Source organism: Nocardioides panacis (assembly GCF_019039255.1).
Classification (GTDB): Bacteria; Actinomycetota; Actinomycetes; order Propionibacteriales; family Nocardioidaceae; genus Nocardioides_B; species Nocardioides_B panacis.
The window spans coordinates 2,933,644-2,990,260 of the sequence record NZ_CP077062.1; the positions used below are offsets into that span (position 1 = coordinate 2,933,644).

The 56,617-nt window shown below is 73.6% G+C and carries 52 protein-coding genes and 2 pseudogenes (2 of these 54 running past the window's edge); 19 read left to right on the plus strand and 35 right to left on the minus strand.

Annotation, left to right across the window (positions count from 1 at the left end; genetic code table 11):
- Positions 1–276, plus strand: the 3' end of a protein-coding gene (ku, locus tag KRR39_RS14365; protein WP_216937876.1) for a non-homologous end joining protein Ku. It extends 660 nt beyond the left edge of the window; the window shows 276 of its 936 coding nt (coding positions 661–936); its start codon lies off the left edge, out of view; it ends in the stop codon at positions 274–276.
- 7 nt (positions 277–283) lie between these two features.
- On the opposite strand, the gene KRR39_RS14370 is transcribed toward ku, so the two are convergent.
- The gene (locus tag KRR39_RS14370; RefSeq protein WP_216937878.1) at positions 284–1,687 is read right to left on the minus strand and encodes an amidase; all 1,404 of its coding nucleotides are present in this window, start codon (positions 1,685–1,687) and stop codon (positions 284–286) included.
- Complete coding sequence (locus KRR39_RS14375) at positions 1,684–2,568, minus strand: M20/M25/M40 family metallo-hydrolase (protein WP_254185149.1); 885 nt, start codon at positions 2,566–2,568, stop codon at positions 1,684–1,686. The genes KRR39_RS14370 and KRR39_RS14375 overlap by 4 nt, the downstream gene beginning before the upstream one ends.
- A gap of 437 nt (positions 2,569–3,005) precedes the next feature.
- Here KRR39_RS14375 and KRR39_RS14380 point away from each other — a divergent pair, with 437 nt between their 5' ends.
- The 3 genes from KRR39_RS14380 to KRR39_RS14390 are packed head-to-tail and all read left to right on the plus strand — an operon-like array spanning position 3,006 to position 5,834.
- Positions 3,006–3,668, plus strand: coding sequence for a response regulator transcription factor (locus KRR39_RS14380; RefSeq protein WP_216937880.1), 663 nt, complete (start codon positions 3,006–3,008; stop codon positions 3,666–3,668).
- A complete protein-coding gene (locus tag KRR39_RS14385) occupies positions 3,665–4,975 on the plus strand; it encodes a sensor histidine kinase (protein WP_216937882.1) in 1,311 nt (436 codons plus the stop codon). Before KRR39_RS14380 ends, KRR39_RS14385 begins: the two co-directional genes overlap by 4 nt.
- 43 nt (positions 4,976–5,018) lie before the next feature.
- Entirely contained in the window at positions 5,019–5,834 is an 816-nt protein-coding gene (locus KRR39_RS14390; RefSeq protein WP_216937884.1) for a COG4705 family protein, read from the plus strand.
- Between the two features lie 77 nt (positions 5,835–5,911).
- Here the strand turns inward: KRR39_RS14390 and KRR39_RS14395 are convergent, their stop codons facing one another.
- The 5 genes and pseudogenes from KRR39_RS14395 to KRR39_RS24925 form a co-directional block, all read right to left on the minus strand.
- Positions 5,912–6,931, minus strand: a complete 1,020-nt coding sequence (locus tag KRR39_RS14395; protein ID WP_216937886.1) for an ABC transporter permease — start codon at positions 6,929–6,931, stop codon at positions 5,912–5,914.
- A complete protein-coding gene (locus KRR39_RS14400; protein WP_216942664.1) occupies positions 6,928–7,740 on the minus strand; it encodes an ABC transporter ATP-binding protein in 813 nt (270 codons plus the stop codon). The genes KRR39_RS14395 and KRR39_RS14400 overlap by 4 nt, the downstream gene beginning before the upstream one ends.
- 114 nt (positions 7,741–7,854) lie before the next feature.
- Positions 7,855–12,753 (minus strand): NAD-glutamate dehydrogenase, encoded by a 4,899-nt coding sequence (locus KRR39_RS14405; RefSeq protein WP_254185150.1) that lies wholly within the window; start codon positions 12,751–12,753, stop codon positions 7,855–7,857.
- Positions 12,754–12,879: 126 nt separating this feature from the next.
- A complete protein-coding gene (locus KRR39_RS24920) occupies positions 12,880–13,257 on the minus strand; it encodes a tryptophan 2,3-dioxygenase family protein (protein WP_254185151.1) in 378 nt (125 codons plus the stop codon).
- Positions 13,258–13,333: 76 nt separating this feature from the next.
- Positions 13,334–13,939: pseudogene (locus tag KRR39_RS24925) on the minus strand (tryptophan 2,3-dioxygenase family protein); the annotation flags it as partial.
- On the opposite strand from KRR39_RS24925, the gene KRR39_RS14415 reads away from it, so the two are divergent.
- Entirely contained in the window at positions 13,826–14,308 is a 483-nt protein-coding gene (locus tag KRR39_RS14415; RefSeq protein WP_216937888.1) for a DUF2505 domain-containing protein, read from the plus strand. The pseudogene KRR39_RS24925 and the gene KRR39_RS14415 sit on opposite strands and share 114 nt — an antisense overlap.
- On the opposite strand, the gene KRR39_RS14420 is transcribed toward KRR39_RS14415, so the two are convergent.
- Complete coding sequence (locus KRR39_RS14420; RefSeq protein WP_216937890.1) at positions 14,305–14,487, minus strand: hypothetical protein; 183 nt, start codon at positions 14,485–14,487, stop codon at positions 14,305–14,307. The genes KRR39_RS14415 and KRR39_RS14420 overlap by 4 nt on opposite strands.
- A 100-nt stretch (positions 14,488–14,587) precedes the next feature.
- Between KRR39_RS14420 and KRR39_RS14425 the strand changes: the two genes are divergently transcribed.
- Positions 14,588–15,661, plus strand: a complete 1,074-nt coding sequence (locus tag KRR39_RS14425; RefSeq protein WP_216937892.1) for an alkene reductase — start codon at positions 14,588–14,590, stop codon at positions 15,659–15,661.
- Positions 15,662–15,722: 61 nt separating this feature from the next.
- Here KRR39_RS14425 and pruA read toward each other — a convergent pair whose 3' ends face one another.
- The 4 genes from pruA to KRR39_RS26165 all read right to left on the minus strand — a co-directional run bounded on the left by pruA (position 15,723) and on the right by KRR39_RS26165 (position 19,748).
- Complete coding sequence (pruA, locus tag KRR39_RS14430) at positions 15,723–17,357, minus strand: L-glutamate gamma-semialdehyde dehydrogenase (RefSeq protein WP_216937894.1); 1,635 nt, start codon at positions 17,355–17,357, stop codon at positions 15,723–15,725.
- 49 nt (positions 17,358–17,406) lie between these two features.
- Positions 17,407–17,898, minus strand: coding sequence for a DUF6912 family protein (locus tag KRR39_RS14435; RefSeq protein ID WP_216937896.1), 492 nt, complete (start codon positions 17,896–17,898; stop codon positions 17,407–17,409).
- Positions 17,895–19,367, minus strand: coding sequence for a WS/DGAT/MGAT family O-acyltransferase (locus tag KRR39_RS14440; RefSeq protein ID WP_216937898.1), 1,473 nt, complete (start codon positions 19,365–19,367; stop codon positions 17,895–17,897). Before KRR39_RS14440 ends, KRR39_RS14435 begins: the two co-directional genes overlap by 4 nt.
- A gap of 147 nt (positions 19,368–19,514) precedes the next feature.
- The gene (locus KRR39_RS26165; RefSeq protein ID WP_367303671.1) at positions 19,515–19,748 is read right to left on the minus strand and encodes a hypothetical protein; all 234 of its coding nucleotides are present in this window, start codon (positions 19,746–19,748) and stop codon (positions 19,515–19,517) included.
- A gap of 203 nt (positions 19,749–19,951) precedes the next feature.
- On the opposite strand from KRR39_RS26165, the gene KRR39_RS26170 reads away from it, so the two are divergent.
- Positions 19,952–20,779 carry a hypothetical protein gene (locus tag KRR39_RS26170; RefSeq protein WP_367303672.1) on the plus strand — a complete coding sequence of 276 codons (828 nt, stop codon included), beginning with the start codon at positions 19,952–19,954 and terminating at the stop codon, positions 20,777–20,779.
- Here KRR39_RS26170 and KRR39_RS14450 read toward each other — a convergent pair.
- Entirely contained in the window at positions 20,748–22,043 is a 1,296-nt protein-coding gene (locus KRR39_RS14450; protein ID WP_216937906.1) for a CpaE/TadZ family protein, read from the minus strand. The two genes, KRR39_RS26170 and KRR39_RS14450, sit on opposite strands and share 32 nt — an antisense overlap.
- A complete protein-coding gene (locus KRR39_RS14455) occupies positions 22,040–22,387 on the minus strand; it encodes a hypothetical protein (protein WP_216937908.1) in 348 nt (115 codons plus the stop codon). The genes KRR39_RS14450 and KRR39_RS14455 overlap by 4 nt, the downstream gene beginning before the upstream one ends.
- A gap of 480 nt (positions 22,388–22,867) precedes the next feature.
- Here KRR39_RS14455 and KRR39_RS14460 point away from each other — a divergent pair, with 480 nt between their 5' ends.
- Positions 22,868–23,116: a helix-turn-helix domain-containing protein gene (locus KRR39_RS14460; protein ID WP_216937910.1), complete on the plus strand. Its 249-nt coding sequence runs from the start codon at positions 22,868–22,870 to the stop codon at positions 23,114–23,116.
- A gap of 9 nt (positions 23,117–23,125) precedes the next feature.
- Here the strand turns inward: KRR39_RS14460 and KRR39_RS14465 are convergent, their stop codons facing one another.
- Positions 23,126–23,683: a hypothetical protein gene (locus tag KRR39_RS14465; protein ID WP_216937912.1), complete on the minus strand. Its 558-nt coding sequence runs from the start codon at positions 23,681–23,683 to the stop codon at positions 23,126–23,128.
- 114 nt (positions 23,684–23,797) lie between these two features.
- Here KRR39_RS14465 and KRR39_RS14470 point away from each other — a divergent pair, with 114 nt between their 5' ends.
- Together KRR39_RS14470 and KRR39_RS14475 are read left to right on the plus strand one after the other, a co-directional pair.
- The gene (locus KRR39_RS14470; RefSeq protein ID WP_216937914.1) at positions 23,798–24,514 is read left to right on the plus strand and encodes a LysM peptidoglycan-binding domain-containing protein; all 717 of its coding nucleotides are present in this window, start codon (positions 23,798–23,800) and stop codon (positions 24,512–24,514) included.
- On the plus strand, positions 24,511–25,077 hold the full coding sequence (locus tag KRR39_RS14475; RefSeq protein WP_216937915.1) for an Rv3235 family protein: 567 nt from the start codon (positions 24,511–24,513) through the stop codon (positions 25,075–25,077). The genes KRR39_RS14470 and KRR39_RS14475 overlap by 4 nt, the downstream gene beginning before the upstream one ends.
- Before the next feature lie 7 nt (positions 25,078–25,084).
- On the opposite strand, the gene KRR39_RS14480 is transcribed toward KRR39_RS14475, so the two are convergent.
- On the minus strand, positions 25,085–26,278 hold the full coding sequence (locus tag KRR39_RS14480; RefSeq protein ID WP_254185152.1) for a helix-turn-helix domain-containing protein: 1,194 nt from the start codon (positions 26,276–26,278) through the stop codon (positions 25,085–25,087).
- A gap of 140 nt (positions 26,279–26,418) precedes the next feature.
- On the opposite strand from KRR39_RS14480, the gene KRR39_RS14485 reads away from it, so the two are divergent.
- Positions 26,419–28,287 (plus strand): NAD(P)/FAD-dependent oxidoreductase, encoded by a 1,869-nt coding sequence (locus tag KRR39_RS14485; protein ID WP_216937916.1) that lies wholly within the window; start codon positions 26,419–26,421, stop codon positions 28,285–28,287.
- On the opposite strand, the gene secA is transcribed toward KRR39_RS14485, so the two are convergent.
- From secA to KRR39_RS14515, 6 genes are all read right to left on the minus strand, one after another.
- Positions 28,277–31,117 (minus strand): preprotein translocase subunit SecA, encoded by a 2,841-nt coding sequence (secA, locus tag KRR39_RS14490; RefSeq protein ID WP_216937917.1) that lies wholly within the window; start codon positions 31,115–31,117, stop codon positions 28,277–28,279. The genes KRR39_RS14485 and secA overlap by 11 nt on opposite strands.
- A 198-nt stretch (positions 31,118–31,315) precedes the next feature.
- Positions 31,316–31,906 carry a M23 family metallopeptidase gene (locus tag KRR39_RS14495; RefSeq protein WP_216937918.1) on the minus strand — a complete coding sequence of 197 codons (591 nt, stop codon included), beginning with the start codon at positions 31,904–31,906 and terminating at the stop codon, positions 31,316–31,318.
- Positions 31,899–33,113, minus strand: a complete 1,215-nt coding sequence (locus KRR39_RS14500; RefSeq protein WP_216937919.1) for a winged helix-turn-helix domain-containing protein — start codon at positions 33,111–33,113, stop codon at positions 31,899–31,901. Before KRR39_RS14500 ends, KRR39_RS14495 begins: the two co-directional genes overlap by 8 nt.
- Positions 33,114–33,149: 36 nt before the next feature.
- Positions 33,150–33,791, minus strand: coding sequence for a response regulator (locus KRR39_RS14505; protein ID WP_216937920.1), 642 nt, complete (start codon positions 33,789–33,791; stop codon positions 33,150–33,152).
- A 115-nt stretch (positions 33,792–33,906) separates the two neighbouring features.
- Positions 33,907–34,524 (minus strand): ribosome hibernation-promoting factor, HPF/YfiA family, encoded by a 618-nt coding sequence (hpf, locus tag KRR39_RS14510; RefSeq protein WP_216937921.1) that lies wholly within the window; start codon positions 34,522–34,524, stop codon positions 33,907–33,909.
- Positions 34,525–34,800: 276 nt separating this feature from the next.
- Positions 34,801–35,703, minus strand: a complete 903-nt coding sequence (locus KRR39_RS14515; RefSeq protein WP_216937923.1) for a ComF family protein — start codon at positions 35,701–35,703, stop codon at positions 34,801–34,803.
- A 231-nt stretch (positions 35,704–35,934) separates the two neighbouring features.
- Here KRR39_RS14515 and KRR39_RS14520 point away from each other — a divergent pair, with 231 nt between their 5' ends.
- Both KRR39_RS14520 and KRR39_RS14525 read left to right on the plus strand, forming a co-directional pair.
- Positions 35,935–37,191 (plus strand): hypothetical protein, encoded by a 1,257-nt coding sequence (locus KRR39_RS14520; protein WP_216937924.1) that lies wholly within the window; start codon positions 35,935–35,937, stop codon positions 37,189–37,191.
- Positions 37,191–37,796: a class F sortase gene (locus KRR39_RS14525; RefSeq protein ID WP_254185153.1), complete on the plus strand. Its 606-nt coding sequence runs from the start codon at positions 37,191–37,193 to the stop codon at positions 37,794–37,796. The genes KRR39_RS14520 and KRR39_RS14525 overlap by 1 nt, the downstream gene beginning before the upstream one ends.
- Here the strand turns inward: KRR39_RS14525 and KRR39_RS14530 are convergent.
- The 9 genes from KRR39_RS14530 to KRR39_RS14570 form a co-directional block, all read right to left on the minus strand.
- Positions 37,793–39,442, minus strand: coding sequence for an LpqB family beta-propeller domain-containing protein (locus KRR39_RS14530; RefSeq protein WP_496113269.1), 1,650 nt, complete (start codon positions 39,440–39,442; stop codon positions 37,793–37,795). The two genes, KRR39_RS14525 and KRR39_RS14530, sit on opposite strands and share 4 nt — an antisense overlap.
- 138 nt (positions 39,443–39,580) lie before the next feature.
- Positions 39,581–41,248: an MtrAB system histidine kinase MtrB gene (gene mtrB, locus KRR39_RS14535; RefSeq protein WP_216937926.1), complete on the minus strand. Its 1,668-nt coding sequence runs from the start codon at positions 41,246–41,248 to the stop codon at positions 39,581–39,583.
- A gap of 15 nt (positions 41,249–41,263) precedes the next feature.
- Positions 41,264–41,974 carry an MtrAB system response regulator MtrA gene (gene mtrA / locus KRR39_RS14540; protein WP_216937927.1) on the minus strand — a complete coding sequence of 237 codons (711 nt, stop codon included), beginning with the start codon at positions 41,972–41,974 and terminating at the stop codon, positions 41,264–41,266.
- Between the two features lie 46 nt (positions 41,975–42,020).
- Positions 42,021–43,451: an adenosylhomocysteinase gene (ahcY, locus tag KRR39_RS14545; protein WP_216937928.1), complete on the minus strand. Its 1,431-nt coding sequence runs from the start codon at positions 43,449–43,451 to the stop codon at positions 42,021–42,023.
- Between the two features lie 80 nt (positions 43,452–43,531).
- A complete protein-coding gene (locus KRR39_RS14550; protein WP_216937929.1) occupies positions 43,532–44,515 on the minus strand; it encodes a cation diffusion facilitator family transporter in 984 nt (327 codons plus the stop codon).
- Positions 44,516–44,608: 93 nt separating this feature from the next.
- Positions 44,609–45,643 (minus strand): SIS domain-containing protein, encoded by a 1,035-nt coding sequence (locus tag KRR39_RS14555; RefSeq protein ID WP_216937930.1) that lies wholly within the window; start codon positions 45,641–45,643, stop codon positions 44,609–44,611.
- Between the two features lie 9 nt (positions 45,644–45,652).
- On the minus strand, positions 45,653–45,829 hold the full coding sequence (locus tag KRR39_RS14560; RefSeq protein ID WP_216937931.1) for a Trm112 family protein: 177 nt from the start codon (positions 45,827–45,829) through the stop codon (positions 45,653–45,655).
- Positions 45,826–47,196 carry a phosphomannomutase/phosphoglucomutase gene (locus tag KRR39_RS14565; RefSeq protein ID WP_216937932.1) on the minus strand — a complete coding sequence of 457 codons (1,371 nt, stop codon included), beginning with the start codon at positions 47,194–47,196 and terminating at the stop codon, positions 45,826–45,828. The genes KRR39_RS14560 and KRR39_RS14565 overlap by 4 nt, the downstream gene beginning before the upstream one ends.
- A gap of 29 nt (positions 47,197–47,225) precedes the next feature.
- Positions 47,226–47,591 (minus strand): DUF3499 domain-containing protein, encoded by a 366-nt coding sequence (locus KRR39_RS14570; RefSeq protein ID WP_254185154.1) that lies wholly within the window; start codon positions 47,589–47,591, stop codon positions 47,226–47,228.
- A 98-nt stretch (positions 47,592–47,689) separates the two neighbouring features.
- Here KRR39_RS14570 and KRR39_RS14575 point away from each other — a divergent pair, with 98 nt between their 5' ends.
- A complete protein-coding gene (locus tag KRR39_RS14575) occupies positions 47,690–48,175 on the plus strand; it encodes a metallopeptidase family protein (RefSeq protein WP_254185155.1) in 486 nt (161 codons plus the stop codon).
- Positions 48,176–48,189: 14 nt separating this feature from the next.
- On the opposite strand, the gene KRR39_RS14580 is transcribed toward KRR39_RS14575, so the two are convergent.
- Genes KRR39_RS14580 through KRR39_RS14590 form a run of 3 tightly spaced genes read right to left on the minus strand, consistent with a single transcriptional unit; the run spans position 48,190 to position 52,815 of the window.
- On the minus strand, positions 48,190–49,638 hold the full coding sequence (locus KRR39_RS14580) for a DUF5719 family protein (protein WP_216937936.1): 1,449 nt from the start codon (positions 49,636–49,638) through the stop codon (positions 48,190–48,192).
- Entirely contained in the window at positions 49,635–52,508 is a 2,874-nt protein-coding gene (locus KRR39_RS14585) for a glycosyltransferase family 2 protein (RefSeq protein WP_216937937.1), read from the minus strand. Before KRR39_RS14585 ends, KRR39_RS14580 begins: the two co-directional genes overlap by 4 nt.
- A gap of 52 nt (positions 52,509–52,560) precedes the next feature.
- Positions 52,561–52,815 (minus strand): WhiB family transcriptional regulator, encoded by a 255-nt coding sequence (locus tag KRR39_RS14590; RefSeq protein ID WP_216937939.1) that lies wholly within the window; start codon positions 52,813–52,815, stop codon positions 52,561–52,563.
- 236 nt (positions 52,816–53,051) lie between these two features.
- Here KRR39_RS14590 and cofD point away from each other — a divergent pair, with 236 nt between their 5' ends.
- The 5 genes and pseudogenes from cofD to KRR39_RS14610 all read left to right on the plus strand — a co-directional run bounded on the left by cofD (position 53,052) and on the right by KRR39_RS14610 (position 56,341).
- On the plus strand, positions 53,052–54,095 hold the full coding sequence (gene cofD / locus KRR39_RS14595) for a 2-phospho-L-lactate transferase (protein ID WP_216937941.1): 1,044 nt from the start codon (positions 53,052–53,054) through the stop codon (positions 54,093–54,095).
- A pseudogene (locus tag KRR39_RS26650) lies at positions 54,092–54,343 on the plus strand (coenzyme F420-0:L-glutamate ligase); the annotation flags it as partial. The gene cofD and the pseudogene KRR39_RS26650, both read left to right, overlap by 4 nt.
- Before the next feature lie 109 nt (positions 54,344–54,452).
- Positions 54,453–55,079: a coenzyme F420-0:L-glutamate ligase gene (locus KRR39_RS24935; RefSeq protein ID WP_254185743.1), complete on the plus strand. Its 627-nt coding sequence runs from the start codon at positions 54,453–54,455 to the stop codon at positions 55,077–55,079.
- A gap of 47 nt (positions 55,080–55,126) precedes the next feature.
- Positions 55,127–55,855, plus strand: coding sequence for a DUF3105 domain-containing protein (locus KRR39_RS14605; RefSeq protein ID WP_216937943.1), 729 nt, complete (start codon positions 55,127–55,129; stop codon positions 55,853–55,855).
- Positions 55,856–55,861: 6 nt separating this feature from the next.
- Positions 55,862–56,341, plus strand: coding sequence for a VTT domain-containing protein (locus tag KRR39_RS14610; protein WP_216937945.1), 480 nt, complete (start codon positions 55,862–55,864; stop codon positions 56,339–56,341).
- Between the two features lie 16 nt (positions 56,342–56,357).
- Here the strand turns inward: KRR39_RS14610 and KRR39_RS14615 are convergent, their stop codons facing one another.
- Positions 56,358–56,617: the 3' portion of an adenylyltransferase/cytidyltransferase family protein gene (locus tag KRR39_RS14615; RefSeq protein WP_216937947.1), read on the minus strand. Its footprint extends 202 nt past the window's final position; 260 of the gene's 462 nt are visible here — the last part of the coding sequence; its start codon lies off the right edge, out of view — the gene reads right to left on this strand; its stop codon occupies positions 56,358–56,360.

Here is a 56,617-nt window from a genome sequence, read left to right on the forward strand (position 1 = left end):
GCCGCCAAGCTCGAGGGCGGCGAGGTCAAGGCCGTCGAGCAGCCGAAGAAGACCACCGGCGAGGTCGTCGACCTGCTCGCGGCGCTGCAGCGCTCCGTCGACGCGGCGAAGACCTCGCGCGGCGAGTCCCCGGCGAAGGCCGACACCGACGCGGAGACCGAGAAGCCGGCGAAGAAGACCGCCGCCAAGAAGGCGCCGGCGAAGAAGGCGGCGGCCAAGAAGACCGCCGCCAAGAAGGCGCCCGCGAAGAAGGCGGCGGCCAAGAAGGCCAGCTGAGCCTGGCTCAGGGGCGCAGGGCGGGGCGGGCGCCGGCCCAGGGCCGGGCCTGCTCGAGCTGGGCGGAGACGGTCAGCAGGGTGGTCTCGTCGTGCGCCCGCCCGACCAGCTGTACGGCGGTCGGCAGCCCGTCGGTCGCGAAGCCGGCCGGCACCGACGCGGCCGGGTTGCCGGTCACGTTCCACAGCGCCGTGTAGGCGATCATCGGCATCGCCAGGAGTGCGGCCCGCACGGTGCCCACGCCGTCCAGCACCCCGACCTCGGGGGGCCGGTGCGCGATCGCCGGGGTGAGCAGCAGGTCGCAGCGGTCGAAGACCCGGCCGGCCTTCTGCGCGACCTGCTCGCCCTGCCGGATCGCCCACTCGCGGACCCGCGGGGTGACCCACCGGCCCAGCCGGACGGTCTCCCGGGTCCGGCGCTCGACCCGGTCGGGGTGCTCGAGCCCGTCCGCGCCGGTGCGCACGCCGGCGAAGAACTGCGGCACGAACGCGGTCGTCGGGTCCGGGTAGCCGGGGTCGACCTCCTCGACGTGGTGCCCGAGGGAGGCGAGCAGGTTCGCGGTCTCGTGCACCGCGGCGACGTGCTCGGGGTCGGGCCGGACGCCGAGCGTCACCGGCTTCGTCGACCAGCCGATCCGCAGCGGGGTGAACGGCGCGTCGACGGCCGCGGTGAAGGACGTCGCCGGCTCCCGGGCGCTCCAGCGGTCCACCGGCAGCGTGCCGCGCAGCACGTCGTAGACCACGGCGCTGTCCCGCACCGACCGGGTCAGCGGTCCGGTGGTGCTCAGCGCCCACCAGCCGTGCGGGTGCGGGGCCATCGTCACGCGGCCGCGCTGCGGCTTGAGGCCGTAGAGCCCGCAGCACGCCGACGGGATCCGGATGGAGCCGCCGCCGTCGCCGCCGAGGCCGAACGGGACCAGCCCGGCGGCCACCGCGGCGGCCGTCCCGCCGCTGGAGCCGCCCGGCGACCTCCGGGGGTCCCACGGGTTGCCGGTGAGGCCGTGCGCCACCGACTCGGTGAACGGCCACTGCCCGAACTCCGGCATGTTCGTCTTGCCCACGACCACCGCCCCGGCCGCGCGCAGCCGGCGCACCACCTCGGCGTCGGCCGCGGCCGGGGTGCTGTTGCCGCGTCCCCCGAACGTCGTCACCCGGCCGGCGACGTCGAGCTCCTCCTTGACCGCCACGGGGACGCCGTGCAGCGGGCCTCGCTCACCTGGCTGCGTGTCCCGCGCGGCCGCCTCGGCGAGGGCCTCGTCGCCGAGCACCGTCGTGAACGCGTTGAGCTGCCCGTCGTACCGCGCGATGCGCTCGAGGACGCCGGCGACCAGCTCGCGCGAGGACACACGCCCGGAGGCGACCGCGGCGGCCTGGCCCGTGACGCCGGCGAACCAGAGGTCGTCGTCGCTCACCCGAGGGTCCCGCACCGGCGCAGCGCGAGCACGGTCAGCGCCCGGGTGACCTGCACGAGCTGGTCGAGGTCGACCTTCTCCAGCGGCGCGTGCGCGTCGGCGATGTCACCTGGGCCGTAGTGCAGGGTGGGGATGCCGCCGATGCCGGTGTAGAGCCGCAGGTCGCTGCCGTAGACGCCGGCCGCCAGCGGTGGGTGGGCGCCCCCGGTCGCGGCGACCGCGGTGGACACCTCGCCGATCAGCGGGTGGTCGGCGTCCGTGCTGCCGCTGGCGAACTGGCCGCCCGGCCAGGTGACGATCGGCCGGTTCTCGCGCAGCCACGGGTCCTTGACGGCGACCTCGTTGACGACGTCCTCGAACCGGGCGCGGGCCAGCCGCGGGTCCTCGCCGATCTGCACGCCGAAGCGGCCCTCGGCGACCAGCCGGTCGGGGACGTTGCTCGACCACTCGCCGGCGGTGACCATGCCGACCGACAGCGCGTAGGGCACCTCGCCGACGAACAGCGGGTCGGGGTCGCGGTTGCGCTCGGCCTCGAACCCCATCAGGGCCGCGTGGATCGGCAGGAACGCCTCGAAGGCGCTCACGCCCTCCTTGCGCATGCTGCCGTGCGCCGACCGGCCGGCCACCTCGATCCGGAAGGTCAGCGCCCCCGCGGTGGCGGTGAGGATCTTGGCGCTGGTGGGCTCGGTGATCACCGCCGCCTCGCCGATGTGCCCGCGACGCAGGGTCGCGAACGCCCCGAGGCCGCCGTCCTCCTCCCCCACCACGAAGTGCAGCGCGAGCGGTCGCTCGAGCCGGACCCCGGCGGCGTGCAGCGTGCGCAGCACCGCGAGGTTGGCGGCGGCGCCGGCCTTCATGTCGCAGGTGCCGCGGCCGTACATCGACCCCTCGCGGATCTCCGCGGAGAACGGGTTGGCGCCCAGCCAGTTGTCCGGGTCCCCCCGGAGGTACGACGTCCAGGTGGCTCTGCAGCACCAGCCCGGGCATGCCCTCGCCGGGGGTCGTGCCGACCACGCCGACCGCCTGCTCCCGGGTCACCTCGACGCCCGGGAACCACGGGTCCTCCGCGAGCTCGTCGAGATCGATGTCCCAGCGGTCCACCTCGACGTCGAGGTCCCGCAGCATCGCGGCGGCGTGCTCCTGCACCTCGACCTCGGCGTCGGTGCCCCCCATGCTCGGGATCCGCACCAGCTCCATCAGCGACTCGACCAGGACTTGCTCGTCCAGGTGTCCGAGGACGGACCGCTCGGCGGACGTCAGCTCTTCGGGACTGCTCATGTCCCGAGTGTGCCGCACCCCCGCCGCTATCGTTCGAGGGGTGGTGACGATTGCGGTGTGCGAGGACGACGCGGCGCTGCGATCCGTGCTGGCCCGGGCGGTGAAGGCCGCCGGACACGACGTGGTGGTCGCCCGCAACGGCGGCGAGGCGCTGCGGCTGTTCCCGAAGGTCTCCCCCGACGTGGTGATCCTCGACATCGGCCTGCCCGACAGCGACGGTCGCGACGTCTGCCTCGCGCTGCGGGCCGGCGGCCTGGCCGCGCCGGTGCTGTTCCTGACCGCCCGCGACGGGGTCCACGACAAGGTCGCGGGCTTCGAGTCCGGCGGCGACGACTACCTCACCAAGCCGTTCGAGCTGCCCGAGCTGCTGGTCCGGATCTCCGCCCTGGCCCGGCGGGCCGGCGCCGCCGCCACACCGCCCGAGGGGCTGCACCTCGACCCGGCCCGGCACGCGGTCACCGCGCACGGCGCGACCGTGCCGCTCACCCCGACCGAGTTCCGGCTGCTCGCCAAGCTGCTGGCCACCCCCGAGCACGTCGTCCGGCGGCACGCGCTGGTCGCGGCCGGCTGGCCGATGGGGGCCTCCGTGCACGACAACACGCTGGACTCCTACATGGCCCGGCTGCGCCGCAAGCTGGACGTCCTGGCCGGGGTGGAGCGGTCGATCGACACCGTGCGTGGCGTGGGCTACGTGTGGCGGTGAGGCTCGGGCTCCGGGGCCGGCTGGTCGCCACCACGGTCGCCGCCGCCCTGGCCGCGGTCACCGTGCTGGTGGTCGGGCTCCAGCTGCTGCTGGCCCACCAGTCGTCGCGGGACTCGCTGACCGCCCTGCAGGGCCGCGCCGACGCCGCGGCGACCACCGTCCGGTTCGCCGGCGACCGGGCCCGGGTGCTGGAGGCGCCGGCCGACTCCCTGGACCAGAACATCTGGATCTACGACGCCGCCGGCCGGCGCATCGACGGCACCGAGCCGCCCCGCCGGGTCCGGGCCCAGGTCGCCCGGCTGAGCTCGTCGACGTCGGAGCGGGACGTGGTCGTCGACGGCGGGATCCGGTTGCTCGCCCGGCCGGTGCCGCGGGAGGGCTCCGGGGCCGTCGGGGCGGTGGTGGTGGCGGCGCTGGACCTCGCGCCCTACGAGTCGGCCGAGCGCCGCGGGCTGGTGGTGAGCCTCGCCCTCGGGCTGATCACGGTGGCCGGCGCCGGCGCCGCGGCCTGGGCCGCCTGCGGCTACGCCCTGCGGCAGGTACGGCGGATGGCCCGGCGCGCCGACGAGTGGCGGGAGCACGACCTCGCGGGGCGCTTCGAGCTCGGTCCCCCGCGCGACGAGCTGACCGAGCTGGCCGACACCCTCGACCGGATGCTCGACCGGATCGCGCAGGCGATCCTGGCGGAGCGGCGGCTCACCGACGAGGTGGCGCACGAGCTGCGCACGCCGTTGACGGTGATCCGCTCCGAGGCCCAGCTGGCCCTGGTGGAGGCCGGACCGGACGCAGCCTCGACGGCGTCCCTGGACGCGATCGTCGCGGCGACCGAGCGGATGGCCGCCTCGATCCAGACGATGCTCTCGGTCGCCCGGTCCGCGCACGCCGACGAGGCCACCTGCGGCACCGCCGAGGTGCTCGACGAGGTCCGGGCGCACGCGACGGACGTCCCGGGGGTGCGCGTGGAGGTCGACGACCCGGGCCAGGACGTGCTGCTGGCCGCCCCGCTGCGGGTGGTCGGCGCGGCCGTCGTACCGCTGCTGGACAACGCGGTCCGGCACGCCGCCACCCGGGTCCGGGTGCACGTCACCCTGGAGTCCCGCCGGGTGCTGCTGCACGTCGAGGACGACGGGGAGGGCGTGGCCGGGGACCGGCGGGAGCGGATCTTCGAGCCCGGCCACAGCACCGCCCCGCACGGCGCCGGGCTGGGGCTGTCGCTGTCCCGGCGGCTGGCCCACTCGGTCGGCGGCGAGGTCGGCGAGCAGGGCGACGGGCACGGCCACTTCGTGCTCACGGTGCCCCGCGCCTGACGCGGTCAGGTTGCCTCCAGGTTCGCGGTGCGACCGTCGGGGCATGAATCGAGACACCTCCGTGGCCGCCGTGCCGCTGCGCACCCTCCTGAACAAGGTCCCCGAGGTCACCCTGTACTTCTGGGTGATCAAGATCCTGTGCACGACGGTCGGGGAGACGTTCGCGGACTACCTCAACGAGACGCTGGGGTTCGGCCTCGACAACACCTCGATCCTGATGACCGCGGCGCTCGTGGTGGCGCTGGTGTTCCAGTTCCGGGCCCGCCGGTACGTCCCCGGCATCTACTGGCTCGCGGTGGTGCTGATCAGCGTCGTGGGCACCCTGCTCAGCGACAAGCTGGTCGACGACCTCGGGGTCCCGCTGCAGACCTCGACGATCGGCTTCGCGATCCTGCTCGCGCTCACCTTCGCCGCCTGGTGGGCCAGCGAGCGCACCCTGTCGATCCACTCGATCGTCACCCGCCGCCGGGAGGCGTTCTACTGGCTGGCGATCCTGTTCACCTTCGCCCTGGGTACCTCGGCGGGCGACCTGTTCGACGAGCAGATGGGGGTCGGCTACTGGCCGACCGTCGCGCTGGTCGCGGTGCTCATCGCGCTGATCACCGCCGCGCACCGGTTCCTGCACCTCGACGCCGTGCTGGCGTTCTGGCTGGCCTACATCCTGACCCGCCCGCTGGGCGCCTCGATCGGCGACGGCATGTCGCAGGCGCACCAGGACGGTGGCCTGGGGCTCGGGACGACCGGCACCAGCGTGATCTTCCTGACGGTGATCCTCGCCCTGGTGGTCTTCCTGGCCGTCACGAAGGTCGACCAGACGAGCACCGCCGAGACCATCGAGACCGACCCGGCCCGGGTCTGACGAGCAGCTGGTCGCCGTACGCCAGGAATCCCCTCCCTAGTCCGCTTCCCAGCGGAACAGGCGTGCGGCGACCAGCGTCACCACCGCCGCGAACGCGAGCAGGATGCCGATCGGGGCGAACGCCGCCGACGGCCCTGACCGCGCACCATCACGTCGAGCATGCCGTCGTTGAGGTGCCGCAGCGGCAGCAGGTTCGAGGTCACCTGCAGCCAGCCCGGCGCCCCGTCGAGGGGGAAGAACGAGCCGGACAGGAACGCCATCGGCAGCACCAGGAAGTTCGCGAGGTTCACCGCGCCCTCCTGGGTCTTCGCGACCGAGCCGGCGAGCAGGCCGAGCGACATGAACGCCAGCGTGCCGGCGACCAGCAGCGGGACCGCCATCCACCACGAGCCGGTGAGGCGCAGCCCGAAGGCGCTCATGCCGAGGCCGAGGAAGATCGCCATCTGCACCAAGGCGATCAGCACCGTGACCACGACCCGGGCGCCGACGACCGACCCGGCCGAGACCGGGGACAGCTGCAGCCGCCGCAGGAGCTTGCTGTTGCGCCACCCCTGCAGGGTCGCCGCGGCACCGAACGCCGCGCTCATCGCCACCGCCCAGCCGAGCAGCCCGGGCGTCACGAACTGGATGGTCCTCAGCGACTTGTCCTCGACCCGCTCGCCGACGAACGTGTAGCGCGGCGGCCGGCCGGACGCCTCCTGGTTGGCGCCGTCCACGAAGGCGTTCAGGGTGCCCTGGGTGATCGCGGCCTTCACCTGGTCGGTCTGCGTGTAGTGCGCGACCAAGATGTCCCCGCGCATCTCGATCGCCGCGTCCGCGTCGCCCTTGCGGACCTGCGCGAGCGCGGCCGGGAGCCGGGTGGCGTGAGTGACCTCGAAGGTCTGGTCGTAGGCCTGCTTCGCGCCGGGCCCGAGCCCGTCCACCAAGCCGACGTGCCCCACCTCGACGACCGCGATCTTCGGGCTGTTCTCGTAGTCGAAGACGCCGCCGAACAGCACCAGGAACATCAGCGGGAAGACCACCGCGAAGAACATCGACATCTTGTCGCGAAGGAAGCCCTTGACGATGGCCAGCGCGATCGCCCGGAAGGCCGTCATCTGGCCGTGCTCATGCGCGGTACTCCCGGCCGGTGAGGTGGAGGAAGACGTCCTCGAGCGTGCCGCCCTTGACCGCGAGGCCCTCGAGGGCCTCGAGCTCGGCGAGCCGGGTGAGCACCACCGACGGGGCGCGGGTGGTCAGCACGAGCGCGGTCGTCCTCCTCGACGGCGTCCACGCCGGCGAGGGCCTCGGCCCGCTCGCGGGGCAGCAGGTGCGGCGCGACCGAGATCCGCACGGGGGCGTCGAGCCCGCGCACCAGCGCGGCCGGCGTGTCCAGCTGCAGGACCCTCCCGCGGTCCATGATCGCGACCCGGTCGCACAGCGCCTCGGCCTCGTCGAGGTAGTGCGTGGTGAGCACGACCGTGCGGCCCGCCTCGTTGAGCGAGCGCAGCAGGTCCCACAGGTTGCGCCGGGCCTGCGGGTCGATCCCCGAGGTCGGCTCGTCGAGGAAGACGATCTCCGGGTCGTGCACCAGGGCGCAGGCGATGGCCAGCCGCTGCAGCTGCCCGCCGGACAGCTTCTCCGTGCGGGTCCCGGCCTTCTCGGTGAGCCCGACCTGCTCCAGCCAGTCGTCGGCCCGGCCGGCGGGGACGCCGTACAGGGCGGCGAAGGTGCGGATCTGCTCGCGCGCGGTGAGCCGCTCGAAGAACGCCGAGGCCTGCAGCTGCACGCCCACCCGCGGCAGCAGCCGCGGGTTGCGCGGCCAGCTGGGCTCGCCGAGCAGCCGCGCCTCGCCGGCATCCGGGCGGCGCAGGCCCTCGACCATCTCCAGCGTGGTGGTCTTCCCGGCGCCGTTGGGACCCAGGATCCCGAAGAACTCACCGGCCGCGACCGTGGAAGCTCACGTCGTCGACCGCCCTCAGGTCGCCGTACGACTTGCGCAGTCCCTCGACCGCGATGGCCGATCCCCCGGGGGCCCGGCTCATGGGGTCGAGAGCAGCGTTCGTACGACGCGCAGCCCGACCGACAGCCGTGCGAGGTCGGCGTGGTCGTCGCTGCAGATCTCCGTCAGCGTCCCCACCGCACGGCTCACCACGACCGCGTCGTCCTCCTCCCAGTCGGCCACCCGGACGGGCACCGGCTGGTCGGAGGAGGTGGCGGCCAGCACCTGCGCGGTGAGCCGGGCGTGCACGGCGTGCAGGTCGTCGCGCAGCGCCGCGCGGGCCATCGTCTGCCAGCGGTCCTCGCGCGGCAGCGCCAGGATCCGCGCGACCAGCGCGGACAGGCCGAGCCGCTCGCCGAGGGCGAAGTGCACCCGGGCGATCTCCAGCGGGTCCCGGCCGTCGCGGCGGGCGGTCTCCACGATGTTCAGCGCCTGGTAGGCGGGCGGCAGCAGCGCCACCCGGACCGCGAGGTCCTCCGGCACGCCCTTCTGCACCAGGCTGTCGCGGCGCAGCTCGAAGGCGTCCCGCTCGCGGCCGCCGAGGATCTCCGGCAGCGCGGCGACCACCTGCTGGGCGTCGACCCCGAAGAAGTCGACGGTGCCCTCGCTGTCCATCGGCGGGCGCCGGTTGTTGATCAGCCAGCGCGACGCACGCTCGACCAGGGTGCGCATCTCCAGGCGCATCCGGGTCTGCACCGCGGCGTCGATCTTGTTGTCGTAGGAGTCGATCTCGTCGATCAGCGACCGCGACCCGAAGATCTCCCGGGCCACGAAGTTCGCCCGCACCAGCTCGTCGGCGGTGGCCGCGGTCTCCTCCGAGAGCCGGTGGAAGAACGTCATGCCGGCACCGTTGACCAGGTCGTTGACGACCTGGGTCACGATGATCTCCCGGCGCAGCGGGTGGCTCTCCATCTGCTCGCGGTAGGTGTGGCGCATCTTCGTGGGGAAGTAGCCGAACAGGTCGCTGCGCAGGAACGGGTCGTCGGCGATGTCGGTGCCGATCAGCTCGTCGGCGAGCACGATCTTGGTGTAGGCCAGCAGCACCGACAACTCGGGGACGGTCAGGCCCTGCTTGCGCTCGATCCGGGCGGCGACGGTCTTGCGGCTGGGCAGCGCCTCCAGGGTCCGGTCGAGCAGGCCCTGCCGCTCCAGCCGGCGGATCCAGTCCTCGTGCACGTGCAGCAGGTCGGGCGCCTGGATCGCGGCGTTCGCGAGCGCGTGGTTCTGCTCGTAGTTGTCCCTCAGCACCAGCGTGCCGACCTCCTCGGTCATCGAGGCGAGCAGGTCGTTGCGCTGCTTCTCGGTCAGGTCCCCGGCCGCGACGACCCGGTCGAGCAGGATCTTGATGTTCACCTCGTGGTCGGAGGTGTCCACCCCGGCGGAGTTGTCGATGAAGTCGGTGTTGATCCGGCCACCCTGCTCGGCGTACTCGATGCGGCCGCGCTGGGTGAGGCCGAGGTTGCCGCCCTCGCCCACGCACTTGGTGCGCAGCTCATGGCCGTCGACCCGGATCGCGTCGTTCGCCTTGTCGCCCACCTCGGCGTGGGTCTCGCCGGCGCTCTTGACGTAGGTGCCGATGCCGCCGTTCCACAGCAGGTCGACGCGGGCCAGCAGGATCGCCCGCATCAGCTCGGCCGGCGTCATCGCCTGCACGGAGTCCCTGAGCGAGAGCGCCTCGCGGACCTGCGCGCTGACCGGGATCGACTTGAGCGAGCGCGGGAAGATCCCGCCGCCCTCGGACAGCAGGGACTTGTCGTAGTCCTGCCAGCTCGACCGGGGCAGCGCGAACAGCCGCTTGCGCTCGGCGTACGACGTGTCCGCGACCGGGTTCGGGTCGAGGAAGATGTCGCGGTGGTCGAACGCGGCCACCAGGCGGGTGTGCTCGGAGAGCAGCATGCCGTTGCCGAACACGTCACCGGACATGTCGCCGATGCCGACGCAGGTGAACTCCTCGGCCTGGCAGTCCACGCCCATCTCGCGGAAGTGCCGGCGCACCGACTCCCACGCACCGCGGGCCGTGATGCCCATCGCCTTGTGGTCGTAGCCGACCGATCCGCCGGAGGCGAACGCGTCGCCGAGCCAGAAGCCGTAGTCCTTGGCGACCCCGTTGGCGATGTCGGAGAAGGTCGCGGTGCCCTTGTCGGCGGCGACCACGAGGTAGGAGTCGTCGCCGTCGTGACGCACCACGCGGGGCGGCGGGACGACCTCCTCGCCCTTGAGGTTGTCGGTGATGTCCAGCAGGCCGGAGATGAAGGTCTTGTAGCAGGCGATGCCTTCGGCCATCCACTGCTCACGCTGGCCGGGGTCGGGCAGCTGCTTGCAGAAGAAGCCGCCCTTGGAGCCGACCGGCACGATCACGGTGTTCTTCACCATCTGCGCCTTGACCAGCCCGAGGACCTCGGTCCGGAAGTCGTCGCGGCGGTCGGACCAGCGCAGGCCGCCGCGGGCGACGGCGCCGAACCGCAGGTGGACGCCCTCGACGCGCGGGGAGTACACGAAGATCTCGAACTTCGGGCGCGGCTCCGGCAGGTCCGGGATCGCGTCCGGCTTCAGCTTCAGCGAGATGTAGGACTTGTGCTGGCCCTCGGCGTCGAGCTGGTAGTAGTTCGTGCGCAGGGTGGCCCGGATGAAGGTCAGGTAGGACCGCAGGATCCGGTCGTGGTCCAGGCTCGCCACGTCGTCGAGGGCCCGGTGGATCCGGCCCTCGATCTCGGTGGTCTTCGCCTGCCGGGTCTCGCCGTCGGCGGCCAGGTCGCCGTTGCGGCCCGGGTCGAAGCGGGCCTCGAACAGCCCGACCAGACCGCGGGTGATGTCGACGTTCTGCTGCAGCGCGTCCTCGATGTAGTCCTGGGCGAACGGCGTGCCGCCCTGCCGCATGTACTTCGCGTAGGCCCGCAGCACGGTCGCCTGCCGCCAGGTCAGCCCGACCGCGAGGACCAGCGCGTTGAAGCCGTCGACCTCGTTGTCGCCCTCCCAGACCGCGGTGACGGCGTCCTGGAACAGCTCGCGGCTCTCCACCGGGAGCGCCCGGTGGAAACGCAGCCCGAAGTCGTAGATGTGCGACTCGCGGTCGAGGCCGTCGAGGCCGTAGGGCCGCTCGTCGATGACCTCCACGCCCATCGAGGACAGCGTCGGCAGGACCTCGGACAGCGACATCGGCGAACCGGTGCGGTAGATCTTCAGCCGCGCCTCCTCGGGACCCGCCTCGGGCAGCTGGTAGAACGACAGGTCGAGCCCGCCGTCGCCGGGGATGCCCTCCAGCCGGCCGAGGTCGACCGCGCCGGTCCGCGGCGGGTAGTCCTCCTTGTAGGCCTCCGGGAACGAGTCGGCGTACTTGCGGGCGAGCAGCGCGCCGTCCTCCTCGCCGTACTCGGCGTGCGCGGCCGCGACGAAGTCGTCGCGCCAGGAGCGCGCGGCCTCCGCGAGGCGGCGCTCGATCTCGGCCACGTTGAACGAGCCGATCGTCTCGCCCCGCTTGGGGCGGATCACGAAGTGCAGGCGGGCCAGCATCGACTCGCTGACCCGGGCGGTGTACTCCAGCGAGTCTCCGCCGAGGCGGTCCTTGAGGATGCCGGCGATCTTCTCCCGGACGGCCGTGGTGTAGCGGTCGCGCGGCAGGTAGACCAGGCAGGACAGGTAGCGGCCGTAGGTGTCGCGCCGCACGAACAGCCGGACCTGCCGGCGGTCGCGGATCTGCAGCACCGACTCCGCGATCGGCACGAGCTCCTCGATCGGGGTCTGGAACAGCTCGTCGCGGGGGTAGGTCTCGAGCACGTCCATGAGCGCCTTGCCGGTGTGGCTCAGCGGCGCGAACCCGGCCCGGTCGATGACCTGCTTGGCCTTCGTCCGGATCACCGGGATGCGGGTCAGCGACTCGGTGTAGGCCGCGGAGGAGAACAGCCCGAGGAAGCGGCGCTCGCCGACGACCTCGCCGCTCGCGTCGAACGTCTTGACGCCGACGTAGTCGAGGTACACCGGACGGTGCACGGTGGCCTTGGAGTTGGCCTTGGCCAGCACCAGCAGTGTCTTCTCCCGGGCCTTGGACCGCACCAGCGGAGGCAGCTTCGCGAACGACGTGGACATGTCCTGGTCGGCCCGCAGGATGCCGAAGCCGGTGCCGGGGACCGCCCGCAGGGCGACGTTGTCCGTGCCGTCGTCGGCGTCCTCGAGGCGGTACTCGCGGTAGCCAAGGAACGTGAAGTGGGTGTCGGCCAGCCAGCGCAGCAGCGCCTGCCCCTCGGCGATCTCCTCGGCCGGCAGCGGCGGGGGGTTCTCGTCGAGGTCCTCGATGATGTCGAGCGCCTGCTGGTGCATCTTCGGCCAGTCCTCGACGGCCTCCCGGACGTCCTGGAGGACCTTGGCCAGCGCCTGCTCGATCTCGTCGCGCTGGGCCTGGCTCGACTCGCGGCCGATCTCGATGTGCATCCAGGACTCGCGCGACATGTCGTGCGGGAGCTCGGCCCGGTCGAGCTGCTGGTCGTCGCCGGTGAAGATCTCCTCGAGCTGCCCGGTGATGTCGCGGCGGACCAGGATCTGCGGGTGCACGACGACGTGCACCTCGCGGTTCTGCTCGTTGAGCTCCATCGTCACCGAGTCGACGAGGAACGGCATGTCGTCGGTGACCACCTCGACGACCGTGTGCCCGCCGGCGGACCAGCCGTGCTCGGCGACGGTCGGGGTGAACACGTGGATGTTCGCGGTCCCCTGCGGGCGGTACGCCGCGGTCTTGTACTGGCTCATCGCGGCGCCGTACAGGTCGACCTCGGTGCGCGAGGCGAGGTCCTCGGTGGCCACGTGGCGGTAGAAGTACCGCAGCAGCTCGGCCGACTTGCCTCCCGGCGGACCACCGGAGCCCTTGCGGCTCGTGGCGAACGAGGCGGCCCTCTCGATCAGGTCGTCCCGCTCGGTGTTCCCGGTCCCGTCCAGCGTCGTCGACACGCAGCATCAACCTCTGCAGCTCTCAGCGACGGCACGTCGTTGTGCCGTCCATCCGACCCTAGAGCGTCACGCGCGGGGCCACCACCACCCGGGTCCCCGCCGCGTGTCCCGGCAGCCGGAACGGCCTCAGAGCACCGAGCGGAGGTCCCAGAGAAGCGGGAAGTAGCGCAGGTCGAGCCGGCTGCGGAGGTAGTCCGCACCCGACGACCCGCCGGTCCCGGTCTTGGTCCCGATCATCCGCTCCACCATCACCACGTGCCGTGCCCGCCAGGCCGCGGCGAGCTCGTCGTGCTGCAGGAGCGCCTCGGCCAGCGCCCACACCTCGCCGTAGGACGCCCGGTCGTGGGCGGCGCGACGGACGGAGTCGGTGACCTGCTCGTCGTCGCCCACCGGCAGGCCGCGGTCCTCCAGCACCCGCAGGAACGCGTCCCAGAGGCTCGGCTCGTCCAGCCGGCGCTGCAGCCGGGCCTGCTCGTCGGCGGTCAGCCCCCGGAAGCGCTGCACGAACGACGGGTCCTTGGCCCCCCGAGAGGAACTCCAACTCGCGGAACTGCACGGACTGGAACCCGCTGGCCGGGGCGAGCGCCTGCCGGAACGCCAGGAAGTCCTGCGGGGTCATCGTCTCCAGCACGTCGACCTGCTGGACGAGGGTCCGCTCGATGACGTGCATCCGGTGCAGCAGGTGCTGGGCCCACCACACCCGGGAGCCGCCCTGCGCCGCCTGCGCGCCACCCGCCAGCATCGCGTCGCGCGCCGCGGTGGCCTCGTGCAGGAGCTGCTGGAACCACAGCTCGTAGACCTGGTGGATGGTGATGAACAGGAGCTCGTCGTGCGCGGGCGGCGCGGACTCGAGGTCCTGGGAGGAGAGCAGCCGCTCGAGCTGCAGGTAGCTGCCGTAGGTCAGCCGCGCCCCGTGCTCGCCGAAGGCGATGTCCTGGCCGCCCCACCGGCCCGTCAGGTCGCCGCCGCCGCCGGTCTGCTCGTCTGAGGTCACACGGGGAGCGTAGCGACGTCCGGCGTGGGTACGACATGATGCCGAGCACCGTCCCCAGCCCGCAGGAGCCAGCCGCCGATGAAGTACTCCCACCAGATGACCTACGACGCCTCCCCCACCGAGGTCCGCGCGATGCTCGCCGACCCCGCCTTCCGGGAGAAGGTCTGCGCGGCGATGCGCGCGACGCGGCACGAGGTCACCGTCGAGGAGTCCAGCCCCGGCATGACCGTGCTGGTCGACCAGACCCAGCCCGCCGACGGCATCCCGTCGTTCGCGAAGAAGTTCGTCGGCGACGAGATCCAGATCGTGCAGCGCGAGGTGTGGGGTGCGGGGACGTCCTCCTCGCTGCTCGTCGAGATCCCCGGCAAGCCGGGTGCGCTGAACGGCTCCATCGACCTCGCCGCCGACGGCGCGGGCACCGTGGAGACCGTCTCGGGCGACATCAAGGTCAAGATCCCGCTGATCGGCGGCAAGCTCGAGGGCCTGATCGGGGACCTGCTCACCTCGGCGCTGAAGGCCGAGCAGCGCGTCGGCCGCGCCTGGCTGGCCGGCAACCGCTAGACCGGCCGGTCCGCCTCCCGGGCCGCGTCCGCCTCGTCCTCGGCGACGTCCCGCCGCCGGACGACGTACACGACCACGAAGAGCACCACGAACGGGCCGAACGCGACCAGGCCCACGAGCAGCTGCTCGACGGGGTGCAGCGCGCCGAGGTGCAGCGGGAGCGGTGAGAGAAAGGTCATCACCTCCATTGTGCGACGGAGGTGTGCCGGGGAATGCCCGGGGGGTACCAGATGGTTGGTACAACGTTCAACCATTTTCTCTCCCGAGGAGTCGCACCGCATGCCTGACCTCTTTGACCCGCTGACCGTGAAGAGCTGGAACCTGCCGCACCGCCTCGTGATGGCTCCGCTGACCCGGAACCGCGCGACCGACGGCATGGTCCCCGGCGACCTCGCCGTGGAGTACTACGCCCAGCGCGCCTCCGCCGGCCTGATCATCACCGAGGGCACCCAGCCCAGCGCCGTCGGCCAGGGCTACCTCGACACCCCCGGGATCCACACGCCCGAGCAGGTCGAGGGCTGGCGCCGCGTCGCCGACGCCGTGCACGCCAAGGGCGGCCGCATCGTCGTGCAGCTGATGCACGCCGGCCGCGTCGCGCACCCGGACAACAAGGCCGGGCTCGAGTCGGTCGCGCCGAGCGCGCTGGCCGCGCCGAACGAGATGTTCACCGCCGACGGCCCCAAGCCGCACCCGGTGCCCCGCGCCCTCGAGACCGACGAGATCCCCGGCATCGTGGAGGACTTCGTGCACGCCGCGAAGTCCGCGATCGAGGCCGGACTGGACGGCGTCGAGGTGCACGCGGCCAACGGGTACCTCCTGCACCAGTTCCTCGCGCCCGGCTCGAACGAGCGCACCGACTCCTACGGCGGCAGCCCGGAGAACCGGGCCCGGCTGACCGTCGAGGTCACCCGCGCGGTCGCCGAGGCGATCGGCCCGGAGCGCGTGGGCATCCGGATCTCCCCGGCGCACAACATCCAGGGCGCCACCGAGGAGGACCCGGCCGACGTCGAGGCGACGTACACCGCGCTGGTGCAGGACATCGCCCCGCTCGGCCTGGCCTACCTCAGCGTCCTGGCCGACCCCTCGCTGGACCTCGTCCAGGGGCTGCGCAAGGAGTTCGGCGGCGTGCTGATCGCCAACGACGGGTTCGGGCAGATCACCACCCGCGAGAGCGCCCAGGCGGTCCTCGACGAGGACCTCGCCGACGCGGTGGCCGTGGGCCGGCTGTTCCTCGCCAACCCCGACCTGCCGGCACGCTGGCAGCGCGGTGCCGACCTGAACGAGCCGAACCCGGACACGTTCTACGGCGGCGGCGCGGAGGGCTACACCGACTACCCCTCGCTCGCCGGCTGAGCGACCGAGACAGCACGAGGGCCCGGACGGATCATCCGTCCGGGCCCTCGTGGCGTCCGGGTCAGCCCAGGTCCATGTACGGGTAGCGGTAGTCCTTCGGCGGGTCGAAGGTCTCCTTGATCGACCGCGGCGACGTCCAGCGCATCAGGTTCTGCGGGGAGCCGGCCTTGTCGTTGGTGCCCGAGGCCCGCGCACCGCCGAACGGCTGCTGGCCGACGACCGCGCCGGTCGGCTTGTCGTTGATGTAGAAGTTGCCGGCCGCGAACCGCAGCGTCTCGCGCGCCCAGGCGACCACGGTGCGGTCCTGGGCGATGATCGAGCCGGTCAGGGCGTACGGCGCGAACGACTCCATCTGCGCCACGACCTTCTCGAAGTCGCCGTCCTCGAAGACGTGCACGGCGAGGATCGGTCCGAAGTACTCCGTGGAGAACATCTGGTCGGTCGGGTCGCTGCTCTCCACGACGGTCGGCCGGACGAAGTACCCGACCGAGTCGTCGACCTGGCCGCCGGCGAGGATCTCGAGGTTCTTGGAGCGCTTCGCGCGGGCGATCGCCTTCTTGTGCTTGGCGAAGCCGCGGTCGTCGATGACGGCGCCCATGAAGTTCGAGAAGTCGGTGACGTCACCCATGGTGATCGACTCGACCTCCGCGACGAACGAGTCCTTCATCTTGTTCCACACCGAGCGCGCGACGTAGGCCCGCGAGGCGGCGGAGCACTTCTGGCCCTGGTACTCGAAGGCCCCGCGCAGCAGCGCGACCCGCAGCACGTCGGGGTCGGCCGAGGCGTGCGCGACCACGAAGTCCTTGCCGCCGGTCTCGCCGACGATCCGCGGGTAGGAGCGGTACTTCGCGATGTTCGCGCCGACCGTGCCCCACAGGTGCTGGAAGGTCGGCGTGGAGCCGGTGAAGTGGATGCCGGCGAGGTCGGGGTGGTTGAGCGCGACCTGCGAGACGTCGAGACCGTCGCCGGGCAGCATGTTGATGACGCCGGGCGGCAGGCCGGCCTCCTCCAGCAGCTCCATGGTCAGGTGCGCGGCGACCTGCTGGGTCGGCGACGGCTTCCAGATCACCGTGTTGCCCATCAGCGCCGGGGCGGTCGGCAGGTTGCCGGCGATCGCGGTGAAGTTGAACGGCGTGATCGCGTAGACGAAGCCCTCGAGCGGCCGGTGGTCGGTGCGGTTCCAGATGCCGCGGCTGTTCGCGATCGGCTGCTCCTCCAGGATGCCGCGCGCGAAGTGCACGTTGAAGCGCCAGAAGTCGATCAGCTCGCAGGCCGCGTCGATCTCGGCCTGGAAGGCGGTCTTCGACTGGCCGAGCATCGTGGCGGCGTTGATCCGCTGGCGCCACGGGCCGGCCAGCAGGTCGGCGGCCTTGAGCAGGATCGCGGCGCGGTCGTCGGCGGACATCGCCCGCCAGCCCGGTGCGGCCTCCTGCGCGGCGGCGATCGCGGCGCGGGTGTCGGCCTGCGTGGAGCCCTTCAGCACACCGAGCACGTGCTGGTGGTCGTGCGGCTGCACGACGGGGATCTCGGCCCCGCCGCCCATCTTCTTCTGCCCGCCGATCGTGGCGGTCAGGTCGAGCTGCCGGTCCTCCTGCCGCTTCAGCTCCTGCTCCAGCTCGGCCCGCTCGGGGCTGCCGGGGGCGTAGGTGAGGTTGGGCTCGTTCACGGGAGCCGGGGGTCGGGTCAAGGCGTCCATGCCGCCGATCGTGTCAGACGCCCGCGGTTGGGCCCAACCCAGGCGCGGGTCAGGTCAGACCGGTGCCGGCCAGCAGGTCGCCGATCTCCTGGGCGGCCCACCACCCGAGCTCGTGGTCCAGGCAGCGCTCGGCGAGCCTTTCGGCGTCCGCCGCCCCCGTGGTCCGCGCTTCCCGGGCCGCCGCGACGTGGCCCTCGGCGTCGGCGGCGTCGGCCAGCACCGCGCCGACCAGCCGGAACGGCACGACGTCGTCGACCTCCACGACCGTGGGGTCCTCGGTGCCGGCCGGCCGCGCGGACGGTACGTCGACCGCGATCACCACCCGGCGGGCCGGGTCGTCCTCGTGCAGCATCGCCAGCGAGGACTGGGCCGCGGCGGTCGAGGCGGCGTACTCCCAGTCCTCCTCGCCGAGGTCGGCCAGCTCCGCGCGGACCGCCGGCGTCACCGCGTGCCCGACGAACGGCGCCGGCCCGATGCCGTCGGCGGTGACGATCGCCCGCAGGCGGCCGAGCGTGCTGGGGACGTAGACGCGGGTGCTCACGGGTTCACCGTCTTCGTGGGAGGGGTGCTGTTGCTGGTGGGCGCCTTCTTGCGTCCCCGCGGGGCCCGCTGCCGGCTCGGGGAGATGCTGTCGACGAGCTCCTCGAGGGCCTCGGTGACGCACTGGCCGAGGACCTCCAGGTCCGGCAGCGCGTCCCGGTCCCCGTTGAGGCCGAAGTACACGTGCCCGTCGTACGACGTCACGCCGATCGACAGCGCGTGCCCGGGCAGCAGCGGCTGCACCGGGTAGCTCTCGGTCATCTGGGCCCCGGCGGCGTACAGCGGGAACTGCGGCCCGGGGACGTTGGTGACCACCAGGTTGAAGCCGCGCCGCGACTGGGCGGCGGCCACCCGCGCGCCGAGCGCGTGGAAGGTGGTCGGCGCGAAGCCGGCGACCCCGGCCAGCCGGTCCGCGGCCACCGCACGGCCGGTCTCCTTGTGCGCCTTGAGGGCGTAGGAGACCTGGTGCAGCCGGACGACCGGGCTGGACTCGCCGATCGGCAGGCTGAGCAGCGTGCCGGAGACCTGGCTGCCCAGCGAGGTCGGCTCGAGCTCGCTGTCGATCACGCTCATCGGCACCAGGGCCCGCAGCGAGCGGCTGCCGTGCACGGACTCCGCGCGGGTCATCAGCCAGTTGCGCATCGCCCCGGTCACGGTGGCCAGGATGACGTCGTTGACGGTGCCGCCGTGGAAGCGGCGGACCGCGCGGTAGTCCTGCAGCGACGTCTTGACGGTCATGAACCGGCGCTGCTCGGACAGCGTGGTGTTGATCGGCGACTCCGGCACCGCGCGACGGCTCGACAGCGTGCCTGCGACGTCGACGATCTTGCCGCCCACGGCGCTCGCGGTGCGGAACACGCTGCCGGCGTTGCCGGACAGGGTGGCCAGCGCCTGCCGCGGGTCGCGCACCGAGTCGCGCACGGCGTCTCGGACCAGGCTGGAGGCGCTCGGCACGTGGTGCGGGTGCCAGTCGACGTGCACGCTGTCGCGCATCACCGGGTCGACGTCGAGGATCACCTGTCCGAGGTCGATGGTCGCCACCCCGTCGACCAGGATCTGGTGGGACTTCGACAGGATCGCGAACCGGCCGCCCTCGAGACCCTCGATGAAGTACATCTCCCAGAGCGGACGGTGCCGGTCGAGCCGGCGCGACAGGATCCGGCCGGTCAGGTCCCGCAGCTGGTCGATCGACCCCGGGCGCGGCAGCGCGGAGCGGCGTACGTGGTAGGTCAGGTCGAAGTCCTCGTCGTCGGCCCACACCGGGTTGGCCAGCCGCCCGGGGACCGAGCGCAGCCGCTGGCGGTAGCGCGGCACGAACGCGATCCGGTCGCCGACCAGCGCGACCAGCCGGTCGTAGTCGAAGCCCGAGGCCGGCGGCTCGAAGATCTCGAGGGTCGCGTTGTGCATCGGCGTGCTCGCGGACTCCGTGACCAGGAAGGCCATGTCGTCCGGCCGGAGCCGTTCGCTCATCGTGACCCCTCTCAGGACGTCGTCGGTGCGTCGTGCGATTCTGGCAGAACACCTGCCGCGATCGGCCTCCGCCCGAGCCAGTCAAGGAGAACAGATGGTCTTCGCCCACGGCATCGGCGGGGCGAAGGACCTCCCGATCCCGGCCGCCTACGCCATGGCAGGAGCCGGTGCGGCGCTGGCGGTCTCCTTCATCGTGCTCGCGCTGGCCTGGCGGACCCCGCGCTTCGACGCGGCGACCCAGGGCCGGCCCGCCCCGGCCTGGCTGGCGTCCGTGGTGGACAGCACCTGGTTCGCGGCGCTGCTGCGGGTGCTCGGCCTCGTGTTCTTCGCGTACGTCGCCTGGGCCGCCCTGGCGGGGCCGGACCTGCTGCTGAACCCCACGTTCGGCGTGGTCTACGTGCTGCTCTGGGTCGGCATCGTGCCGGCCTCGCTGCTGCTCGGCCCGTTCTACAAGGCGGTCAGCCCGCTGCGCACGGTCCACCTGCTGTTCACGCGGCTGACCGGCGGCGACCCGGAGCAGGGCCTGCTGACGCTCCCCCCGCTGGGTCGGCTACTGGCCCGCGGCGCTCGGCCTGCTCGCGTTCGTGTGGCTCGAGCTGGTCTACCCGGGGTCGACGTACCTCTCCCCCGTGCGGCTCTGGTTCGCCGCCTACCTCGCGATCGGGCTCGTCGGGAGCGCGGTCTTCGGCAGCACCTGGCTCGAGCGCGCCGACCCGTTCGAGGTGTACTCCACGCTGGTCGGGCACCTGTCGGTCTTCGGCCGCACCGCCGACGGCACGCTGGTGCTGCGCAGCCCGCTGGGCAACCTCGACGGGGTCCGCGTCGAGCCGGGCCTGGTCGGCGTGGTGGCGGTGCTGTTCGGCAGCACGGCCTTCGACAGCTTCAAGGACTCCACGGAGTGGCTGCGGTTCACCCAGTCCTCGTCCATGAGCTCGACGTGGCTGGACTTCCTCGCCCTGCTGTTCTTCGTGCTCGTCGTCGGCGTGACGTTCTCGGTCGCGACGATGGCGACGGGCGTCGAGGAGGGCGTCAGCCGCCGCTCGCTGCCGGACCGGTTCGCGCACTCGGTGGTGCCGATCGTCGTCGGCTACGTCGTCGCGCACTACCTGTCGTACTTCGTCGAGGTCGGCCAGCAGACGGTCGTGCAGCTCTCCGACCCGCTGGCCCGGGGCCAGGACCTGCTCGGCACCTCCGACCTCCAGGTCAGCTACTGGCTGTCCACGCACCCGGCGTTCCTGGCGGTGCTCAAGGTGCTCTCCGTCGTGACCGGCCACGTGCTCGGCGTCGTCGCGGCCCACGACCGGGCGATCAAGCTGCTGCCCCGCCGCCACCAGCTCACCGGCCAGCTGCCGCTGCTGCTCGTGATGGTCTTCTACACCGTCACCGGGCTCTACCTGCTCTTCGGCGCCTGAGCCCCTGGCGCGCGGCCGGTCGGGGGGTTTCGCCGAGCAGCCCGCGCGCGACCTCGGCCACCGCCGAGCGCAACGGCGAGACGCCGTCCTCCACGAGGCTCCGGCCGGCCATCAGGGCCCGGTCGGCCGCGGCCCGGTCGTCCGGGACGAAGTGCACGTCGGCCGGGGTCACGAACCCCTCGACCATCCCGCGGATCTCCCGGTCGCCCCAGCCCAGCGTCGAGCGGGTGCGGTTCACCACGACCCGCGGCCGCACGCCGGGCAGCAGGTCGCGCAGCTCGACCAGCCCGCGGGCCAGCCGGGCCAGGCCGACCGAGTCCGCAGCGCCCACCACGAGCAGCTCGTCGGCCCGGCGTACGGCGGCCAGGGTCAGGTCGTTGCGCTGCGGCGCGGTGCCGCCGAACGGGTCACCCGGGTCGGCCTCGAGGCTGAAGCCGGTGTCCAGGACGACGTACGGGACGAGGCGGGAGGCCTGCTCCAGCAGCTCCGCGAAGGCGGCCGGCCGCACCTCGGTCCAGCGGTCCGCACGGGGCAGCCCGGTGAGCACGCGCAGGTGCTCGCCGACCTGACGGGCGAGCCCGACGAGCCGCTCGGCGTCCAGCAGGCCGGAGTTCGCGGACCGGGCGGCGGCGAGCAGGCCCGAGACCTCGTCGAGGACGCCGAGGTGCTGCGCGACCGCGCCGCCGTACGGGTCGACGTCGAGGAGCAGCACGTCGTGCCCGGCGTGCGCGAGCTCGGCGGCCAGGCCGACGGCGAGCGTGGTGCGGCCGGGGGCACCCGCCGGTCCCCACACCGCGACCGTCCGGCCCGGTGCGGGCGGGTCGCCGGCCGGGGCGGGATCCGGGCGACCGGTGGTGTCGGCCGGGGCGCCCGGGGCCGCGTCGGCGCCGGCGGCGGCCACCACGTCCGCCAGCCCGGCGAGCTGCTCGCTGGTGAGGACGTGCTCGACGCCCAGCCGGCGCAGCCGGTCGGGCTCGCCGCCGCGCAGCTCCGCGGGCGCACCCACCAGGACCAGCCCGAGCCCGGACCGGCGGAGGTGGTCGACGCTGTCGGCGTCCAGCCCGACGAGGCCGGGCGCCACCACGGCCACCGACGCCAGGCCGGCGCTCGCCGTGGCCAGCAGGTCGGTGAGGTCGACGCAGCGCTTGGTGAGCACCAGCCGCGGTCCGCCGCGCTCGATCCGGTCGAGCGCCTCCGCCTCCCACGGCGCACCGGCCGCGGCCACCAGGACGGCGACGCGTCCCGGCACCCGGGGGCCGGTCATCGCCGGGCGGTGAGCAGGACGGTGCCGCCGGCCAGCGCGGCCAACGACAGGGGCAGCCGCACCTGCTGGTCCTCCTCGACCCCGACGATCACCTGCCGGGTCGCGGTCGGTCCGAGCGACGAGCCGGTCCGCGGCACCGAGACCACCGAGACGTCGTCGAACACCAGCGCCGCCCGGGCCGGGGCCGCACCTCGGCCCTCGGCGGCACCGGCCGCGTCGGGGGTCACCCAGACGTCGACCACGCTGCCCACCCGCACCGTCGCCGGTACCGCGTCGGAGGCCACGGACAGCGGCACCTCGGTGAGCGGCACCGACCCGGCCCCGCCCAGCGCGGCCCGCGGCACCAGCTCCCCCCGCGCCCACCGCGCGGGCCAGCCGCGCCCCGGACGGCAGCGGGGAGTCGGCGGACAGGTAGGCGTCGGCGGCGTCCTGGTCGGCGAACCGCACCTCGCGGCGGACCAGGTCGGCGACCGCGACCGGCTCCCCGGCGCTCAACGCCGTGCGGGCCGACCAGACCCCGACGGTGTCGTCGGCGCCGCCGACCAGGCGGGCCCCGAGCAGCGTGCAGACCGCCACGACCGCGACCCCGACGACCAGCCGCGGGTCCCGCCAGCGGGAGTGTCCGGCGCGCTCCGCCGCCGGCGAGGCGGGGGCCGACGCCCCGCGCGAACGGACCTCGATGCTGGCTCCCCGTGCTGGCATGGGAGACATCATGCTCACTTCGCCCGTCCTGGGCACCCCTTCCTCCACAGGCAGGGCACCCGTCCACAGCGAAACGTGCGCCTGCTTGCCGAAACGTCGGCAAACGCTGGCACACTGGGACCATGTCCAGCACGCAGGGCGATCCCGGTCGCCGGTTCCTGACCCTGCCCGACGTCGCCGAGATCCTGGCCACCTCCGTCGCCCAGGTCCGGGCGCTGGTGCAGGCCGGCGAGCTGCGCTACATCCAGATCGGCGGCCGCCAGCAGTACCGCATCGAGGCGGTCGAGCTGGAGAAGTACATCGCCCGGATGTACGCCGAGGCGGACGCCAAGTCCGGCAGCCGCTCGAGCCCGGCCGACGGAGCCCGCTGAGCGACGCCCTCACCCGGCCCGCAGCGCCGCCAGCGTCGCGAACGGCAGCACCTCGAGGTGACCGCGGCCGGCCGCGCCGTCGCCGCCCTCGTCGCCGACGAGCACCTCCACGAAGTCCCGGCCGACCCGTCCCAGCCGGCCCCGGGCGGTGGACCCGTCCACCCGGTGCAGCAGCACCTGGGCCCGGTCCCCCGCCAGCCCGCGCAGTGCCGACCCGAGCCCCAGCCGTGCGGTGAGCGGCCGGACCTCCGGGCTCCGGCCCGCGTCGACCAGCCCCCGCACCGCGCGGACCGCGGCCGCCACCACGACCCACTCCACGCCCCCGACCTCGAGCAGGCACCAGCCGTCCCCGGCGCGCACCAGCCGGCCGTCCAGGGCGCCGGGACCGCCGACGTCGAGCAGCAGCCGGGTGCCCACCGAGGCGTGCAGCCGGTCGGCGAGCGCCACCGCGGCGTACTCCGACCGGCTCTGCTCGGCGACGAGCGCGTCCCGCTCGACCAGCGCGAGCCCCGCGGCCTGCTGCTCGAGGTCGTCGAAGAGGTCCAGCAGCCGTTCTTCCCAGCGCATGCGTGAACGCTGACCGCTGCGGCCCGACCTGTCAATCGTCTGGGGACAAACGGTTGACGACCTCGCTCGATGACGTCTAGAAAGATCAAACGACATCAAACGAGAGGATCAGCGGTGGCACTCGTCGGCACGACCACCCGGGCGCTGCTGCTCCTCGCCGGCGGCGTCGCCGCGGCCGTCGGCGCCTGGGCGCTGGCGGCCGCTCCGCTGCTCCGGGTCGCGGACCCGCTGCTCGCGGACGGGCCGGGCGCGCTGCCCCGGCTCGACCTCCCCACCGTGCTCGCCGGCGGCTGCGCGGCAGCCCTGCTGGCCTGCACCGGGTGGCTGGTGGCGACCGGTGCGCTGCTGGTGCTCGCCCGCCTCGGCCGGCTGCTCGCCCCGGGCAGCCCGGCCTGGGCGCGTCTCGCGGAGACCGCCACGCGAGCCTGCCCGGCCGTCGCCCGCGGCGCGGTCACGGCGCTGCTCGGGGTCGCGGTCGGGGCCGCGGCGAGCACCCCCGCCCGGGCGGACGTCGGCGGCCAGGTGCCCGGGGCCGCCGGGCTCACCGGCCTGGCGCTCCCCGACCGGGCGACGGGCGCGGCCCCGGCGGCCGGCGCCCGGGCCACCGGGACCGGGCCTGTGCTGGTCCGTCCCGGCGACTCGCTCTGGTCGATCGCCGAGGGCCTGCTCCCGGCCGGTGCTCCGGACCCTGCCGTCGACGCCGGGTGGCGCGCGCTGCACGCGGCCAACCGGGGCCGCATCGGACCCGACCCGGACCTCCTCCGGCCGGGGACCCGCCTCGTCGTCCCGGACCTGCTGACCCACGCACCCCACGGAGAGGAGCTGCCATGAGCAGCACGAACCCGCCCGCCCCGCTCCCGCCGCCGGTCCAGGCCCGACGCCCGCCGGGCCTGCCCGGCGAGCTGGCGACCGTCACCCGGCTCGGTCCGCCGTCCGACGAGCGCGAGGTGGTGCCGGTCGCCGAGGTGCAGGGCAGTCTCGCGCTGGACCCGCGGCGGGCCCGCAGCTCCCCGGCCGCGCCGGAGCTGCGCCTGGTGCCCGGCACCGGGTCCCGCGAGCAGCGCGAGGTGCAGGCCTGGGCGGCCCGGTTCGCGCAGGCCACCGTCGAGGTGCTCGGCGGGGACCGGCCGCTCCCGCAGCTGCTGCGCTGGACGACCGCGCGGGTCTACCAGGACCTCGACCGGCGGGTCCGCATCCTGGGGCGGACCGCACCGGCCCCGGACCGGCTGCGCACCATCCGGCCGCAGGTGCGCAGCGTGCACGTCTTCCTGCCCCAGCCCGGCAGCGCCGAGGTCAGCGTGCACGTGCGGCACGGGCAGCGGTCCCGGGCCATCGCCGCCCGGCTCGAGCGGCGGCACGGCCGGTGGACCTGTGTGGCCCTGCAGCTCGGCTGAGCCGGCCTCAGCCGGCGGGCGCCCCGAGCACGGCCATCTCCACGGCCGGGGAGATCCGGTAGGGCTGGCTCTCCACCACCCCGCCGAGCGTACGGCGCAGCCGGGACACCTCCGCGCGCACCGCGACCACGTGCTCCGCGTCGCCGTACAGCCGGCTGCTCAGCGCCGCCGCGCTCAGCCCGGACCGTCCCGCGCGGTGCAGGAGCAGCAGGATCTCGGCGTGCCGGGCGGTGAGCGGAGCCCGCCACGGGCGCTCCCCGGAGACCGCGACCGCGGGCGGCCCGGTCAGGTCCAGGGTCATCACGATCCGCGTCTCGCCCCCGGCCGGCCGGACCAGCCAGCCGTCGCCGAGCGGCTCGGGCAGGCAGAGGCCGAGGCCCGGCACGGTCAGCGGCCGGCGGTCGCGAGGCACCGCGATCCGGGCCTGCGCCGCGATGCCGGCGGTGTGCGCGACCCAGCCGTGGTCGTCGACGAGCAGCAGCGGCCCGGTCACCGAGGCCAGCACCGGCGCCGCGACCGCCCGCAGCCGCTCGAGGCGCAGCTCGTGGTGCCGCCACAGCTGGGACTCGGCGAGGCGCACCGCCGTCTCGACCAGCGCGACGATCGCCGGGTGCAGGGTCATCGCCGGGCCGCTGACGTCCACGATGCCGAGCAGCTCGCCGGTGCGGGGGTCGTGGATCGGCGCCGCCGTGCAGTACCACGGGTGCTGCTCGGCCTCGAAGTGCTCCGCGGAGAACAGCTGCACCGGGCTCGCCTCGGCCAGCGCGGTGCCGATCGCGTTGGTCCCGACCACCTCCTCGGTCCACTCCGCGCCCTCCTCGAAGCCCAGCGAGTCGGCCCGGCCGCGCACCCGGGCGGCGCCCTCGCGCCACAGGATGATCCCGTCGGCGTCGGTGACCACCATCAGGAACTGCGAGGCGTCGGCGACCGAGGAGATGATCGCCCGCAGCTCCTCGATGACCAGCGCCACCGGCGACTCCCGGCGACGCGCGAGCACCTGGTCCATCGGCAGCGGGTCGCGCGGGTGCCGGCCGTCCGGGTCGAGACCGGCCTCCAGGACCCGGGACCACGAGCGGGCCACCAGGGCGCGGGGCTGCAGCGGCGAGCGGCCGCCGCCGATCACCGCGTCGTGCATCCGGACCAGCTCGCGGGCGTAGGCCGGGAGGTTGGTGCCCGGCCGGATCGCGCTGAAGTCGCCCACCCGGCGAGCGTAGGACCGCACGAGGGCCGGTGGCACCGTCCGTTCGACGGGGATTGCAACCCCCTGCAACCCTTGCCCGGCGTCCCGGGCGGGTGTGCGGTGGGTCACACGCCACCCCGGCGCCGTACGAGAGGACCCGCATGACCCAGACGCTCGACTCCCCCAGCACCACGAGCCCGGCCCAGCAGCGGGTGGACGCCTGGCTCGCCGACTTCGAGGCCGCGCTCGCCGCGCGGGACGTCGAACGGGCCGCGGGGATGTTCGCCACCGACTGCTACTGGCGCGACCTGGTCGCGTTCACCTGGAACCTGAAGACCGTCGAGGGCCGTGCGGGGGTCACGGACCTGCTCCGGGAGACCCTGGAGGGCACCGACCCGAGCGGCTTCCGGACCGCCGAGCCGCCGGACGAGGCCGACGGGGTGACCACGGCGTGGATCGAGTTCGAGACCGCGGTCGGACGCGGGCGCGGCCTGCTGCGGCTCACCGAGGAGGGCGCCTGGACGCTGCTCACCACGCTCTACGAGCTGAAGGGTCACGAGGAGCCGAAGGGCACCGAGCGGCCCCGGGGCGCCGAGCACGGCGCGAACCGGAGCCGGGAGACGTGGACGGAGAAGCGCGAGCGGGAGGCCCGCGAGCTCGGCTACGAGACCCAGCCCTACGTGCTCGTCGTCGGCGGCGGCCAGGGCGGCATCGCGCTGTCCGCGCGGCTGCGGCAGCTCGGCGTGCCGACCATCGTGATCGACAAGCGCGCGCGCCCCGGGGACCAGTGGCGCAGCCGCTACAAGTCGCTGTGCCTGCACGACCCGGTCTGGTACGACCACCTGCCCTACATCAAGTTCCCCGAGAACTGGCCGGTGTTCGCCCCCAAGGACAAGATCGCGGACTGGCTGGAGTCCTACACCAAGGTGATGGAGCTCAACTACTGGTCGAGCACCGAGGCCAAAAGCGCGTCGTACGACGAGACCAGCGGCGAGTGGACGGTCCACGTCGAGCGCGAGGGCCAGCCCTTGGTGCTCCGGCCGAAGCAGCTGGTCCTGGCCACCGGGATGAGCGGCAAGCCGAACCTGCCCACCTACGAGGGCATGGACACCTTCCGCGGCGACCAGCACCACTCCTCCGCGCACCCCGGCCCGGACGCGTACGCCGGCAGGAAGGCCGTGGTGATCGGGTCGAACAACTCCGCCTTCGACATCTGCGGGTCGCTGTGGGAGAAGGGCGCCGACGTCACGATGGTGCAGCGCAGCTCGACGCACATCGTGCGCTCGGACTCGCTGATGGACATCGGGCTGGGCGCGCTCTACAGCGAGGAGGCGCTGGCCTCGGGGATGACCACCGAGAAGGCCGACCTGGTGTTCGCCTCGCTGCCCTACCGGATCATGCACGAGTTCCAGATCCCGCTGTACGACGCGATGCGCGAGCGGGACGCGGACTTCTACGACCGGCTCGAGAAGTCCGGCTTCCTGCACGACTGGGGCGACGACGGCTCAGGGCTGTTCATGAAGTACCTCCGTCGCGGCTCGGGCTACTACATCGACGTGGGCGCGGCCGACCTGGTCGCCGACGGCGACGTGGAAGCTCGCGCACGGCCAGGTCGAGCGGCTCACCGAGCACTCGGTGGTGCTCGCCGACGGCACCGAGCTCGAGGCCGACCTGGTGGTCTACGCGACCGGCTACGGCTCGATGAACGGCTGGGCCGCCGACCTGATCGACCAGGCGACCGCCGACAAGGTCGGCAAGGTGTGGGGCCTCGGGTCGGACACCACCAAGGACCCTGGTCCCTGGGAGGGCGAGCAGCGCAACATGTGGAAGCCCACCCAGCAGGAGGCGCTGTGGTTCCACGGCGGCAACCTGCACCAGTCCCGGCACTACTCGCTGTACCTCGCCCTGCAGCTCAAGGCCCGGGCCGAGGGCATCGACACCCCGGTCTACGGCCTGCAGGAGGTGCACCACGCCAGCTGACCCCCCGGCCCCCGCCACGGGAGGCGGGGGCCGGGCGGCTCAGCCGTTGACGCGGGTGGTCAGGCCGGTCGGCCCGCCCGGTGCGCCGTGGCACTTCTTGTACTTCTTGCCCGAGCCGCAGGGGCAGTCTGCGTTGCGGCTGGTGCCGGCGAACTCGGCGTCGGCGACCTGCTCCGGAGCGCCGACCACCTCCGCGTCGCCGTCCTCGGAGGGCGCCGAGTAGGAGAGCTTCTGCGGGGCCCGGGGGCCGTCGAGGCCCTTCGCGCGGATCGCCGGGTGCTCGCCGGTGTGCGTGGAGGCGGCGGCCTGCGCGAGCGCCGGGCCGACCTCGACGCCCTGGTCGGCGAGCGTGTGCGCGTGGCCGGTGTGGTCCACCTCCGGCTCCTCGTCGACCTGCACCTCGAGGTTGAAGAGGTAGCCCACGGCCTCCTCCTTGATCCCGTCCATCATGGCCCGGAACATGTCGAAGCCCTCGCGCTGGTACTCCACGAGCGGGTCGCGCTGGGAGTAGGCGCGCAGCCCGATGCCCTCGCGCAGGTAGTCCATCTCGTAGAGGTGCTCGCGCCACTTGCGGTCCAGCACGGACAGCAGCACGCGCCGCTCGAGCTCGCGCATCACGTCCTCGCCGAACTCCGCCTCGCGGGCGTCGTACGCCGCCTGCGCGTCGGCCTTCAGGTCCTCGACGAGCTGGTCGCGGGTCAGCCCGTTGCGGCCGCCGGCCTCGTCCTCGACCGCGGCCAGGGTGCGGGTCACCGGGTAGAGCTGCTTGAGCGCGGCCCACAGCGCGTCGAGGTCCCACTCCTCCGGGAAGCCGTCGGTGGCCGCGGTGACGTAGCCCTCGACGACGTCGTCGACCATGTCCCGGATCTGCTCGTGCAGGTCGGCACCCTCGAGCACCGCGCGGCGCTCGCCGTAGATGACCTCGCGCTGCCGGTTCATCACGTCGTCGTACTTCAGGACGTTCTTGCGGGAGTCGAAGTTCTGCGACTCGACCTGGCCCTGCGCGGACGCGATGGCGCCGGTGACGCGCTTGTTCTCGATCGGCACGTCGTCGGGGACCTTGAGCGTGGTCAGCACCCAGTCGACCCAGTCGGACTTGAACAGCCGCATCAGCTCGTCCTCGAGCGACAGGTAGAACCGGGTCTCGCCCGGGTCGCCCTGCCGGCCGGACCGGCCGCGCAGCTGGTTGTCGATGCGGCGCGACTCGTGGCGCTCGGTGCCGACGACGTACAGCCCGCCGGCCGCCTTGACCTCGTCGTGCTCCGCGGCGACCTGCGCCTTGATCCGCTCCACCGCCGCCGGCCACGCGGCGCTGTAGGCGTCGCCGTCCTCGAGCGGGTCCAGACCGGCGGCCCGCAGCTCCTGGTCGGCCAGGAAGTCCACCGAGCCGCCGAGCATGATGTCGGTGCCTCGACCGGCCATGTTCGTGGCGACCGTGACCGCGCCCTTGTGGCCGGCCAGCGCGACGATCTTCGCCTCGTTGTCGTGCTGCTTGGCGTTCAGGACGGTGTGCGGGATGCCGCGCTTGGTCAGCAGCCCGGCGAGCAGCTCGGACTTCTCCACCGACACCGTGCCGACCAGCACCGGCTGGCCGTTCTTGTGCCGCTCGGCGATGTCGTCGACGACCGCGACGTACTTCGCCTCCTCGGTGCGGTAGACCAGGTCGGCCGCGTCGGTGCGCGCCAGCGGCTTGTTGGTCGGGATCGGGACGACGCCGAGCTTGTAGATCTTGTCGAACTCCGAGGCCTCGGTCATCGCCGTGCCGGTCATGCCCGAGAGCTTGTCGTAGAGCCGGAAGTAGTTCTGCAGGGTGACGGTCGCGAGGGTCTGGTACTCCTCGCGGATCTCCACGCCCTCCTTGGCCTCGATGGCCTGGTGCAGGCCCTCGTTGTAGCGGCGGCCCGCGAGCATCCGGCCGGTGTGCTCGTCGACGATCAGCACCTCGCCGTTGAGGACGACGTACTCCTTGTCGTTGCGGAACAGCTCCTTGGCCTTGATCGCGTTGTTCATGAACGAGATCAGCGGGGTGTTCACCGAGTCGTAGAGGTTGTCGATGCCGAGGTAGTCCTCGACGCGGGTGATGCCCGGCTCGAGGACGGAGATCGTGCGCTTCTTCTCGTCGACCTCGTAGTCGACGTCCTTGGTCATCTGCCGCGCGATGGTGGCGAACTCGCCGTACCAGCGGACCTCGTCCTGGGTCGGGCCGGAGATGATCAGCGGGGTGCGGGCCTCGTCGATGAGGATCGAGTCGACCTCGTCCACGATCGCGAAGTTGTGGCCGCGCTGCACGCACTCCTCGATGGAGTTCGCCATGTTGTCGCGCAGGTAGTCGAAGCCCAGCTCGTTGTTCGTGCCGTAGGTGATGTCGGCCGCGTAGGCGACCCGGCGCTCGGCCGGGGTCATCTCCGGCAGGATCATGCCGACGCTGAGGCCGAGGAACTGGTGCACCCGGCCCATCCACTCGGCGTGGTACTTCGCGAGGTAGTCGTTGACGGTCACCACGTGGACGCCGTCGCCGGACAGCGCGTTCAGGTACGCCGGCAGCGTGGAGACCAGCGTCTTGCCCTCACCGGTCTTCATCTCGGCGATGTTGCCGAGGTGCAGCGCCGCGCCGCCCATCACCTGCACGTCGTAGTGCCGCTGGCCGAGCACCCGCTTGGCCGCCTCGCGGACCGTGGCGAACGCCTCGGGCATCAGGTCGTCGAGCGTCTCGCCGGCCTCGAGCCGCCGACGGAACTCCGCGGTCTGGCCCTGGAGCTCCTCGTCCGTCATCGAGGTGAAGTCGTCCTCGATGGCGTTCACGGCGCGCGAGATGGCCTCGAGCTGCCGGAGGATCTTGCCCTCGCCGATGCGGAGGATCTTGTCGAGGATGGCAGGCACGTGCGTCGACTCCTGTGGTCAGGTGTTGTTCCCCGAGGTCGTCCCGGTGGAACCGGTGTCCGGCGCCGCCCGGCGAGTCTCCTCGCGAGCGCGCCAGCGGGGGTCACGGCCCCGCTGCCATCGTAACCGGACTCCCCAGCAGCGTCCGCCACGCTGCCGGATCCGCGCCGGTCGGCCGCCGTCCGCCGGTCGTCGCGGTCAGCCCCGGCAGCCGTGCGCGGCACGCCAGCGACGTACGGCGGGGGCGGGGTCGAGGTGGCCGCCCCGCTGCCAGCTGCGCAGGAACCGGTACGGCGGCACGACCCCGCGCCGCACCCGCCAGTCGCCGGTGCCGCGGCACACCGGGGACAGGCCGAAGTGCAGGTGGCAGGCGATCCCGCGGGCGTCGCCGCTGTTGCCCACCCGGCCGACCGGGTCGCCGGCGCGCAGCACGGTGCCGGCCCGCAGCCCGGGACGCACGGCGGACAGGTGGCTGCCGTAGTAGCGCACCCCGTCGGCGCCCCGCACCGAGAACGACCGGCCGCCCCGGTCCGCGCCGCGGTCGGTGGCCGGGTCCCAGGTGTCGGTGCGGGACACCTCCAGGACGGTGCCGTCGGCCGGGGAGACCACCCGGGTGCCGCAGCGGGCGAACACGTCGGTGGCCGGGTAGTCGTGGTGGAACCGGCCGAAGTCGGTCGCGCCGACCACCGGGAAGCGCGGTGCGGACGCCGGCTCGACGACGGTCGGGGCCTGCACCGGCTGGACCACCAGCACCCAGCCGAACAGCAGCGCCCAGAGACCGTCAGGCACCCGGGTCGGCCTTCACGGCCACGGCGAGCTCGGCGGCCAGGTCGCCCCGGGTCCCGACCACGATGTCGTCCAGCCGCAGCCAGTCGGCCAGGTCGCGCAGCTCGGCGGCGAGCTCGGCGGCGGTGTCCTCGGGGGCGGCGGGCTCGGCGAAGGCGCCGTGGACCAGCAGCGTCCGGGCCCGCCGGTCGGCCTTGAGGTCCACCCGGCCGACGATCCGGTCCCCGAGCAGGAACGGCAGCACGTAGTAGCCGTGCACCCGCTTGTGCTCCGGGACGTAGATCTCGATCCGGTAGTGGAAGTCGAACAGCCGCTCGGTGCGCTCGCGCTCCCAGACCACCGGGTCGAACGGCGAGAGCAGCGCGCGGGCCCGCACCCGGCGCGGCAGCGCGGCGTCCCGGTGCAGGTAGGCCTGGCGGTGCCAGCCCTCGATCCGCACCGGCAGCAGCTCACCGGACTCCACCAGCGTCGCGAGGGCCGGCCGGGTGAGCTCCGGACGCATCCGGAAGTAGTCGCGCAGGTCGAACTCGGTGCCCACGCCGTGCGCCACTGCCGCCCGGCGCAGCAGCTCCACCGAGGCCTCCTCGACGGTCGGCTCGGGCGCGTCGAGGTGCTCGCGCGGGATCACGTTCTCGGGCAGGTCGTAGAGCCGCTCGAAGGCGCTGTTGCGGCCGGCCACGGCGAGCCGGCCGGACGCGAAGAGGTACTCCATGACCTTCTTGGTGTCCGACCAGTTCCAGCCCCAGTGCACCTTCGCGCGAGGCAGCCCCTCGTCGAGGTCGCGCGGGGTCGACGGGCCGCGGCCCGCGACCTCGGCGAGCAGCGAGTCGACGAGCTCCGGCTTGTGCCGGACCGCCTCCCACTCGTGGCCGCGCGCCTCGTAGGCCCGCATCCGGTGCCGCATGTGCGGCCACAGCTCGACGGGCATGAACGCCGCGACGTGCGCCCAGTACTCCACGATCCGGCGCGGCTGCTGCTCGGACGCCCGGCGCAGCAGGTCGACGTCGTAGGGCCCCATCCGGGAGAACAGCGGCATGTAGTGCGCCCGGGCCAGCACGTTGACCGAGTCGATCTGCAGGACCGCCGTGCGGGACAGGGTCCGGTCGAAGGTGCGCATCGTGGGGACCGTGTGCCGGGGGTCCCGGAAGCCCTGCGCGACGAGCGCGACGCGGCGGGCCTGGGCGCGGGAGAGGCTGGGACCGGCGGTCATGCCGCCATCATGCCCACCAGCACCGACACCCGCGGGTCAGGGGATGTCGAGGAGCTTCTCGCGGACGGCGTACATGACCGCCTCCATGCGCGAGTGCAGCTGGAGCTTCTCCAGGATGTTCCGGACGTGGTTCTTCACGGTGTTCTCGCTGATGAACAGCCGCTTGGCGATCTCCCGGTTGTTCAGGCCCTGCGCGACGAGCTTGAGGACCTCGAGCTCGCGGTCGGTGAGCCGCGGGCTCGGCACCTGCTGGCGGTCCGAGCGCGACATCTGCTTGAACTCGTCGAGCAGCTTGATGGCCATCGACGGGCTGATCAGCGACTGGCCGTCGGCGACCACCCGGATCGCCTGGGCGACCTCGTCGATCGAGGAGTCCTTGAGGAGGTAGCCCGAGGCGCCGTTCTTGACGGCGTCGTAGAGGTCGGCCTCCTCGTCGCTGACGGTGAGCATGATGATCCGGGCGGTCGGGGCGACCTCCTTGATCGCCACGCACGCCTCGATGCCCGAGCGCTTGGGCATCCGCACGTCCATCAGGATCACGTCGGGCACCGTGGAGGCGGCCAGCTCGGTCGCGGCGACGCCGTCCCCGGCCTCGCCGACGACCTGGATGTCGTCCTCGACACCCAGGAGCATCGTCAGACCGCGCCGGAACAGCTCCTGGTCGTCCACGACGGCCACGCGGATGGGTTCCCCACCCGCTTTGGTGCCCTGCTCCAGATCTACCACGAGATGATCATGGCATGTGGGGACCCTGTGCGGTTCGCTTTCTTGCGCAGAGTCCCCGTGCCACGCCTCAGTCCACCTCGAGCGTGATCACGCCGTAGTCGTAGCCGCGTCTGCGGTAGACCACCGAGGGTCGCTCGGTCTCCTTGTCGACGTACAGGAAGAAGTCGTGTCCGACGAGCTCCATCTCGTAGAGCGCCTGGTCGAGCATCATCGGCTCGGCGGAGTGGACCTTCTCCCGGACGACCAGCGGGCCGTCGCCGAGGACGGTGATCGGGCCGACGTGGCGGGTGGTGTCGCCGGACTCCTCGACCAGGGCGGCCTCGTCCGCGACCTCCAGGCCGGCAAGCGCCTTGGAGACGGAGGTCGGGGTGTGGCGGCCGCGGTGCACGCGCTTGCGGTCGGCGGCGCGGCGCATCTGGCCGACCATCTTGTCCAGGGCCAGGTCCAGGGCGGCCATCTTGTCGTCGGCGGCGGCCTCGGCCCGGACGACCGGGCCCTTGGAGAAGGCGGTCAGCTCCACCCGCACGGCGCGCTCGGCCTGGCGGGGGTTGCGCTCGGCCTCGACCTCGACCTCGACCCGGATGACGCGATGGTCGTGCTTCTCCAATCGAGCGAGCTTCTCCTCGACGTGGCTGCGGAACCGGTCCGTCAGCTCGCAGTGGCGGCTGTTGAGCACGATGTCCATCGACTGCCTCCCGATCGTTCGGTGACTGTTTCGGTGACTGTTGCACGTGGCAACCCGGGAAGGGACCCGGTCAGGGAGGAGCCCGCCCGGCCGACCTGGTCTTCGACCCCACAATCGCCTGCTGAGGCTTCCGCAGCTTCTCTGCCACTACCGGCCTTCTCCCCCGGACGCGCTGCATCTGACAGCGGGTGGGGGGCAGGACTTACCTCTAAGCCGCACCGTGATCGACGGTCCGGCGCCGTGCCCGAACGAGTCGGGCGGGCTGCCCGGAACGTCTTACGTGGACCGTTTCGCCTGCGACTGGCATCGGCTTGCCGACGGGGCGCCGGGCGGCTCGAGGCACCGGTGGTGACACCGGGCCCGTCCTCGCACAGAACTCCGACGACGCAACCACGGACCCGGACGGACTCCATACACAGACGTTAGTGCGCCCGCCCCGTGAGCGGTAGGGAACCCCCCCGATTCCGGACACCCGGTCCACTCCGCGCGCCGACGTGTCGCGGCCACCGTCGCCACCCCGGCCACCCGCAGCCCGCAGGTCTCCAGCGCCCGCTGCGCCTCCCGCACGGTCGACCCGGTGGTCAGCACGTCGTCGACGACCACCAGGGTCGCGGCCCGGTCGCCGGCCCGGGGAGGCCGGGCGGCCATCGACCCGGCGAGGTTCGCGGCGCGGGCCGCGGCGTCGAGGGTGGACTGGTCCAGGACCCGCCCGGTCGGCACCAGCAGCTGCCGCACGGTCGCCGGCACGCCCGTCCTGCGCAGGTGTACGGCGGCCCGCCGCCCGGTCCGCAGCAGCGGGTCGTGCCCGCGCCGTCGCACCACCGGGCGGCGCGACGGCACCGGCACGAGGAGCACCGGCGCGCCCGGGACCGCGGCCACCGCCAGCAGGTCGCCCAGCACGTCGGCCAGCACCCGGCCGAGCGGGGCCGCCAGCGCGAGCACGCCGTGCTCCTTGTGCTCGTTGACCAGCACCTTGAGCAGGCCGTCGTACGCACCGGCGGCGAACGGGGGTGCCAGCCCCGGCGGGGTCGGCGTCGGCCAGGAGAGCCGGCCGTGCCGGGGCAGGGAGGCGGCGCAGGACGGGCACAGCACCCGGCCGGGCCGTCCGCAGCCCACGCACGCGCTGCCGAGCAGCAGGTCGCGTGCGGCGTCGGCGAGGGAGCCACGGGCCTCGGTCATGCCGGCCAGCCTCGCCCGCACCGCCCCGCCGGTCGAGCGGGGCCGCGCCGGCTGTGCACGCGGGGCAGCGCGCGCCGGCGGTGGACCGGAACGGGCCCGTGTGGCGGGCGTCACAGACGAGCTGTCCGCCCGGCCGTAACTTCACCGCGCCGTTCGGGTTATCCGTGACAGGCGTCACCGGCCCGTGCGTGCAGCGCGGGGGGAGGAGTGATGCAGGAGAGGGAGCACACCGTGAGGTCACGTCTTGCCCGGGTCGGCGCCGCCGCCCTGACCACCGCCCTGGTCGGCCTGGTCGCCGCCCCCGCCTCGGCGGCCACCGTCGTCGCGCGCGCCAGCGCCACCGGTGTGGTCCTCACCGCCGGCGGCCAGCCCGCGGGCTCCGGCACCTACGAGGTCACCCACGACGGCACGCGCCAGACCAGCACCGGCAGCAACCGGCCCGCCGTCTCGGCGCTCACCGGCCAGTCGCTGGTGTCCGCGGGCGTGCTCGCCCAGGACGCCACCACCCGTCTCGAGGGTCGCGCCGGGCGCTCCGCCGCCTGCGCCGGGCTCGCCGGGGACGGTGCCACGGTCGCCGCGGTCGGGGACGGCGACTGCCTCTCCCCCGGCAGCAACCTGTCGCTGTCCGCCGGGTCGCTGGACCTCAGCGGCCTCCGGATCGTCGACTCGACCGTGCTGGCGGGGCTCGACCAGCAGGTCCAGGACGCCCTCGAGCCGGCCCTCGCCCCCGTGGTCTCCGCGCTCCAGAACGGGCTGCAGACCGGGCTGGGTCAGCTGGGCAACCCCGGGGTGTTCCTCGACCTCGGCGCGGTCCAGAGCAGCTGCCAGGCCGGACCCGGCACCGCCGCGGCGGACGCCAGCCTGGCCGGCGTCGCGGCGTACGCCCAGGTGGCCGGACGCCGGGTGGACCTGCTCTCGCTGCCGGTGCACCCGGCGCCGAACACCCACGTCGCCACCGACCTCGGTGCGGTGGCGACCGCCGTCGAGGACGCCCTGCGCAGCCAGCTCGGCACCGCGCTCGACGGCTCCCTCGGCCCCCTCGGTGCGGCCGTCGACCGGGCCGCGGTGCTGGACAACGTGCTGGCCAACATCAGCTCGCAGCTCGGCCCGCTCCAGGAGAACCTGGTCAGCGGCACCCTGAACAAGCAGTCACGTCCTTCCGCCGACGCGGTCGACGTGACCGCGCTCGACCTCGACGTCCTGCCGGCTGCCGCCCAGTTCGGCATGCAGGCGCTCTCGCTGCAGGTCGGCCGCTCCACCTGCGGTCCGGGCGGCCAGATCGCCCCCGCCGTCGTCGAGCAGCAGCCCGCCCCTCCGCGGGCCGTCCCCCGGGCCCGGGTGCTGCCCACCCGGGTCACCGCCGGCCTGGCCGGGGACGACTCCTCCTTCGACCGCGGCCAGCTGCTCCTCGCCGTGGGCGCGCTGCTGACCGTGGCGGTCGGCGCCGGGGCCCTCGACCTGCGCCGCCAGCTCCGCCGGGAGCGGTGATGGCGGCCGGCGGCGACGGGGGGACCCGTCTCGGGCTGCTCGTGGTCGTCGTCGGCCTCGTGCTCGCCTGGTTCTGGCTCCCCCGGCACGACGCGCCCGCCGAGGCGTCGTACGGCGAGATGAGCGCGGCCTCCCCGGTGCGGCTGAAGATCCGGGCGATCCGCGTCGACGCCCGCGTCGTGCCGGTCCAGGTGTCCTCCGACGCCGTGCTCGACCCGCCCCGCGACTACCGCCAGGTGGGTTGGTGGGACCGAAGCGCCGAGCCCGGCGCCGACTCCGGCCAGACCGTGATCACCGGTCACACCGTGCACACCGGCGGCGGGTCGATGGACCACGTCGGCCGGCTGCACGCCGGCCAGAAGGTCGACGTGGTCACCCGCGCCGGCACGATGCGCTACGCGGTCAGCGACGTCCGGGTGCTGAGCCAGGCCGCGCTGGCCCGCTCCGCGCCCCGGCTCTTCGGCCAGGGCCGCGGCGCCGGACGACTGGTGCTGGTCTCCTGCACCGACTGGAACGGCGGCTCCTACGACAGCAACGTCGTCGTCCTGGCCCGGCCGCTGGGCGTCCCGCAGCCTTCCGCGCGCCGCGGTGCCCGCTCCTCCTAGCCCGCGAAGGTCGGGGCCACCAGACCCGGCTCGATGCTGGTGCCGGTCCAGCGGCCGCTGGCGGCCAGCGAGAAGATCTGGCCGGTCTGCGTGCGGATGTAGAGCGGCGTGCCGGTGGCCGGCGAGGTGACCAGCCGGACCGCCTGGTCGCGGAACAGCTCGGCGTCCGTGGTGAGGTCCTCCGGCGTCGAGGAGCCGTCCACCTTGACGATCAGCACCTGCGACGTGCCGGCCGTCGGCCCGGCCAGCACGGCCACGCTGCCTGGCGTGCGCCAGGCGACGTCGCGGATCCGCGGGGTGCCGACGCCGGTCAGCGGCAGCGGCACGGCGGGCAGCAGGGCGCGCACCCGGCCCTTGGCGTCCCGCTCCACCCGCGAGACGACCAGGCGGTCCGTGCCGCCGCGGCGCAGCTGGGTGACCACCCGGGTGCCGTCGCGGCTGACCACGAAGCGGACCACGTCCTGGCCGGTGACGCCGGGCGCCCGGACCGTCCGGGCGGCGCCGGCCCGCACCACCGAGAGCTGCGCGCCCGAGCGGGTCCGGTCCACCACCCACAGCTGGCCGTAGAGGTCGTAGACCGGCCGGAGCAGGTCGGTGCCGTCGGGGTAGACCGTGCGTACGTCGGCCGGGGTGGCCGGCTTGCTGGCGGTGCGGTCCTTGTCGGCCTCGAGGATCCGGGTGCCGTCGGCGCTGACCCCGGCGACGTGCTGAGCGGGAAGGTCGACGCCGATCGAGCGCAGGCCGAGCGACAGGGTGCCGAACGGGCCGCTGACCCGGCGCTCCCGGTCGTCGGTGAGCGTCACCACGCGGCCGTCGCGGAGCCCGAACAGCGCGGTCGAGGCCCAGGCCAGGGCGGGGTCGAACTCCGAGAACTGGTTGATCCCGACGTCCACCCGTGCACCCGGGAGGTCGACGGGGGTGCCGCCGACGGTGACCCGCATCCGCTCCACGCCGGCGATCTGGCCCAGCGTCCAGGCCAGCTGGGCGAACAGCAGGTTGAGCTGGTCGTCGTCGACGTCGAGCACGTCGTCGCTGAGCGGCACCTCCGCGGTCCCGTCGCGCGAGACCGGCACCGAGATCCCGTCCAGCCGGGTGCCGGTGGGCAGGAACGTGCCCTGCACCCCGCCGAGGGCCGGGCGGGGACCCTTCACCAGCGCGGCGACCAGCAGCGTGGGCGCCTGCAGGCCGCGCGGGACGTAGACCGGCTCGGGCACGAGCGCCTGCGCGGACTTGTCGAAGAAGTAGAGGAAGTACTGCTGGTACTGGGTGTCGAAGTGCAGCCGCGGGATGATCAGCCGGTTCGGGGGGTCCGCGATCCGCAGCTCACCGTCCTCGCGGACCAGCTTGAGCGTGTAGCCGCGTGACGGGCCCCGCGAGCCGGCGCCGAGCCAGGTGCCCCGGTCGTCGAGCTCGACGACGTCGCGCAGCCGCAGCTCGACGCTGCCGTCCGGGAGGCTGACCAGGCTGTGGCCGCCGTACACCAGGGTGCCGCGCTCGGGCACCCAGTCGCCGCTGCTCCCCGACGTGAGGAACTGCCGGGCCACGTAGGTGTTCATCGGCGTCGCGGTCATCGCGAGCAGCCAGTTCTCCACCAGCGGGACCGGTGCGCTGTCCTTCTTCGGGCCGCCGGGCGTGTAGTCGACCAGGGTCTCCCCCCTCGGCGCGCTTCTCCGCCCGCACCGACTGCACGCCGCCCTGCTCGGGCAGGCTCACGCAGCCGGTCAGGGCCAGCGCCAGCAGCACCAGCAGCACGCCCGCCGCCCGGCCGCGGGAGACCACGGGGCTCACGGGGTGCCCGCCTTGCGTCCGACGGGTCGGCGGTCCACCCGCGCGTAGTCGGCGCCGACCTGGCCGAGCGCGGCGTCCGCGGGCACCAGCGGCAGCGGGCTCGCCCCGATCCGGTCGCCCGCCCGGCGCGGCAGGGTCAGCCGGAACTGCGCCCCGGCCCCGGGCTCGCCCCACGCCTGCAGCCAGCCGCCGTGCAGGTGCGCGTCCTCCAGCGAGATCGACAGTCCCAGACCGGTGCCGCCGGTGGTGCGCGCGCGGGCCGGGTCGGCGCGCCAGAACCGGTTGAAGACCATCGCCGCGTCGCCGGGCCGCAGCCCGACCCCGTGGTCGCGCACGGCGAGCGCGGTGGCCTCCTCGCTGGACTCGACCATGACCACGACGTCCTTGCTGTCGGCGTAGTCGATGGCGTTGGTGATCAGGTTCCGCACGATCCGCTCGACCCGGCGCGGGTCCACCTCCGCGACGCACGGCCGCTCCCCTGCCTGGACGACGACCACGGTGCCGCGCCGCTCCGCGAGGGCGCGGGTGGACTCCACCACCCGGTGCGCGAGGTCGACGAGGTTCACGTCCTCGAGGTCGAGCACGGCGGCGCCGGCGTCGAAGCGGCTGATCTCCAGCAGGTCGGCCAGCAGCATCTCGAAGCGGTCCAGCTCGTTCTGCAGCAGCTCGGCGGCCCGCGCCGTGGGCGGGTCGAACCGCTCCCGGGCGTCGTGCAGCACGTCACCGGCCATCCGAACCGTGGTCAGCGGGGTGCGCAGCTCGTGGGAGACGTCGGAGACGAACCGTCGCTGCACCCGGGAGAGCTCCTCGAGCTGGCGGATCTGCTTCTGCAGGCTGGCCGCCATCTGGTTGAAGGAGGTGCCGAGCCGGGCGATGTCGTCGTCGCCGCGCACGTGCATCCGCTCCTCGAGGCGGCCGGACGCCAGCCGCTCCGCGACCCGCCGGGCCAGCCGGACCGGCGTGACGACCTGCCGGGTGACCAGCCAGGTCAGCCCGCCGACGAGCACCAGCAGCAGGGCGCCGCCGGTGACCAGCGCCCGGCGCACCAGCGAGAGGGTGTCCTGCTGCTCGGTCATCGGGAACAGGTAGTAGAGCGTGTAGGTGCCGCCGTCGGCCGGCAGCGTGACCTGCGAGCCGGTCACCACGCCGGGCACCGCCGGGCGGCCGCTGGCGTCGGTGTAGCGGATCGTCGCGAAGGTGTAGGACGTCTCGTCGCCGCTGCCGCGCTCGACGCGGCTGCGCAGGCGCTCGGGGATGCTGTCGCTGAGCACGCCGGGGGTGTTGCTGGTGCCGGGGCCGGCCGCGACGCCCGACCCGGAGCCGGCGATCGGGCCGGTCAGCACGATCTCGTAGCCCTGCACCGAGCCGCGGGAGACCAGGGTGGAGACCAGCTGGGTGAGCTGCGTGCCGGCGTCGAAGTCGTTGCCGTTGGCGGCCGACAGCCGGCGCTGCGCCTCGGCGGTCGCACGGGTGGACTCCGCCACCGCCGAGTCCCGCTTGCTCTGCACGAGGCCGTCGGTGACCTGCTGGAGCAGCACCCAGCCGACCAGGGAGACCACGACGGCCGAGAGCAGCAGCGTGCTGATCACGACGCGCGCCTGGATCGAGCGGCGCCAGACGGTCGCGGCCCGCCGCCACGCCGGCACGTGCGGTGGTGCCGTCACCGGACCGGTCACGGCCTACTGCGCGTTCCCGGCCTTGTAGCCGACGCCACGGACCGTCACCACGATCTCCGGGTTCTCCGGGTCGTGCTCGACCTTGGAGCGCAACCGCTGCACGTGCACGTTGACCAGCCGGGTGTCCGCGGCGTGCCGGTAGCCCCAGACCTGCTCGAGCAGCACCTCGCGGGTGAACACCTGCCAGGGCTTGCGGGCCAGGCACACCAGCAGGTCGAACTCGAGCGGCGTGAGCGCGATGGCCTCGCCGTCGCGGGCGACCACGTGGCCGGCCACGTCGATCGACAGGTCGCCGATCGTCAGCGCCTCGGGCGCCGGGTCGTCGAAGCGCCGGACCCGGGCCCGGATGCGGGCCACCAGCTCCTTGGGCTTGAACGGCTTGACGACGTAGTCGTCGGCCCCGGACTCGAGGCCGACGACCACGTCGATGGTGTCGCTCTTGGCGGTGAGCATGACGATCGGGACCCCGGACTCCGCCCGGATCTCCCGGCACACGTCGATGCCGTCCTTGCCGGGCAGCATCAGGTCCAGCAGCACCACGTCGGGACGGTAGTCACGGAAGTCCGCGAGCGCCCGGTCGCCCACCGGGCACACGCGGGAGTCGAAACCCTCGTTGCGCAGCACGATGGTGAGCATCTCGGCGAGGGCCGCGTCGTCGTCGACGACGAGCACGCGGCCACGCCCACCCGTGCTCGTCACGTCCGCGATCGCCATCTCCGCTCTGCTCCTGTCGACCTGGACCGTCCCGCTGACCCGGAGGTCAGTAGCGGTACGAGTCCGCCTTGTACGGGCCGGCCACGTCGACGCCGAGGTACTTCGCCTGCGCGTCCGACAGCGTGGTCAGCGAGACGCCGAGGGCGCCCAGGTGCAGGCGGGCGACCTCCTCGTCGAGGTGCTTGGGCAGCACGTAGACACCGACCGGGTACTCGTCGGTCTTGGTGTAGATCTCGATCTGCGCCAGCACCTGGTTGGTGAACGAGTTCGACATCACGAACGACGGGTGGCCGGTCGCGTTGCCGAGGTTCATCAGCCGACCCTCGGACAGCACGATGATCGTCGTACCGCCGTCGGGGAAGGTCCACACGTCGACCTGCGGCTTCACGTTCTTGCGGTGCACGCCGGGGAAGGTCTCGAGACCGGCCATGTCGATCTCGTTGTCGAAGTGGCCGATGTTGGCCACGATCGCCTGGAACTTCATCCGCTGCATCTGCTCGACGGTGACGACGTCCTTGTTGCCGGTCGCGGTGATGATGATGTCCGCGGTCGGGAGGACCTCGTCGAGGGTGGCGACCTGGTAGCCGTCCATCGCCGCCTGGAGCGCGCAGATCGGGTCGATCTCGGTGACGATGACCCGGGCGCCCTGGCCGCGCAGCGACTCCGCGCAGCCCTTGCCGACGTCGCCGTAGCCGCAGACGACCGCGACCTTGCCGCCGATGAGCACGTCCGTGGCGCGGTTGATGCCGTCGATGAGCGAGTGCCGGCAGCCGTACTTGTTGTCGAACTTCGACTTGGTGACCGAGTCGTTGACGTTGATGCCCGGGAACAGCAGCGAGCCGTCGCGCATCATGTCGTAGAGGCGCAGGACACCGGTGGTGGTCTCCTCGGTGACGCCCTTGATCTCGTTGGCGACCGCGGTCCAGCGGTTGTTGTCCTCGGCCAGCGCGTCGGCCAGCACCTGGAAGACGACCCGCTGCTCGGTGCTGTGCGCGGTGTCGAGCGCCGGGGCCTTGCCGTCCTTCTCGGCCTGGACGCCGAGGTGCACCAGCATCGTGGCGTCACCGCCGTCGTCGAGGATCATGTTCGCGTGCGCGCCGGGCCACGCGAGGATCTGCTGGGTGCACCACCAGTACTCCTCCAGCGACTCGCCCTTCCAGGCGAAGACCGGGACGCCCTGGGGGTTCTCGGGGGTGCCCTCGGGGCCGACGACGACGGCCGCGGCCGCGTGGTCCTGGGTGGAGAAGATGTTGCAGGAGGCCCAGCGGACCTCCGCGCCCAGCGCGGTCAGCGTCTCGATGAGGACAGCGGTCTGGATCGTCATGTGCAGCGAGCCGGCGATGCGGGCACCGGCCAGCGGCTGCGAGGCGCCGTACCGCTCGCGCATGGCCATCAGGCCCGGCATCTCGTGCTCGGCGAGCGTGATCTCGGTGCGGCCGTAGTCGGCCAGGCTCAGATCGGCAACCTTGAAGTCCATGTATGCGGTTCCTCTGCGACGTGTCGGTGGGTCGGTACAGCATTTCCAGCCTACCCGGGCGGGCCTCAGGCGCCGAACCGTCAGTGCTCGGCGGGTGCCGGCGCCTCGGGGCGGGGGTCGGGCCGGTGGCCCTCGACGTAGATGTCCGGCTCCACGTAGATGACCTGCGCGGCCGGCTCCGCCTCGCGCATCGCCCGCTCGGCGGCGTCGATGCTGGCCGCCACGTCGGCGGCGCTGGCGTTCTGCGGCACGCCGATCTTCACCGCGACGAGGAGCTCCTCGGGACCGAGGTGCAGCGTCTTCATGTGGATCACCCGCTCGATGCCCGGGGTGGCGAGCAGCCGCTCGCGCAGCCGGACCTGCGCCTGGGGGCTGGCCGACTCGCCGAGCAGCAGGCTCTTGGTCTCGATCGCGAGGACGAAGGCGACCGCGACGAGCAGCAGCCCGATGCCGGCCGTACCGGCGACGTCGAAGTAGCCGTTGCCGGTCGCCTTCGACAGGCCGACCCCGAGCAGCGCGAGCACCAGGCCGATGAGCGCCGCGAAGTCCTCGAGCAGGATCACCGGCAGCTCGGGCGACTTGGCCCGGCGGATGAACTCCACCCAGCTCGCCCCCTCGCGGGTCTTGTTGGACTCGCCGATCGCGGTGCGGAAGGACAGGCCCTCCATCACGATCGCGCCGAGGAGCACGACGACCGCCACCCACCACCAGCGGCCGTCGAGCAGCTCGTTGGGCAGGCCCTCGTGGACCTCGTGGGCCTTGTGGTAGGCCTCGTAGAGCGCGAACAGGCCGCCCACCGAGAACAGCACGATCGCGACCAGGAACGAGTAGATGTACCGCTCGCGGCCGAAGCCGAACGGGTGCTGCGGGGTGGCCTCGCGCCGCGAGCGCTTCCCGCCGAGGAGCAGCAGCACCTGGTTGCCGGAGTCGGCCACCGAGTGGATGCCCTCGGCCAGCATCGAGGACGCACCGGTGAGGGCGAACGCCAGGAACTTCATGACCGCGATCCCGGAGTTCGCCAGGAGTGCGGCCATCACGGCCTTGGTTCCGCCTTCGGCTGACATCGGCTGCCTGCTCCCTGTTCGTCGTCGTCCGGTCCCACGTGGACGAGCAGCCTAGCGGCAGCGCAAGCCCGCCCCGGCCGGCCGGCGGGCGGTTCAGCCGTGGGCGAGGCCGACGCCGAGGTACGCCGCCGCGTAGGTCCCGGTCGACAGCAGCTCGGCGTAGCGGGCCACGCCGTTGCCGGCCTCGGCCGACAGCCGCTCGACGCGCACGCCGCGCTCCTGGGCCACCGCGGTGAGCCGGCCGCGCTGCTCGCGGATCGAGGGCTCCTCGGCGCCGTCGTCGAGGATCACCAGCGCCGGCTGCCGGGCGCCCTCGTCGCTGTCGTCGAACGGGTCGGCGAACAGGTCGGTGGCGCGCGCGGCGGCGAGCACCGGGAGCAGGTGCTCGGCGTCCCCGGCGAGCGCCGTGCGCCCGCTGGAGCGCCGGATGGACTCCGCCACCCGGCGGGCGGCGCGCGCCGCGAGCACCGAGCCGCCCCACACCAGCGGCGTGGAGTCGGCGAGCGCGATGGCCAGCATCTTGGCGGGGTTCACCGCGAGGTCGCGGAACGGCGAGCAGGCGATCGCCACGTCGTCGAGGGCCTGGGCGACCGACTCGGGGTCGGAGTCCGGGCCGAGGTCGACCTGGTCGAGGAACTCGAGCATCACCACGGCGGCGGCGAGCTGGTCGCCCGAGGAGCACGGCAGCACCGTGCAGTCCCGGCCGACCGCGTGCTCGGCGACCAAGGAGCGCGGCGGGCAGGCGACCACCACGCGGCAGCCGCGGCGGACTCCCTCGGCGACCGCGGAGGCGGCTCCGGTGTCGCTGCCCTCGGGCGCGAGCACGACGACGAGGTCGAGACCGCCGGCCCAGCCGGGCAGGGACGGTCCGGGCCAGGCCACGAACGGCACCGGGCACCACGGCTCGAGCACCGAGCGGAGCAGCCGGGAGTCGGGGCCGGCGGCGACGACGGCGCGCGGACGGGCCTCGCCCAGCGCTCCGGCCACCGCGGCGGCGATCGCCTCGGCGGCCTCGCCTGCCTCACGACGGACCCGGGCGCCGGCCTCCGCGAGGTGCCGCAGCGTCTGGTCGTACGTCGCGAGCGCGGTCTCGTCGTCGAGGCGCGAGTCGTCGAAGATCTCCGCCATGGTGCGGACCTACCGGTTCTCGGGTCGGCGGGCCTCGTCGACGAGGAGGACCGGGATGTCGTCGCGCACCGGGTAGGCCAGCCCGCAGGAGGTGCAGACGAGCTCGCCGGCGGTCTCGTCGACGGCGAGCGCACCCCGGCAGTCGGGGCAGACCACGATGTCGAGCAGGGCGGGGTCGAGGTTCATGAGTCTCTCCTGATGGTGGCGAGCACGTCGTCGCGCAGTCGCTCGAGGGTGGCCGGGTCCGCGGCCTCGGCGTTGAGCCGCAGCAGGGGCTCGGTGTTGGACGCGCGGACATTGAACCACCAGTCCGGGTGGGTCACGGTGAGCCCGTCGAGGTGGTCCACGGTGACGCCGTCGAGGGCGCCGTACGTCCGCTCGATCTCGGCGACGACCGCGGCCTGGTCGGCCACCGTGGAGTTGATCTCGCCGGTCGCGACGTAGCGGGAGAACTCCGCGAGCAGCTCCGAGAGCGGCCGGTCCTGCTCGGCGAGCGCGGCCAGCACGTGCAGCGCGGCGAGCATGCCGGAGTCGGCCCGCCAGAAGTCGCGGAAGTAGAAGTGCCCGGAGTGCTCGCCGCCGAACACCGCGTCGGTCTCGGCCATCGTGGCCTTGATGAAGGAGTGCCCGACCCGGGTGCGGACCGGGGTGCCGCCGAGCCGGGTGACCAGCTCGGGGACGTAGCGCGAGGTGATCAGGTTGTGGATCACGGCCGCGCCGGGGACCCGGGCCAGCTCGCGCGAGGCGATCAGCGCGGTGAGCACCGAGGGGCTGACGATCTCGCCGCGCTCGTCGACGATGAAGCAGCGGTCGGCGTCCCCGTCGAACGCGAGGCCGATGTCGGCGCCGGTCTCGCGGACCTTGGCCTGCAGGTCGGCCAGGTTGGCCGCCTCGATCGGGTTGGCCTCGTGGTTGGGGAACGTGCCGTCGAGCTCGTAGTACATCGGCACGAGGTCGAGGTCCAGGCGCTCCAGCACCGCGGGTGCGGTGTGCCCGGCCATCCCGTTGCCGGCGTCGACGGCGACCTTCAGCCGGCGGCCGGTGACCGGCGCGAGCCCGAGCAGGTGCTCGGCGTAGTCCTCGAGGACGTCGCGCTCGACGATCTCGCCGGTGCGCTCGGCGGTGGCCTGCTCCCCCGCCGCGACGAGGTCGCGGACGGCGGCCAGGCCGGTGTCCATGCCGAGCGGGACGGCGAGCGCCCGGCACATCTTGATGCCGTTGTACTGCGCCGGGTTGTGGCTCGCGGTGAACATGGCGCCGGGCAGGCCCAGCGACCCGGAGGCGAAGTAGAGCTGGTCGGTCGACGCGAGGCCGATCAGGGTGACGTCGGCCCCGGCCGCGGCGGCACCCTCGGCGAACGCGCGGGCCATGCCGGGCGAGGAGGGCCGCATGTCGTGGCCGACCACGACGCCGGTCGCGGTGGCGTCGGTGACCTGCACGAAGGCGGACCCGACGGCACGCGCGAGGTCCTCGTCGATCTGGTCGGGGACGGTGCCCCGGACGTCGTACGCCTTGAAGACGGCGTTCAGGCTCGTGGCCGAGGTCGAGGACATGGCCCGCACACTATCGGCCTGCCGCGCGGTCAGTCCTCGGGCGTCGGCAGCGAGCGCAGGTGGCCGCGGCGGCCCACCTCGCGGGTGGGCGCCCGCTCGACGTCGCGCGGGTCGTCCCCGGGCGCGCCCGGCACCAGGCCCACGGCCCGCGAGGGCCGGGTGACCGGCATCGGCCGGGCCGCCTCGCGGACGGCGTCGGCGAGCGCGAGCAGGTCGTCGCTCGAGGGCCCGAACGCGTCCGGGTCGGGAGCCAGCCGGAGCACCTCCCAGCCGCGCGGTGCGCTGAGCCGCTCGCTGTGCGCCTCGCAGAGGTCGTAGGCATGCGGCTCCGCGTAGGTCGCCAGCGGCCCGAGGACCGCGGTCTGGTCGGAGTAGACGTAGGTCAACGTGGCCACCGCGGACCGCGCACAGGCGGTTCTCGAGCAACGGCGGGCAGGACTCACGGAGCAGACGGTACCGGCTGACCCCCACCCCCACGACTAGGCTCGCGGACGTGAGTGCCCCCGTGCCGCCGTCCGGCTTGCCGACCCACCCCGGGCAGCCAGGTCGTGGACGCCGCCGGGACCGGCGCGGGCGCGGGATGCGCGGGCCGGCGCTGCTGCCGAGCCCGCTGGCCCCGGCGGGGGTCCCGGCCGCGCGCAGCCCCAAGGAGGCGTTCGACGCCATCGTGGTGGCGGTGATCGAGGAGCTGGAGAGCCGCTGGGCGGCCGAGCTCGGGCTGGTCGAGTTCGCCGTCGAGGAGACGCCGATGGTGCCCGACGACTGGGACGCCGACACCGTCCCGCTGGCCTCGCTGGTGCGGGGCACCGGCGGCGCGCCGAGCCGGCTGGTGCTGTTCCGGCGACCGATCGAGCTGCGCGCCGCGACCCGCAGCGACCTCTCGGCGATGGTGCTCACCGTCCTCGTCGAGCAGGTCTCCGAGCTGATCGGGCGCCCGCCCGAGGAGGTCGACCCCCGCTACGACTCCGACGAGGACTGACCGGGACCGGCCGCTCAGCGCAGGCCGGGCCGCACGGACGGTCGGACGACCTGGAGCGGCAGCGGCACCAGCGGCACCGAGGCGATGCCGCGGCCGGCGTAGGTGACGGCCCCGTGCACCGTCCCGCTGCCCGGCCCGGTCGCCGGGCTGACCACGACGTACGCCGCACCCTTCCCGGGCGACCAGGTGGCCGTCGCGGTGGCGTCGAGGTCCAGGACCGTGCCGCCGACGCGCGTGCCGTCCGCGTCGTAGGTCGTGACCGTGGCCCTGGTGGCCACCGGGCCGGCGGTCAGCTGGACGGTCGCGTCGGAGCCGGGGAGCACCGGCGCGGCGGCGGGGCCGGTCAGCGGCGCCACCGGCGTCGCGTAGGAGTGGTCGCCGGCGTCGGTGACCCGCACGGACGCCACGACCGGCACCCGGGAGCGCAGCCGCAGCGCGACGGCCTCCTTCGCGGGCAGCACGCCGGACAGGTCCAGCTGCTCGATCGTGCCCGGCGCGACGGTGATCGGGTCCAGCCCCTCGGGCGTGAAGGTGCCGGACCGGCCGGCGACGCGGACCTCGACGACCGCCTCGAGGTCCGAGGGGTTCGCGACCAGCAGCCGGGTGGAGCCGGAGGTGGCGGGCAGCCCGGCGAGCCGGAGGGTGCGGCTGGGCAGGTCGGTGCCGGCCAGCCAGTCCTGGCCGGGTCGCCCGGACGCCTTGGCGCTGAACGCGTCGTCGACCGCGGCGACCACCCGGCCGCGGCTGGTGCGCACACCGATCGCGAGGTCGTCGGTCTGCGGCGCGATGTCGGCGAGCGAGACCCGGCGGACCGAGTGCGGCGGCAGCGTGACGCCCTGGGTGCCGACGGTCTCCACCTCGCCGGCGGGGCCCAGCACGGTGAGGTCGAGGACCGCGGGTCCGGGGTCGACGTTGGCGAGCACCAGGGTGGAGGAGTGGTCGAGGCCGGCGCCGGCGCCGGCGAACCACCACTGCGACCGGGGCGTGGCGCAGGCCGCGACGCCCAGCGTGCGCCGGTCCCGCTCGTCCGTCCGGAAGCCGAACAGCCCCGCGGCCGCGCCGCCGGTGGCGGTGACGGCCGGCCCTCCGCTCGTGGGTACGTCGACCACCGACCCCCGCCGTACGTCGACCGCGCGTCCGTCGGAGGCGACCGGTCCCTGCGTCACCTCGCCGCCGGAGGGGACGTCGAGGCCCGCCGGGGCCGGCACGAGGCCGAGCGACGCGGTGCTGGTCCCGCCGCGGCCGGCGTCCAGGTCGGGGCAGGCGAACGTCGTGCGCTCGACCAGGGCGCCGCGGGACAGGCCGGCGGTGTCGGCGCGCGTCACCGGGTCGGCCGAGGTGGTCAGCAGCACGGCCGCGAGCGCGAGCAGCACGACGACGACCGGGGCGAGCAGCGCCCGGTCGAACGTGCGGCGGGTGCGCTCGGCCGCACGACGGCGGGAGCCCTTCTCGGCGGCGTTCATCGGCGGGCCTTCCGGGTGGGCGCGGCCAGGACCGCGACGACCACGATCGCGAGGCCCTGCAGGGCGAGCAGCCAGGGTCGCAGCGGGTCCGGGTCACGGACCAGGTCGGCGCCGGTGGGCGGCGCCTCGACCTGCCAGGCGCGGGCCCCGGGGCTGGTCGCGCTGCCCGGGCTCACCCCGCTGACGCTGTCGAGGTTGCCCACCAGGGTGACGTCGGCCGGCGCGGGGGCGTAGACGTAGGCCACGCCGAGCCCGGTGAGGCCGGCGACGTCGGCCGGTTCGGGGGCGGTGACCAGGCCCTCGACGTACCCGGTCAGCGGGCCCTGGTCCACCACCGAGGGCATCACCGAGTCGTCGCCGACGCGGGTCCCGGGCTGGCGCATCAGGACGTAGCTGAAGCCGGCGACCCGGGAGCCCCGGACCACCAGGATCCCGTTGTCCGGGTCGGCGGCCGCGGCGTCGGTCATGTAGGTCGGGACCGTGGTCGCGCGGCCGCGCTCGAGGGGCCCGGAGGTCCCGGACCACACCCACCAGACGGCGGACACCACCGGCGTGAGGGCGGCCAGGGCGACCACGACGACCCCGACCGGCTGCCGCCAGCCGAAGCTCGCCCCCGCGAGGCGCCGGCGGATGCCGGTGCCGGCCAGTGCCGCGGCGGTGACGGCGGCCGCCTGGGCGACGACCAGCGGGAAGCCGAGCCAGAGCGGCTGGTCGGTCGGCGCGTTCGCCGTCGAGTAGGTGCCGCCGGAGAGCACCGCGACCAGCCCCAGGGCCGCGACGATCACCACCCAGGCGCGGAGCACCGCGGGACGGGTGTCGCGCCGAGCCAGGGCGACGACCGCCGCGAGCACCACCCCGAGGGTCATCCAGGCCGGGGCCCCGTCGGAGCCCGGGCGGCCGAGCAGCGCGCCCCACCGGGTCAGCCCCTCGGTCAGCCGGGGCGCGGGCAGCCCGGCCTCGAACAGCCAGGACGCCGGGCCCTGGTGCGCCCAGGTCGCCACCGACCACGGCAGCAGCAGCACGAGGGTGCCGACCAGCGGGCTGGCGATCCCGGACGCCAGCCCCTGCGCCGAGCGGCCCCGGAGCGCGAGGGCCAGCGCCACGACCCCCACGACCAGCGCCAGCAGCCAGGCGGTCGGCACGAACGCGGTCAGCAGCGCCAGCCACAGCGCGGTGCGCCAGGCGGCGCGGCGGCGGCGGTCCGGGGCGTAGCGGGGCGCCAGGAACAGCGCGGCGTGCGCCAGCCAGGGCAGCACCAGCGTGCCGACGACGGTGCCGAGACGGCCCTGCTGCACCGAGCCCGACACGACCGGCAGGACGCCGTACGCCACGGCGCCCCACAGGCTCATCGGCAGCGAGGAGGTGACCCGCACCAGGAAGCGGTAGGCGCCGAGCGCCGCCAGCGGCACGGCGAGCAGGAACAGCACGTCGACGAGCAGCCAGGCCTTGGCCAGCAGCAGGGTGCCGACCACCGCGAGCGGCAGGACGTACGGCGCGGCGGGCGCGCCCGAGCCGGTGCCGAGGTCGTGCCAGGAGGACAGGTGCAGGTGCCACCAGTCGAGCGCGCTCGCGGGGGCCGGGAGCAGCGCTCCCCCGGACAGCGACCCCGCGCCGACCAGGCCGCGGGCGGCGAGGGCCGCGCCGACCACCAGGACGGCGAACACCCACGCCACCGGGGAGGTGACCAGCCGGGCCAGCAGGCCGGTGTCCTCGGGGAGGTTCTGGGCGTCCTCGGAGACCGGCCCGGTCTCGGCGGTCCCCGACCCGCGGGCCCGTCGGGTCCGCCGGGCCACCGAGAGGTCGCCGGCCTGGAGGACGACGGCGGAGGTGATGTCGGACAGGAAGTCCAGGCCGTGCCGGTAGGGCATCCAGGGCGGCGCCAGCAGCGGCCGGACCTGCCGCTGGGGCACCGTCGAGCTGCGGCGTCGGCGGCGCCGGCCGGCCAGCACCCGCCACGGGCGCAGGTAGGTGGCGACCAGGCCGGCGAGCTCGTCCACGGCCTCGCCGGGCGCCCGGACCAGCAGCAGGCCGGCGGCCCGGACCAGGCTGCCGAGGAACAGCCGGACCAGCATGAACGGCAGCGCCCAGGCGCTGCCGTTGACCAGCAGCGTGTAGAGCGCCGCGGACCGCTCGCCGCGCCGGTAGCCGGACGGCTTGAGCTGGTGCTGCCGGACCCCGCGGTGCGCGGCCTCGACGTGGAACACCACGGCGTCCGGCACCGCGACGGTGCGGTGCCCGGCCCGGGCCGCGCGCCAGCCGAAGTCGACGTCGTTGCCGAAGAGCGGGAGCTGCTCGTCGAACCCGAGGGCCTCCAGGACGGAGCGGCGGACCAGCATCCCGGCGGTGTTGACCGCCAGCACGTCGCGCAGCCGGTCGTGCTGGCCCTGGTCGTACTCCCCGCGCTCCAGGCCGGTCTCGCGGCGGCCGGTGCCGCTGATCGTGACGCCGATCTCGAGCAGCCGGCGCAGCGAGGGCCACTCGCGGAGCTTGGGGCCCAGGACGTCGGCCGACGGCGTGGACTCCACGACGGCGAGCAGCTGCTCGAGCGCGTCGGGGGCGGGGGCGCTGTCGTCGTGCAGCAGCCACACCCAGTCGTCGGGCCCGGCGGGCCCGGCGGACTCGGTGAGCTGGGTGAGCTGGGTGAGGCCGTGGGCGACGGCGGCGCCGTAGGAGCTGCCCGCGTCGGTGCTGTGCACCGCTCCGTCACCGAGCCGGGTCCGCAGCAGCCGGGGGCTCTCGTCGGTGCTGCCGGTGTCGACCGCGACCACCCGGTCGGGGGCACGGGTCTGGTCGGACAGCCCGTCGAGGACCGCCGGCAACCAGCGCGCACCCTCGTGGCTGACCAGCAGGGCCGTCACCGTTGTCGTCACGGCGGACCACCCTAGACGCCGGGGTCGGGACCGCGACGCGCCGGGGACCGGGTCAGACGGCGCGTTTCTTCAGCTTGCGCCGCTCACGCTCGGACAGGCCGCCCCAGATGCCGAAGCGCTCGTCGTGGCCGAGTGCGTACTCCAGGCACTCGTCACGGACGTCGCAGGTGAGGCAGACACGCTTCGCCTCGCGGGTGGAGCCGCCTTTTTCCGGAAAGAACGCCTCGGGATCGGTCTGCGCGCACAGGGCGCGCTCCTGCCAACCAAGCTCCTCGGCGTCTCCGTCGAGTAGATAAAGCTCTCGCACGGCTTTCGCCCTTTCGACCCGTGAGACCCTTACGGGTCCCGTTTGGTGCCCTCCGGGAGGGCCTTGTGACTCACGCTAGTGGTGCTGGGCGCCGCTCGTCCTGGAAACGCGGGACATGAACAACACTGTGGGAATTACACGTCTGTCGTACCCGCGAAGTCAAGCCTTGATCTGCTATAGCGGCCGACACGCCCGACATTTGACCCACGCCTGCCACAGCGACTAAAGGACCGCCGATGACCTCCTCCCCCGTCCCGCCCACCGCCCGCCGGCCTGTGACCTCTGTCACCGTGCTCTCCGGCGGCGTCGGCGGAGCCCGCTTCCTGCAAGGCCTGCTGCGTCACCTCGAGGGACTCGAGCGGCCCGGCGGGCAGCCCGCCCGGGTCACCGTCGTCACCAACACCGCCGACGACATCTGGCTGCACGGGCTGAAGATCTGCCCCGACCTGGACACCGTGATGTACACCCTCGGCGACGGGATCGACACCGAGCGGGGCTGGGGCCGGACCGACGAGACCTGGCACGCGAAGGACGAGCTGGCGGCGTACGGCGTCGAGCCGACCTGGTTCGGGCTCGGGGACCGGGACCTCGCGACCCACCTGGTGCGCACCCAGATGCTCGAGGCGGGCTACCCGCTCAGCGCGGTGACCGAGGCGCTGTGCCGGCGCTGGCAGCCGGGCGTCACGCTGCTGCCGATGACCGACGACCGGGTCGAGACGCACATCGTGGTCGACGACGCGGACGAGCCGTCCGGGCAGCGCGCGATCCACTTCCAGGAGTACTGGGTGCGCCTGCACGCCGAGGTGCCGGCCCGCGCCGTGGTCCCGGTCGGCCTCGAGCGGTCCACCCCCGGGCCCGGTGTCGTCGAGGCGATCACCGGCGCCGACGTGGTGATCGTGCCTCCGTCGAACCCCGTGGTGTCGGTGGGCACGATCCTCGGCGTCCCCGGGATCCGCGAGGCGCTGCGCTCGACCGCCGCGCCGGTGGTCGGCCTGTCCCCTGTGGTGGCCGGCCACCACGTCCGCGGGATGGCCGCCCAGCTGCTCACCGCGATCGACGTCGAGGTGAGCGCCGCCGGCGTCGCCGAGCACTACGGCTCCCGCAGCGGGGACGGGGTGCTCGACGGCTGGCTCGTGGACACCGCCGACGCCGCGGACGTCGCCCGGGTCCGGGCCGCGGGCATCGCCTGCGAGGCGGCGCCGCTGATGATGACCGACCACGACGCGACCGCTGCGATGGCGCGGGCGGTGCTCGACCTGGCCGAGGAGGTGCGCGCGTGAGCCGGCCCGACCAGCTGCTCTGCCTGCCCGTCGACGGGCTCGGCGAGGTCACCGAGGGCGCCGACCTCGCCGGGCTGCTCGCCGGCGCGGTCGCCCTGGAGGACGGCGACATCCTGGTGGTGACCAGCAAGGTGGTCAGCAAGGCCGAGGGCCGGGTGCGCACCGGCAAGCGCGACGAGGCGCTGGCCGACGAGACCGACCGCACGGTGGCCTGGCGCGGCCGGACCAGCATCGTGCGCACCCACCACGGTCTGGTGATGGCCGCCGCCGGCATCGACGCGTCCAACACCGAGACGGACACCGTGGTGCTCCTCCCCCCGCGACCCGGACGCCTCCGCGCGCGGGCTGCGCGAGGCACTGGCGCACCGCACCGGGCGCAACGTCGCGGTGCTGGTGACCGACACCGCCGGCCGGGCCTGGCGCACCGGGCAGACCGACATCGCCATCGGCGCGGCCGGGCTCGACGTGCTGCTGGACTACGCGGGACGCACCGACCCGCACGGCAACGAGCTCGCGGTCACCGCCCCGGCCGTAGCCGACGAGCTGGCCTCGGCCGCCGACCTGGTCAAGCGCAAGCTCGACCGCCGGCCCGCCGCCGTCGTGCGCGGGCTGGGCGGCCTGGTGCTCGCGCCGGGCGCGCACGGCGCCGGCGCGACCGTGCTGGTCCGCGACGAGGCCCAGGACATGTTCGGCCTGGGGTCGCGGGAGGCGGTGCTCAGCGCGCTGCACGCCGACGACCAGCGCGGCTTCGGCGGCGCGTGCACCCCGCTGGAGCTCGTCGTGCAGCTCTCCGCGCTCGCCGAGGACACCGCCGAGGTGCGGGTCGCCGGCGACCTGGTGACCGCCCGGCTGGGCGGCACCGAGCGGCAGCAGGGGGCCGCCGAGGCCCGGATGCGGGCCGCCGCGTTCGCCCTGGGGTGGAGCCCCGCCGACGGGGCTGCCGACGACGGCCCGCTGATCCGGTTCCGCCTGCGCACTCCGTAGACTTCGCCGCACCACCCGCACCGCAACGAGCCGGAGACCGCTGGATCATGGCCAAGCCCAACAAGGACCGGGACCGTCGCGCGGTCGTCGAGCAGATGCGACGCGACCAGAAGAAGTCCGAGCGCCGGCGCACGATCATCGTGATCTCGGCGTGCGCCGTGGTGGCGCTCCTGATCATCGGCGCGGCCGCCGTACCCCTGATCAAGCAGAGCCGGCTGACGGCCGGGGACCTGGACACCCTCGGTGCGGCCGAGAGCGCGGCGGGCTGCCAGCCGATCGTGAAGAAGAAGGCGACCGGCAACCAGGAGCACAAGCCGGAGGGGACGACGATCACCTACTCCGACGCTCCCCCGGCGTTCGGCCCGCACTACCCGGTCACGGCCCCGTTCGAGCGGAAGTTCTACACCACCAAGGACCGCCCCAAGATCGAGTACGTCGTGCACAACCTCGAGCACGGCTACAGCCTGCTCTGGTACGACGCCACGATCGCGAAGAGCTCCGACCAGCTCGCCGTGGTCCGGGCGATCGCCGCGAAGTACGAAGGCACCAAGCTGACCGACAAGTTCATCGCGCTTCCGTGGACCTCCGAGGACGGCAAGGCCTTCCCCAAGGGCACCCACGTCGCGCTGACCCACTGGTCCGCCGGCGGCGACCCGACCGACGTGTCCAAGCAGCAGGGCATCTGGGAGTACTGCGCCAAGCCCAGCGGCAAGGTCGTGCAGAAGTTCACCGCCGACTACCCCTACAGCGACTCGCCCGAGCCCCAGGCGATGTAGTCCGGAGTGCCGGGACATCTCGCGGACCTGCTCGGCGTGGTCGGGGTGGCGTTCGCCTCCGCGCTCGTGCCGCTGATCAACATCGAGGCTTACCTCGGCGTGCGCGGCTCGGTCGGCGGCATCGAGAACGTGTGGGTGCTCGGCCTGGCCGCCGCGCTCGGACAGATGGTCGGCAAGCTCGTGTGGTACTACCTCGGCGCCAGCTCGCTGAGCTGGGCCTGGGTGCGCCGGCGCATGGAGACGCCCAAGGCGCGGGCCCGCCTGGAGAAGTGGCGCACCCGCACCCACGAGCGGCCGCTCTTCGCTGGCGCGCTGGTGTTCCTGTCCGCGTTCAGCGGCTTCCCGCCGTTCGCGATCCTGTCGGTGCTCGCCGGCCAGCTGCGGATGAGCCTGACGCTGTTCTTCGTGCTCGGCCTGGCCGGACGCTGGCTGCGCTTCACCGCCGTGCTCGGCGGCGCCGAGTGGCTGGTCCGGCTGGCCCGCTGACCGGCGGGAGCGACGCTCAGGCGCCGCCCTCGAGCTCGGCCTGGATGCGGGTGCTCGAGTCGGCCTTGGACTCGCCGCCCACGCCGTAGACGAGCTCGATGCGGTTGCGCTCGGCCGCGGCCCGCTCGGCCTCGGGGATGCCGTCCGCGTCCGGCGAGCGGTCCCCGCCGTTGCAGAACTCCAGCTCGGTGTCCGGGTAGCGGCGGCGGATCTCGTCGAACGTCTCGTCGATGCCCGGGCCGGACTCCATGGCCACGATCGCGTCGTCCACGACGC

Excerpts from the sequence above, each read along its gene's own strand:
- KRR39_RS14375 (WP_254185149.1), bottom strand. The coding sequence starts at position 2,568 with ATGTACGGCCGCGGCACCTGCGACATGAAGGCCGGCGCCGCCGCCAAC.
- KRR39_RS14390 (WP_216937884.1), top strand. The coding sequence starts at position 5,019 with ATGAATCGAGACACCTCCGTGGCCGCCGTGCCGCTGCGCACCCTCCTG.
- KRR39_RS14395 (WP_216937886.1), bottom strand. The coding sequence starts at position 6,931 with ATGACGGCCTTCCGGGCGATCGCGCTGGCCATCGTCAAGGGCTTCCTT.
- KRR39_RS14415 (WP_216937888.1), top strand. The coding sequence starts at position 13,826 with ATGAAGTACTCCCACCAGATGACCTACGACGCCTCCCCCACCGAGGTC.
- KRR39_RS14420 (WP_216937890.1), bottom strand. The coding sequence starts at position 14,487 with ATGACCTTTCTCTCACCGCTCCCGCTGCACCTCGGCGCGCTGCACCCC.
- KRR39_RS14425 (WP_216937892.1), top strand. The coding sequence starts at position 14,588 with ATGCCTGACCTCTTTGACCCGCTGACCGTGAAGAGCTGGAACCTGCCG.
- pruA (WP_216937894.1), bottom strand. The coding sequence starts at position 17,357 with ATGGACGCCTTGACCCGACCCCCGGCTCCCGTGAACGAGCCCAACCTC.
- KRR39_RS14440 (WP_216937898.1), bottom strand. The coding sequence starts at position 19,367 with ATGAGCGAACGGCTCCGGCCGGACGACATGGCCTTCCTGGTCACGGAG.
- KRR39_RS14450 (WP_216937906.1), bottom strand. The coding sequence starts at position 22,043 with ATGACCGGCCCCCGGGTGCCGGGACGCGTCGCCGTCCTGGTGGCCGCG.
- KRR39_RS14460 (WP_216937910.1), top strand. The coding sequence starts at position 22,868 with ATGTCCAGCACGCAGGGCGATCCCGGTCGCCGGTTCCTGACCCTGCCC.
- KRR39_RS14465 (WP_216937912.1), bottom strand. The coding sequence starts at position 23,683 with ATGCGCTGGGAAGAACGGCTGCTGGACCTCTTCGACGACCTCGAGCAG.
- KRR39_RS14475 (WP_216937915.1), top strand. The coding sequence starts at position 24,511 with ATGAGCAGCACGAACCCGCCCGCCCCGCTCCCGCCGCCGGTCCAGGCC.
- KRR39_RS14485 (WP_216937916.1), top strand. The coding sequence starts at position 26,419 with ATGACCCAGACGCTCGACTCCCCCAGCACCACGAGCCCGGCCCAGCAG.
- KRR39_RS14500 (WP_216937919.1), bottom strand. The coding sequence starts at position 33,113 with ATGACCGCCGGTCCCAGCCTCTCCCGCGCCCAGGCCCGCCGCGTCGCG.
- hpf (WP_216937921.1), bottom strand. The coding sequence starts at position 34,524 with ATGGACATCGTGCTCAACAGCCGCCACTGCGAGCTGACGGACCGGTTC.
- KRR39_RS14515 (WP_216937923.1), bottom strand. The coding sequence starts at position 35,703 with ATGACCGAGGCCCGTGGCTCCCTCGCCGACGCCGCACGCGACCTGCTG.
- KRR39_RS14525 (WP_254185153.1), top strand. The coding sequence starts at position 37,191 with ATGGCGGCCGGCGGCGACGGGGGGACCCGTCTCGGGCTGCTCGTGGTC.
- mtrA (WP_216937927.1), bottom strand. The coding sequence starts at position 41,974 with ATGGCGATCGCGGACGTGACGAGCACGGGTGGGCGTGGCCGCGTGCTC.
- ahcY (WP_216937928.1), bottom strand. The coding sequence starts at position 43,451 with ATGGACTTCAAGGTTGCCGATCTGAGCCTGGCCGACTACGGCCGCACC.
- KRR39_RS14550 (WP_216937929.1), bottom strand. The coding sequence starts at position 44,515 with ATGTCAGCCGAAGGCGGAACCAAGGCCGTGATGGCCGCACTCCTGGCG.
- KRR39_RS14555 (WP_216937930.1), bottom strand. The coding sequence starts at position 45,643 with ATGGCGGAGATCTTCGACGACTCGCGCCTCGACGACGAGACCGCGCTC.
- KRR39_RS14560 (WP_216937931.1), bottom strand. The coding sequence starts at position 45,829 with ATGAACCTCGACCCCGCCCTGCTCGACATCGTGGTCTGCCCCGACTGC.
- KRR39_RS14565 (WP_216937932.1), bottom strand. The coding sequence starts at position 47,196 with ATGTCCTCGACCTCGGCCACGAGCCTGAACGCCGTCTTCAAGGCGTAC.
- KRR39_RS14580 (WP_216937936.1), bottom strand. The coding sequence starts at position 49,638 with ATGAACGCCGCCGAGAAGGGCTCCCGCCGTCGTGCGGCCGAGCGCACC.
- cofD (WP_216937941.1), top strand. The coding sequence starts at position 53,052 with ATGACCTCCTCCCCCGTCCCGCCCACCGCCCGCCGGCCTGTGACCTCT.
- KRR39_RS14605 (WP_216937943.1), top strand. The coding sequence starts at position 55,127 with ATGGCCAAGCCCAACAAGGACCGGGACCGTCGCGCGGTCGTCGAGCAG.